Genomic DNA, 57,671 nt, shown 5'->3' on the forward strand with positions numbered 1-57,671 from the left:
GCCTGAACGGCCACACCGATCCGCTGGAGGGCCATGCCAGACTCACGGCGCGAGGCTTCAAGCTCAAGCAGTTGTTCCCCGGCTTTGAACCGATGAAAACCAGTTTCGGCGAACTGAACGGCGACGGTGATATCAGCGGGCGCGGCAATTCGGTGGCTAAACTGCTGGGCAGCGCCAATGGCAATCTGAAAATGCTGATTAACGATGGCGCTATCAGTCGCGAGTTGATGGAGTTGGCCGGGCTGAACGTCGGCAACTACGTGGTCGGCAAGATCTTTGGCGACAAGGAAGTGAAGATCAACTGCGCCGCCGCCGACTTCGGCATCCAGTCCGGCCTGGCGAGTACCCGCTTGTTTGTGTTCGACACCGAGAACGCCATTGTTTACATCGATGGCACGGCGAACATGGCGACCGAACAACTGGACCTGACCATCACCCCGGAATCAAAGGGCTGGCGTTTGATTTCGTTGCGTTCGCCGCTGTACGTGCGGGGCAAGTTCATCAAGCCCGATGCGGGGGTCAAGGCCGTGCCGTTGATGTTGCGTGGAGCCGGGATGGTCGCGTTAGGCGTGATCGCCGCACCGGCGGCAGGGTTGTTGGCGCTGATAGCGCCGAGTGGCGGCGAGCCGAACCAGTGCGCGCCGTTGCTGGAGCAGATGAAGGCGGGCAAGGCGCCGAAGACGGTAAAAAACTGAAGGTTGCCGGAGACAGTTCAAACGCTCCGATTCAGGGGCGCTTGAACGTCTTGCAAGGCTGGATCATTCAATTCAAGCCGGGGGGGCAGGGATATGCAGCAGCTTTGTTTCGATGTTAAGCCCCACTTTCTTGAGAACGTCATCTCTTACCTGATTGTAAAAGCGCCCATCCAGGACGCTACTCATCAGCCAAATGTTGGTCTTGTGTTCGTGGGTGACGCTCAAAACCGGCTGGTCGAGAATATCGATTGCAATCTCCTGAGCTGTTTTGAACGCCATTTGCAGGGTTACCACGGTCTTATTGTTGCGAATGATCGTCAGTAATGCGGCCGTGGAAACCGCTATGTCTGCGTAGGCATTGCTCACGGTGGCGTTACTTTGGAGTTTCTCGACGATTGCCCTGACCGCCAGTGAGTCAGGCTGGAGTCTTGTCAGTTGCTCAAATGCGTTGGCCAGCGCTAGCCGTTCATCTTGTGGCAGGGCACTCCCGGTGCTTTGCTCAACAATATTTAAAAGGCTGCTGTTTTCAAACTTGAGTTGCTGAGTCGCTCGGCTGCCAACAGCCCAGCCGACTTTTTGAACGGTATCTGTATAAGCTGGCCACGATATTTCACGGTTGCCACTTTTCTTTGAGGCCACCAGATCGCCCAGCAGGCTGGAGGCTAGTATGTCTTTCTTAAAGCTGTCCGTGTGCGAGCCGCAAAAGATCGTGATGTTTCCATTGACTAGGTAAATATCGAACGGTGCTTTTTTCATAAGTTTTTCCTGCGCAGAGGCTTGCGCGGTAGCATATTTAAATCGGCAATTTTATTGCCGATTTAAATATGTGGTAAAGCGATTAGAAGTCCGGCAGGTTTTCGATGAATTTTTGTCCGTCTGCCTGATATTTTTTATATACGGCGTTGCGTATCCCGGAGAACGTTTCAATATCAAGGTGAGTACGAACAGCACCTGTTTTGATAGTGGTGGACTGTCGGGTCGATTTCCAGAACAGGATACCGCGCGTGCTTTCCCTCGCATCGAGGGATATGCAGTTAAGGATCATGTTGGGTTGCCCATTTTTATCGACCCAGATGGGTGCGATATCGAATTTTGCCTGAGTGCCAAGCTTTTTGTTTTTCTCAAAAATGGTGATGGCACCCGGATTGTTTTGCACCATCTCAACTGCTTTTTTCGCAACGTTGCTCAGTATTTGAGCCGCATTACCGCCAATCAATCCTGCAGCCACTTCCAGGGCAACCTGATCCATCGTCAGGCCAACTCTCTTGATCGTGACCTCCTGTATGTTCCGGTTTTGAGTCACCCAGCCCAGTTTGCTCAGGCCGTCAACATAGTAGCGATACCACTCGAAGAGTTTTTCATCTTCGGGGTAGAGTTTGGTGGCGGCGTTTTGCATGACCAGTTTGCACAAATTGACGTCGTCGATGATTTCCTGCGAAACGCCGGGCAGGAAGGCATCGATAGTATCAGGCATGACGCTGGCAGTTGGTTTGTTGATATCATGTTCAGGTTTGTTCAAGAGCGTAGAAAATACAGGTGCCGAGCGCTGCGTGATGATAGGTAATGCTGGCAGGGAATCAATAAATTCGAGTCGTTGTTCAAGTAGCATGAAAGTAATCCTTTACTTATTGGTGTGAGCAGCCGGCTGGCTGTGGTTGTTAGAGTAGGTTTATAGATTTAAAAGTCTAGTTTTGGTTTGTAACTTCAGGTTTTAGTTGTGTTTGTTATTCGGCGTTTGTGATTGTTCTAATTCGTAGTGGTGAACTTAAGCAGTCGTTAAACTTGAAACACTTGAACTGTTGTCGAGGCGCTGATCAGCGCACCGCATGCCCGGACAACAATGCCTCCTCACGCAACCACGCAAAAAAAGCCCGAACCGGTGGATGTCGCTCACGCCCCGGCACGCACAGTGCGCTGTAGCCGGCTCCATCGACCTGGATTTCCCCCCGGTACGGCAACAACAGACCACTGGCCACGCTTTCCGACACCAGAATATTGCTTGCCAGCACCAGGCCTTGGCCGGCAATCGCCGCTTGCAGGGCGTAATGCTCTTCGTCGTATTCGCGCACGGCCGGCCGACCGCCCAGCCAGGTTTCGCCGGAGCGAGCGCACCAGGCCTCCCATCCGTGGGCATAGAGTTTGGAGTTGTGCCAGCGCACGCTGATCAGCGTCGGAGCGCGACTCGACGCCAGGGCCACTTGTTCAGGCGAACCGTAGACACCAAAGGACTCATCGAACAGGCACTGGCCGTAAAGGTTGGGGTAATCATCGAGGCTGTAGCGCAGCACCAGGTCGACACTGGCGTCCTGATGCAGATCGATGACTTCGCAGTGGGTATCGAGGCGCACGTTGATGTTCGGGTGTCGGGCGTAGAAACGTCCCAACCTTGGCACCAGCCACAGGGCGGCGAAGGCGGCGGTAGTGGAGACCGTCAGGCTGGCGCCACTGCGTTGCGGACGTAGTGTATCGACACTTTGCGCCACTTCCAGAAAAGCCCCATGCAGGCTCTGGAACAGCCGTTCGCCGCATTCGGTCAGGCGCACCTGGCGCGGCAGACGCTCGAACAATGGCACACCGAGCCAACTTTCCAGTGAGCGGATCTGGTGGGACACCGCCGTCGGCGTCACCGAGAGTTCTTCGGCAGCAGCCTTGAAGCTCAGCAGGCGTGAGGCTGATTCAAAAGCTCGCAGGGCGGTCAGCGGCAACGAGGCGAACATTGAACACTCCATGGATGAAATGGATTCATCCAGACTGATTTCTGCTCATTTGAGCGAGGACGGTAGTGAGCCTCAAGCTGCAAACCACAAGCCGTTTGAGTTTAGCCCTGAGGAGAGACAGATGAGTAGAATTCTTGCTATTCACGCCAGCCCCCGTGGTGATCGTTCGCACTCCCGGCGTTTGGCCGAAGTGTTTCTGGCGGCCTGGCAGGCCCGTCATCCACACGCGCAACTGACCCGACGCGAAGTCGGTCGTGCGCTGATTCCGCCGGTCAACGAGGCATTCGTGGCCGCCGCGTTTTACCCCGAGCCCGCCGCTCGGCCGCTGTCGATGCAGGCCGATCTGGCGTTCAGCGACGAACTGGTCGGCGAACTGCTTGGCCATGATGTGCTGGTGATTTCCACTCCGATGCACAACTTCAGCGTCCCCAGCGGCTTGAAAGCCTGGATCGATCAGATCGTGCGGGTGGGGGTGACCTTCGATCACACCCTGGACAATGGCGTGGCCCAGTACGAGCCGTTGGTGCTGGGTAAAAAGGCCCTGATCATCACCAGCCGTGGCGGCTTCGGTTTTGGCCCGGGCGGCGAGCTGGAAGCCATGAACCATGCCGACACGCTACTGCGTACGGTGCTTGGATTCATTGGCATCACGGACGTCACCGTGGTGGCTGCCGAGGGCGAGGAGTCCGCCGAGCGCAGCTTTCAAATCTCTGCCGCCGAGGCTGAGCAGCGCTTGTTGGCGCTGGCCGGAGAGTTCTAGATGGCCTGGCTGTTTCTGCTGGTCGCCGCCGGGTTCGAAGTCACCTTCGCCATGGGCATGAAGTACGCCGAGGGCTTCACCCGGCTCTGGCCTTCGCTGGTCACCGTAGTGGCCGCTGTGGGCGGGATCTATTTTCTGACCCTGGCCATGCGCGAGCTCCCGGTAAGCATTGCGTACCCGATCTGGACCGCCATCGGTTCGCTAGGCACGGTGTTTCTCGGTTTCGCGCTGCTGGGTGAAAGCCTGACCGTGATCAAGCTGGTTTCGGTCGGGCTGATCGTGGCCGGCGTGGTAGGGTTGAAGTAGGGCGGATGACATAGACTTGTCATCTTCGCTGGTGATGCTTGGCGGATGTCTTGCATCCAGCCTTGCGTCACCGCCCGACCACAAGGATGTCCGCCCATGTCGCAAGGTTCTGCCCCGCGCTACCCGCTGGTGTTGGTCCCGGGAATGCTCGGGTTCATCCGGTTGGTGCTTTATCCGTATTGGTACGGGATCGTCGAGGCGTTGCGCCACGGCGGTGCGGTGGTGTTCGCGGTGCAGGTATCGCCGCTTCATTCGAACGAAGTGCGCGGCGAGCAATTGCTGGCGCGTATCGAAGAAATCCTGCGGGAAACCGGGGCCGACAAGGTCAACCTGATCGGTCATAGCCAGGGCTCGCTGACCGCCCGTTATGCAGCGGCCAAGCGCCCGGACCTGGTGGCATCGGTGACCTCGGTGGCGGGGCCGAACCATGGTTCGGAGCTCGCCGATTACCTGCACGAACATTATCCCCACGAGAGCGTCCGTGGTCGTCTGCTGTGCTTTTTGCTGCGGATCGTCGGCGCGCTGATGGGGTTGTTGGATACCGGTTACCGGGGGCCGAAGCTGCCGGTGGATATCCATGCGTCCCATCACTCCCTCACCAGCGCTGGCGTCGCGCTGTTCAACCAGCGTTATCCACAGGGGCTGCCCGACACCTGGGGCGGTCATGGGCCGGAGGAGGTCAACGGCGTGCGCTATTACTCCTGGTCCGGCACCTTGCAACCGGGCATTACCGATCGCGGGCGCAACCTGCTGGATGGCACCAACCGCAGCTGTCGGTTATTCGCTAAAACCTTCGTCCGCGAAGCCGGGCATTGCGACGGCATGGTCGGGCGCTACAGCTCGCACCTGGGCACGGTGATTGGCGATGAGTATCCGCTGGATCACTTCGATATCGTCAACCAGTCGCTGGGGCTGGTGGGCAAGGGGGCTGAGCCGATCCGGTTATTTGTCGAGCATGCGGCGCGGTTGAATGCGGCGGGGCTTTAGACCGAGTTATCGTTCATCGCGGGCAAGCCCGCTCCCACAGGTTTTCGGTCGTTCGCAACAGACGGGTTCGACACAACACCTGTGGGAGCGAGCTTGCTCGCGATGGCGTCAGATCAGGCAACACTGACCTTGCGCCCCAACACCGTCGTCCAACGCTCGGAAACGATCACCCCGCCCAAGGTCAACACCCCGCCCACCAGGTGATACATCGCCAGTTGCTCATGCAGCACCACCGCCGCAATCAATGCGGTAATCAGCGGCAGCAAATTGAAAAACTGCGTGGTCCGGCTCGGTCCCAAACGCACCACGGCCTGCATCCACGCCAGCGGCGCGACCATCGAAGCCAGCAGGCAGGCGTACAGCACCAGTGGAATGTTCTGCAGGGTCGGGCCGACTTTCGGTGAGGCGATGAACAGCGGGAACAGCACCACCACGGCCACCAGCACCTGCAGATACAGAAGCACCAGCGGCGGCAGTTTCAGTTGCCACTTTTTCAACAGGGTGCTGTAGACCGCGTAGGCCAGGGTGGCGATCAGCATCATCGCATCGCCCAGGTTGACCCCGTGTTCGAGCAATGTGCCAAGGCTGCCGGACGACACCACCACCAGGACACCTGCAAACGACAGCACCGCACCGGCCAGGGCACCCATGGTCAGGCGCTGGCCGAGGCTGATGATCGCCATGGCGAGCGACATCAGTGGCATCAGCGACAGGATGATGCCCATGTTGGTGGCCGAGGTCAGGCTCGCGGCGAAGTACGCCAGGCTTTGATAGACCGCCATGCCGAGCACACCGAGGACAAAGATCTTGCCCAGTTTCGGGCGGATCTGCGACCAATGGGTGAGCACCGGTTTGAGCATGAAGGGCGTGAACAGCATCCCGGCCAGCAGCCAGCGGTAGAAGCCGATCTCGGCGGGGAAGATCGCCCCGGCCGACATTTTGGTGATCACGGTGTTGCCGGCCCAGATAAAAATGGCCAGCAGGGGATAAGCGTATTGCATCGGGAAAAACCAGAACGTTAATGAAGGGCAATTATCCGCTTGTCTGGATGCAAGCCTATACTTCGATCCAGACAACCGGCCCCTGATGACGGACAGCATGCGCAGTAAACACATCGATCTGCTGGATTTCAGCGAATTGCCTTCGGCGGTGTACTTCCGCTACGCCGATTTCAATACCCACGAATTCGCCGCTGCGCACCGTCATCCGTGGGGCACTCTGGAGTATGCGGCCCACGGGGTGTTGCACATGGATGTCGGCGGCAGCCGTTTCCTCTCGCCGCCGCAATACGCGGTGTGGGTGCCCCCCGAAATCGAGCACAGTTTCTACAGCCACCAGCCGATCAACTACCGTGCCGTTTGCCTGGCGCCGGCGGTCTGCGAGGATCTGCCACAACAGGCCTGCACGCTCGCCATCAGTGACATCCTCAAGGCGATCCTCAAGGACTTCGCCGTCCGTGACGTCAAAATTCCCGAGCAGGCCGCGGATAAACGCCTGGCTCAGGTTCTGGTGGATCAGTTGCAACAGGCGCCGGTGCATGAGTGTTACCTGCCCTATGCCAGCACACCGGGACTGCTGGGCATATGCGAGGCCCTGCAAGCCGAACCCGGTGACAACCGGCCCTTGGCGCATTGGGCGGCGCAGGTTCACGTCAGTGAACGGACCCTGGCGCGGCAGTTTGTCCGCGAGTTGGGCATGAGTTTTGGTGAGTGGCGTCAGCGTCTGCGATTCCTGGCCGCGATTGAAGCACTGGACAGCCATCGCAGCATTCAGGAAATCGCCTTCGACATGGGCTATAGCACCGGCTCGGCGTTTATCGCGATGTTCCAGCGTCAGGCCGGGTGCACGCCCGACTACTATCGACGCAACAAGAAGTTTTAACGCACTCGTTAAGAATTTTCATACAGCATTATCCGAAACAAACTTCATGGGAACAGAATTGGGGCGCTGTAGGCTTCGATCCTCTCTCTAAGTTTGCGAGTAATGATTGTGAAAAATTTGTTGTTGAAGTCTGCGAGTAGCCAAGATTATTTCGATATAAACCAAGAGCACAGTACTCACTACAACTTTATCAAAAGCGCCATTCCCGACTGGATTGTCGATTCTTCGCTTCAGCGGGTGGGTGATTTACGCAACACACCCAAAGTTATTCCCGCCTGGAGCAAAGCGGCGTCCCATACGGAACATGTGGCAGCGAAAGAAGCCACAAAGGTCAGTTGGCAGGCGCAGAACCAGGTCGACCGGATGCTCGGGAAGCTGCAAGATGCCGAATCCTTTGCCCAGCTACTGCTGACCAATGCCCTCAAGAAGCAATTCGGTGTAGTGGTCGATGTTCGTGAAATTTTTCTGCGGTTGTATTTTTCGGCTAAAACATCCGCTTGGGCATTCAATGTCACCGGCGGTGTCGGCAGTCGAACTGTCTCGTTACTTAACGCGTCTCTGCAAAATTTTGCCGAGGGCGAAGTATTTACCAGCGACTCTGCATTTATCACCAGGCCCGACGACATCGGGCGGTTTGAAATAAAGAAGTTGGGAATAACGATCGAACAGTTCAAGACGCTGTGCCGAACTCTGGATATTGGGTCCCAATATAAAAAGTATCTGGAAAGTTATCTGGCTCCCGAAGGTGCCATGGTCCGGGAGGCGGTGCAGCACCGCATCGTCGCCAGTCAGAAAAGCGCCATGAAAGCTGCAGCACATCTGGCATTGATGAAGAAGGACATCGGGGCAGCGGCCTACCTGACCGTGTTGAACATGGTCCTGGGTAAAAAGGGACTGGTGTGGGATGGCGGTCCCGTGCGTTTCTACCACTTGAGCATGCTCGACACCCGTCTGACAGGGATTGTACTGATCGCCGCCGATCTCGATACCCCCGGTGCGAATGTCCGGCGCGTCATTGCCTACGTACCGCACGATCCCGAGCATCCGCTGAAAGAGTATGCCTCGACGGCCGAGTTCGCGCTCGAACTGACTCACCAGCTACGGGGCAACGATCAGGCATCCGGCGCTTCCCGGCGCAGCTATCAGGCGTTTTTCAGTCGATTCGTGGATCATTACCAGCGTGGTCATTTCTTCGCCGCGCTCAACGCGAAACTGTGGGAAATCACTTACCACGGCACACAACCGGGCTCCAATCTGCCTGCCTGGCGCGAAACTCAAGTAGATCGCCCCGATTTGCGGATAGCCGCGGTATCGTTCGAAAACGATACCGTCAGCCGTTATAACGGCGATCCGTGGGTTTATCTCTATCAGCAGCAAGTTGACAAGATTTTTGCCGACGGGCGCGCGCTGGCCGTGACCACCGCCGATGCGGACAGTGCCGCACGTTGGGCGTGGATCGAAAACCTGGAAAAAATGCTCTCCGACATCATGCAGGTTGCCTTGCTCGTCGCGACCCCCTTTGTCCCGGTGCTCGGGGAGCTCATGCTGGGGTATATCGCTTATCAACTAGTAGACGGGGTCGTGGAAGGTGTCGTTGAACTCACCCAGGGCGAGTACGTTGAAGCGGCGGAGCATCTGGTCGGCGTCGCTGAAAACCTGGTTCAGTTGGGCACGTTTGCCGTGGGCGGTGCTATCGCCACTCAAGTGGTGAAGCCCAGGCTGTCGTCCTTCCTCGAAGGCGCCCGTCAAGTCACGCTCCGAAACGGTGAGCAGCGGCTATGGGGGAAAAATCTGCAGCCGTACCTGCAACAAAACCTGCGTCTGGCGACGGATTCCAAACCTGACCTTTACGGTCTGCATCAGCATCAGGGCCGGCAGATTCTGTCTTTGGACGATGATCATTTCGAACTCAAGTTCGATTCGCAAACCGGCAAACACCGGGTTCAGCATCCGACCCGTCCCGAGGCCTATCAGCCGGTGGCGGAGAGTAACGGTACTGGCGCTTTTGTAATCGAGGGTGAAACACCTCACACCTGGGATGCCGATGCGCTGATCAAGCGACTCGGTCCGTCGGTGGAGGGGTTGACCGACAAGTTCGGCGACATTCGCACTGTCAGCCGTGCCGATGTCGGTGCGCTGGTACGCATGTACGCCGATAACGAGCGGGCGATCCCTTTGCTCAGCGATACGGTGACCCGGTTCCGGATCGACCGGGATATCCACACCTTCATCCAAAACATCGGCAGCGCCCGTGCACAGGATTATTTGCAGGCCGACCCGCTCTGGCAGTTTCAATTGCTGGACGGCTTGTGGCCCGGCAGAGCGATTGAGCTCAAGGGGGCCGATGGACGAGTGCTGTACGCCATCGGGGTCGATGACGAACCTGTCTCTTTCTCTGTGAACCAACTGGCGGATACCGACCTGATCGACACCTTGCTGTTGTTTCTCGATGATGCCGAGACCCGGCAACTGCTGGGTGATGAGCCTGATGCACCGATCGGCAGCCGCACACAAAATGCCATGCGTTTGAGGGGGCAACTCGCGCAATTGGCAGAGCGGCGCAAGGCCTCGTTGTTCGAAAAACGTTACCGAGATGTCGGGCAAGCTGTCAGTGCCGAGGCAAGGTTCATCCAGGGCGAGGTTCCAGGAATGCCTGGTGTCGTTGCACAAGAGCTGGTCGCGCTGGCGCGCCCGGAGGAGTTGCAGGCGCTCAAGCTGCGCAGGCTTCCCGAGCGACTGCAAGGGTGCGCCGATTGGGCGCTCAGGGACGTGCGGATCAGCCGTGCGTACGAGGGTTTTTATCTGGAGTCGGTCGACAATCCGGACTTCGACGCCCTGGCGTTGCATTCCCTGGAAAACCTGCCGGGCTGGAATGCCAATGTGAGGATCGAGCTGCGTCACTACCGTTTCGATGGCCAACAACTGGACAGCATCGGCCCCGAGGATGCCGCCATCCGGCGTACGCTCGTCTTAAGCGAAAACGGGTTGATCCAGGCTTGCGACGAGCAAGGCAATGCCCTGCATTCGGGCAGCGATTTGTTTACCTCGATCCTGCAGGCATTACCCGATGCCGAGCGTGATGCGTTGCAGATTCATATCGGTCAGGGCCCGGTCCTGAGGGCTGCATTGCGCGACCATGCCCTGAAACCCTACAGGCTGTTAAGTGTTCTTTCCGGTTTGCCGGAGCTAAAAAAAGCGACGTTCGATCCGTCAATCATGCGCCTGCGCGGGGGCGCTCCGACGATGGGAGGCGAACTCGCGCGACTGCAAGAGGTCGGGCAGTATTATTCGCAGCATGTCTCCTTAGCCTTCCATCCAAGCGTCCCTTCGATAGATCGATACAACTTCCTGCGCGGTCTCAAACTGATGCACGAAACCTTGTACCTCGAATGCCCGAATTCACTTAAGTATGGGCTTTCCAGGGCGAACGGCGAGGGTGCCGAGGCCAATCTGCGAGCGGTACAAAGTATTGAAGTCTTGCCTGACCTGAAGAATCTGATGTCGCTTGAACAGTACCTGGCATTGATCGAGCGACTGTTCCCCGATAACGATTTTGTGCCACTCACGGAGTCGGAGCGCAATCTGGGGGCGCGCGCGCGCGATCTCGAGCAAACCGGGCGGCTCGATGAATATCAGGCGCTGCAACGCGCCGTGAGGGAAAACCTCCCGGTGTCCAGCGAGCAATGGGTGGCATTGCAGAACTATGCCGCTTACCTGGATACCGATGTCTCGACAGCTGTGCAGCCAGTCGAAGTGACACCCCAGGTCATGGCCAATCTGCGACAGGCACAGCGTGCCATCTATCGGGCCAAGGAATTGTTGCCGTTATCGGGCAACCAGTTGCCGAGCATCTGGGAAAAGGGTGGTTCGGCGATCGCGAAAATCAAGGGGCTGCGAGGACTGGATCTGCAGGAAGGTCAATTCACAGCACGGATGTCTCTCGCCGAACATGCGCGTAAAGCCATTGAAATCAAGGGAGGCAATTGTTCGGAAAACTCCAAGGTGACCTTCGCGCTGCTGGCCAGCCAACCGAGAACCTCGCGGATCCACCTCGTCAAAGCCACCGCATTCGATCATCAGTACGTGGTCATTGGCGATGACTTGACCGATCTCAAGCAACTGGTGGTTGCCGATTCGTGGCCGGAGTTTCCAGCCGCCCATACGGCGGACAAGGGCTATTTCGAGTTCGAACTGCCGGCCATTGCAACACTTGAACCCGGCCCCGCCAGCGCAGACTTTGCCTTTATCAACGACGTGCCGGCGGGACGGGCGGCGTTGCCGGAGGTTTCCCGGGACAACACCTTCAGGCAAATAAAAATGAATAAACTGTACAAGTCGGGGGCTTATGCCCAATTCACGTCATTGAAGCTATTGGGAACACAATTTTGTTTGTCGGGGGAAGTCGGAGTGTCGTTCGAGCGATTGCCCGTATCCGTGATCGAAAAACGGATTTCAGCCTTGGCGGGCTATAAGCAGGCATTCAAGGATGTGTTGGCTGAAGAGTCTGCGGCTACGTCCCCGGCGCAATGATCGTTTATGTCTGGAGGAAGGTGTAACAAGGCTTGACTACACTCCTCGTGAATGCCGCATCTCTCGATGCGGCGACACGGAGAAAACTCCATGAAGATAATGCGTGCCCCTTTGTTGATGATCGGTTTGCTGCTCTGTTCCCAAAGCTTCGCCGCCACAGACCAACAGAACAAGATGACCACCTGCAACGCCGAGGCGACTGCAAAAACCCTCAAGGGCGATGAGCGCAAAGCCTTCATGAGCAATTGCCTCAAGGCCACCCCGGCGGCCAACGGTGCTGGCAAAGCCTTGACCCCACAGCAAGAGAAGATGAAGACCTGTAACGCCGACGCCGCCACCAAAGCCCTCAAGGGTGACGAGCGCAAGGCGTTCATGAGTGATTGCCTGAAGAAGAAATAAGATCGGTTCAAGGGCAGTGGTGGCTGTGCTGGCTCCATCGCGAGCAGGCTCGCTCCCACATTTGTCCGGTGTACTCAGTTCCACTGTGGGAGCGAGCTTGCTCCGGGCGGCGCTCCGACGATGGGGCCGCAGAAGGCGCTGCAAGAAATCCTGAACCACCACTAAGGTCGCCCCACACAATCCCTAGTGCTCGCACCGGATCGCTGGCAGACTGCCAATCCTTTTTACGCCGTTCGTTTTTGAGGCTGTATGCCAACGTTTTCTCAGCGTCAAGTCTTGCTGGTCATCAGCTGGGTCATCATTTTTGGCGGACTGCTGCTGGTCCTGCCGCTGCGGTTGCTGCCCAGCCTGCTCGCCGGGTTGCTCGTGTTCGAACTGGTCAACATGCTCACCCCGCAACTGCAACGGCTGATCGAAGGCCGGCGTGCGCGCTGGCTGGCGGTGGCGTTGCTGGGGACTCTGATTGTCAGCGTGCTGTCGCTGATCTTTGCCGGTGCCTTCAGCTTCCTGCTGCACGAGGCGGAAAACCCCGGCGCGTCCCTCGACAAGTTCATGGGAGTGGTCGACCGCGCGCGCGGGCAATTGCCGCCGTTCATCGACGCCTATCTGCCGGCCAGTGCCGCGGAGTTCCGCGTGGCGATTGGCGAATGGGTCAGCAAACACCTCAGTGATTTGCAGCTGGTGGGCAAGGACGCGGCACACATGTTCGTGACCTTGCTGATCGGCATGGTGCTGGGGGCGATCATTGCCCTGCAGCGCGTGCCGGACCTGACCAAGCGCAAACCGCTGGCCGCGGCGTTGTTCGAACGTCTGCACCTGCTGGTTCAGGCGTTTCGCAACATCGTGTTCGCTCAGATCAAGATTTCCCTGCTCAACACCGTCTTCACCGGGATTTTCCTGGCGGTAATCTTGCCGATGTTCGGTATCAAGCTGCCGCTGACCAAAACCCTGATCGTGCTGACGTTCCTGCTCGGCCTGCTGCCGGTGATCGGCAACCTGATGTCGAACACCCTGATCACCATCGTCGGTTTGTCGTTGTCGATCTGGGTCGCTGTGGCGGCGCTGGGTTACCTGATTGTTATCCACAAGCTCGAATATTTCCTCAACGCGCGCATCGTTGGCGGGCAGATCAGTGCCAAGTCGTGGGAGTTGCTGCTGGCGATGCTGGTGTTCGAGGCCGCGTTCGGCCTGCCGGGGGTGGTGGCGGGGCCGATTTACTACGCGTATCTCAAGAGTGAGTTGAAGCAGGTGGGGATGGTTTGATCCGCTGGATCTTTGTTGGCTGATCTGGCGGCATCGCGAGCAAGCTCGCTCCCACAATGGACCTGTGCTCGCAGGACTAATGTGGGAGCGAGCTTGCTCGCGATAGAGGCGCCTCGGTTCTGGATCAGTCCATAGAGCCGTAACGCTTGGCCGCTTCAATCGCCAGACCGCTACCGATACTGCCAAAGATGTTCCCTTCCACATGCCGTGCATTCGGCAACATCGCCGAAACACTGTTGCGCAGCGCCGGAATCCCGCTCGAGCCACCGGTGAAAAACACCGTATCGACCTGATCGACCCGCACATCGGCGTCTGCCAGCAATTGGGTGACGCTGTTGCGCACCCGCTCCAGCAAGCTCTCGATGGCTGACTCGAACAGCGCGCGGCTGAGGTCCACGCTCAAGCCCGCTTCAATGCGATCCAGCGGCACGTGGCGATTGTCGGCGTGGGTCAGCTGGATCTTGGTTTCTTCCACTTCCATGGCCAGCCAGTGTCCGGCGCGCTGTTCGATCAACTTGAACAGGCGATCAATGCCGCCGGTGTCCTCGATGTCATAGCGCATGCTGCCCAGGGCCAGTTGCGATTTCTGCGAGTACACCGAGTTGATGGTGTGCCAGGTCGCCAGGTTCATGTGGTGACTGGTCGGCATGTAGGCGCCGCTCTTCATGCGGCTGCCGTAGCCGAACAGCGGCATCAGGCCTTGCAGGCTGAGCTGTTTGTCGAAGTCGGTTCCGCCGATGTGCACACCGCCGGTGGCGAGGATGTCCTCGTGGCGGTTATCCACACCCCGACGCTCCGGCGACAGGCGCACCAGTGAGAAGTCGGAGGTACCACCGCCGATGTCGACGATCAGTACCAGCTCTTCTTTCTCGATGGTTGACTCATAGTCGAACGCGGCGGCAATCGGCTCGTACTGGAACGAGACTTCCTTGAAGCCGATCTTGCGCGCCACGTCTACCAGGGTGTCTTCGGCTTCCTTGTCGGCCATCGGGTCATCGTCGACGAAGAACACTGGCCGACCCAGTACCACCTCTTCGAATTCCCGACCAGCGGCGGCTTCGGCGCGGCTCTTGAGTTGACCGATGAACAGCCCGAGCAGGTCCTTGAACGGCATCGCCGTGCCCAGGACGCTGGTGTCGTGCTTGATCAGCTTGGAACCCAGCAGGCTCTTGAGCGAGCGCATCAGGCGGCCTTCGTAGCCTTCCAGGTACTCGTGCAGCGCCAGCCGGCCGTACACCGGGCGACGTTCTTCGATGTTGAAGAAGACCACCGACGGCAGGGTGATCTTGTCGTCCTCCAGCGCGATCAGCGTTTCCACGCCGGGGCGCAGCCAGCCGACAGTGGAGTTGGACGTGCCAAAGTCGATACCCAAGGCACGGGCTGGAGATGCGTTGTTCATGTCTTTCAGGTTCCGGTTAAAAAACGGCCGCGCAGTGTATGTCAGAGCGCGCCAGATTCGAAGGCCGGTTATCTGCTAATTCTTCGCAGACAATGCCTTGAAAGATGGGGCATCCCCCCCAAACTACCCTGCATCAACCGGACAGCCGCGGGAGTGCTCGCAAGAAGCCCCGCCTGCTGCCGATAAACTTCTGCTGCGCCACCCGGTCACAAACTTGAGATCGGTCAAACCAATGGCTGCAAACAAGCGCATGCTGTGGCCTGTGGCGCGATTCTGATAACGGATGGTGATTCCCTCGATGGACTTCAAAGACTATTACAAGATTCTCGGTGTGGAGCCGACCGCAGACGACAAGGCGATCAAGGCCGCCTATCGCAAGCTGGCGCGCAAATACCACCCCGACGTCAGCAAGGAAAAGGATGCCGAGTCCAGGTTCAAGGATGCCTCGGAAGCCTATGAAGCGCTGAAAAGCGCCGACAAACGTGCCGAATATGATGACTTGCGTCGCTATGGCCAGCACGGCCAACCGTTCCAGGGACCTCCGGGCTGGCAGAGCCGTGGTGGCTTCGGTGGCGGTGGCCAGGACACGGGCGATTTCTCGGACTTCTTCAGTTCGATCTTCGGTAACCGTGGGCCAGGTTTTGGTGGTGGTGGACAGTCGCGTCGCAGCACCGGACGTCGAGGGCAGGACGTGGAAATGGAACTTGGGGTCTTTCTCGAAGAAACGCTGTCGACCGAGTCGAAGAAGGTGACCTTCCAGGTACCTCAGTACAACGCGGCCGGCCAGCATGTGAGCAACACCAGCAAAAGCCTGAACGTGAAGATTCCGGCCGGTGTCAGCGACGGTGAGCGCATTCGCCTCAAGGGGCAGGGTGCTCCGGGCGTGGGTGGCGGGGCCAATGGCGACCTGTACCTGACGATCCGTTTTGCGCCGCACCCGAAGTTCGACGTCGAAGGCGAGAACCTGATCATCACCTTGCCACTGGCACCGTGGGAGCTGGCGCTGGGCGCCGAAGTCGCCGTGCCGACCCTGACCGGCAAGATCAACCTCAAGGTCCCGGCCGGCAGCCAGAACGGCCAGCGCATGCGCGCCAAGGGCCATGGCCTGATGAACAAGGCCGGTGAGCGCGGTTACCTGTTCGTGCAGTTGAAGGCTGTGATGCCGAAGAAATCCGACGATGACATCAAGGCCCTGTGGCAGGAGCTGGCGAAAAAAGCCGCGTTCGACCCGCGAGAGCATTTCTGATCCCTTGGAACCGAGGAGTCACTGACTATGAGCAGTCCCCTGATCGTTCAACTGGACATGGCCGAATTCTGTGAGGCGACCGAGTTGTCGGACGTCTACGTGATCGAAATCGTCGAGCACGGCATCCTCGAACCTCAGGGCGCTCAGCCCAAGGACTGGGTTTTCAACGACTACGAGTTGACCCTGGCCAAGCGCGCCGCCAAGCTGCGGCGCGATCTGGACCTGGAATGGGAAGGCGTCGCCCTGGCGTTGGACCTGCTTGAAGAAGTCCAGCAATTGCGGGCCGAGAACCGCATGCTCAAGCAGCGATTGGGGCGGTTGGTGGTCGAATGATTTCCAACTAAGGACAAACACTGATTTTGTGGCGAGGGGGCTTGTCGGACCGCCGCACCGCCCCGTTGGGTTGCGAAGCAGCCCCAAAAGCCAATCACGGCCAATTGCCTGACACACTGCATTCGCCGATTCTGCGACCGCTTCGCGCTCGAACGGGGGCAAGCCCCCTCGCCACAAAAGCATCAGACCTTTCTGGGCAACACCACGGTAAACGTCGTGCCATCAAGCTCATGGGAGCTGACTTCAATCGTCCCCTCATGGGCGTCGACCACTTCCTTGACGATAAACAACCCCAACCCAAGGCTGGTAGTAGGCTCGCCGAGCTCTTCACAGGCGCTGCGCACCAGCGGGTCGAAAATGGTCGGGATCGCATCGGAGGGGATCGGGTCTCCGTCGTTGTGCACTGTCAGTCGGACACTGTCGGTCTCACCCTTGAGAGTCAACTTCACCTCGCGTTTGCTTGAACCATGCTGCAAGGCATTGCCGATCAGGTTCTGCAGCATCTGATCGAGCCGGCGCTGGTCCCAGGTGCCACGTGTGTCACCCTGTACATCCAGGGTCGGTTCGCATTCCGGTTGACCGGCACTGGCCCGGGCAATCGCTTCGCGCGCCGCTTCGGCCAGGTCCATGGGCGCCGGCTCGATCGGCAGACGCTTGCCCAGGCGGCTGCGCACCAGTTCCAGCAAGTCCCCGACCATCACCGCCAGGTGCCCGGTACTGCGCTGGATATTGACCGCGCACTTGAGCGCATCACCATCGAGCACGGCTTTGCGCAGCAGTAGTTCGGTGGACATGCTCACCGCCTGCAGGGGCGCGCGCAGGTCGTGGCCGAGGATCGCCAGAAAAATGTCCCGAGAGCGATTGACCTGCTCGGCATAAGTGGCCGTGGACTCCGCCAGGGCTTCGTCGATGGCTTCGTTGAAGCGGATCATGTCCTGGAAGTAGGCCAGGTCAGGCGATTGCAGGCTGTTGACCCACAGGCGGATGACGCAGGCGCGCAAGTGACGGAACTCACTGGTCATTTGCACCAGATCAAAACCCACGGTATGGCGCAGTGCGCCGTGGCTGGCACCGGCCTCGTCGAGGCTGGGGGTTTTCTCCGGTCCTTCGCCGCGCGACTTGGCCGCCTGTTCGGCAGGTGTCTGGGGCTTGCACATGTCCCGCGCCGAGGCCAGCAGGATCGACCGGGCATGGTCGCGCAAGGCAGCGCTGTCCATGGTTTCGGCGGCCGGGGTGATGGTTATGGCGAACTGCTCCCACTCATCGACGATGCGATCAACATGTAACACGATGAATTCGGAAAGACGCATGGCGGTTACCTGAGCAAATCGGGGACAGCGATTCGAATAGTAGTCCCTTTGCCGGAAAAAACACGACCGCTCATGCAGCGGCATAACCGCAGGCATTTCTGGTGGTACATATCTATCGATGGCTCCTTGATTTTCGAACCTTGCGGGCCTTTTTTCAGCCTTGGCCCAACAGTAATTTGGACTTTTGTTTCAGGCGCGGGTGGATAAGTCTGTTAGCTCCAACCCAGCCATCAAGGTGAAAAAACAGTGTCTGATTTGCATGGAAGCAACTCGCTGGAAACGCCCGCCCCAAACAACGGCGTTCATTACGAGCGTGTACTGGGCGTCATACCCGGCGCGATAAAAACGGCCTCGATAGCGAGGTTGAAAACCCTCGAAACACTAAGGCCCGAGATCCCCGAGTGGTACAGCGCTGCACGGGAAATCGACCGTCAATACCTGAAGGAGTTGATTGAAGAGCAGGGACGCTTGCAAGGCACTCTGGACAAGACCCTGGGCAACTTGCAACACGACATCAATGCCTTCGCCAAACCGCTGCTCAGTGCGTCGATGCAGGCGAACTTCAATACTGTGGAGAACTTCGACGCACTCAGCGTGCAACTTGAAGTACCCAGTAAAATTGCCTTTGTCATTGATACCGGGGCCAGTCGCGTTCGACAGTCCACGTTGCTGGAAGCGGCGTTGCACAATTTCGAGGAGGCAGAAACTACCGAAGACGCCTGGCGCAGCAGCTCCGGTATCTATCGCAAGGATGAGCGCGGCAGCCTCGCGCTTGAGCCCGCGATTTCCTTGCCCAGGTTTGCATCGATGTGCCGCAGCCTCGACATTGGCGGACAGTACCAGCGGCATATCAAATCCATCCTGCTGCCGACCACAGCAGAAGCGCGACGCGCCTTGCAGGACGAGTCGGTGGCCAGTGAAAAAGCCGCTTTCCAGGTGGCGTCACTGGTCGCCCGATTGAAAGGCGATATCAGCGACCATGCCTACGGCAAACTCGGGCAGATACGCGAAAGCCAGGCCGATACCACGCTGTACGACCGGCCGCTGCATGGTCATCGATTGTCGCTGATGGGCTTTCGTTTGACGGGCATCGTGCTGTTCAGTGCCGTCAGCGATCCGTCGCAGATCAAGCAGGCGATCGATGCCTTGACCCCCGACTCAGTGAAGTTCTGGAGCGAATGGTCGCAGCGCCTCTCGATATTGCCTGGTGCGGAGTACGAGCGGTTCAAATTGCTGCAGGCGTTTTTCGCCAATGGGCCGCAGGGGCTCAACGATGAGCTTTTGCGCCGCGACGACATCTACCATCAGAGTCGTTTGTCCGGCCACGTGATCGCCTATGTACCGGATGATCCGCAACATCCGCTCAAGGAATACCCTTCGCTGGCCGCGTTCATGAAAACCCTGATCGGTCAGCTGCGAGACACGCAATACCAGGCGTTTTTCAGCCGGTTCGTGGCGCAAAAGGACAAGGGGCTGTTTTTCAGCCGGGTCAACGAACGTCTGAAGACGTTTACCTGGCAGCAACGCGAGCCATTGGACATGGGGCCATGGTGGCGTGAAACGGCGGTCGAGAATCCCGATGCAGAACCCGTTACCAATCAGATCACGGGCGACCTGTGGGTGACATTGTTCGTTGAACGCCGCGACAAGGCCATCGTCGATGCCCGACGCATCGCGGTGCCGACCGGCGACGAGGACGCCAGCGCCCGCTTCAAGCGCCTGACCAGTTACCTGAACATTGGCTGGAACCTGTTCAATTTCGCCGCGATGCTGGTGCCCGGTCTGGGCGAAGCGATGCTGGGCATCATGATTGCGCAGATGCTCGCCGAGGTTGCCGAAGGCATCGAAGACTGGAGCAAAGGCGACAAGGAAGAGGCCTCTGCCTATTTCAATGGCGTGCTGATCAACTTTGCGCAGTTGGCGCTCATGGGCGCCGGTCACGGGTTGCCAGGCGGCCAGCTGACGCCGATCAAGGTCTCGCCCTTTGTCGAAGGGCTCAAGCCTGTGGAGGTCGCCGGCAAGCAGCGTTTGTGGAATCCGGACCTGACGTCATATCAACAATCGGTCACCTTGCCCAGGGATGGCGTCGTCGGTGAAAAAGGCTTGTACCGGCACCAGGATCAGGACCTGCTGCATCTCGACGACAAATGCTACGAAGTCAAACAGGACCCGAACACTGGCCAGCATCGCCTGCAACACCCCTCGCGAGCCGATGCCTATCAGCCCTTGCTGGAGCACAACGGCACCGGCCTGTGGAAAACTGAACTCGATCAACCGCTGGAATGGGATCGGCGTCAATTGCTCCAGCGTCTGGGCGCCTCGGTGGATGGGTTCAGCGATGAAACACTGGAGCAGATCCTGACCGTCAGTGGCGTTAACGAAAATGCGTTGCGCCGGCTCCACGTGGAGCACGAAACCCCACCCGCGCTGCTGACCGATACCCTCAAGCGCTTCAAGGCGTACGCCGACGCCGAAGCTTGCGCAGAGCAGATCCTGGCCGACCGGGTCGGCCAGGAGTGGGCCGATCTTGCCGTGCGCTTCATGACAGAGTTGCCGGGCTGGCCCGAGGGCAAGGCCATCGAAGTGTTCCAGGGGCCGGGCCTGTCGGGGGCGGCGTTCAAGGAGGGCTATGCTGGCGCGTTGCCCGCCGATACCTTGCAGATGACCTGGCAGGATTTGCTCGCCGGTGCGCTGCCTGCACGTGTGGTCGGGTTCCTGGATGAACAGGCCCTTCGCGAGATGCTGGGGCAGTGGTTTTCCGGAGACAAAACGGCGCGCACCAAGGCCTTGCGCGATCGCCTGGCCGAGCAGGCGCGGGGCAGCAAAAGGCGTTTGTTCGACAAGTTGTACGAGCGTCGGGAGCGTGCAGACGATCCCCGTGTGAGCTTGCTCAAGGGGCACGAGTCGTCGCTTTCGACCAGTGTGGCGCAAGCGCTTGTGGAACACGCACACCCCTCGGACCTGCAACATTGGGCCGAGAAACAGCGCGTGCCCTTGAGGTTGTCCCAACAGGCCTGGGAAGCGGCGGACCAGCTGCGAGTGGCGCGAGCGTATGAAGGCCTGTACCTCGGCGAACTGCACAACACCGACTCCGAGCGCCTGGAGCTGCACTCACTGGCAGCCCTGCCGGGCTGGCCCTCGGACCTGCGCCTGGAAATCCGTGAACGTTCTTTTTCAGGGACGCTGCTAGACAGCCTCGGCCCGCAGGACGCGCCCATCCGCAGAGTGTTGATCCAGAGTTCGGATCTCCGATATGAAGCACGGGACGCGGACGATCAACACCTGCACGGGTTGGACAATCTGTATGCCGCCGTGCTGCACGCATTGCCCGACTCCCAGCGTGTCGCCCTGGGTTTTGAAATTCATGACGCGGCAGGCCTTGAGCAGGCAGTAAAGACAAAGCCACTGGATCGAGCTGTGCTCGAGCCGATCCTGCACGACAACCCGGTGCTCAAACCGTCCTACGACCCGACCGTCATGCGCTTGCGCGGCGGCATGCCGGGTTATGCGCAACAGGTCCCGCGCGGCATGGGGTTGCGCCGGCGGGCTCGCTCGCTGTATCCGGCCTTCACCCCGGAGGAAATCGAAACGCTGTTGACCGGGTTCAGCCAGAACGGTGGTTCGGTCCATGAAGGCCTGGCCGCGCTGGAGGCCGAGCTCAATCAGTTGAACCGCGCCATGCAACGCTGGATGAACTCGCCGACCGAGTCCTTTCGTTTTAGTCCGGCGGGCGTGGCGCAGTGGCATGCGCGAAACAACATCTACAAAGCGCTCAGGCAATGCTGGCAGCGCACCGGGCCGGAGGGCATCGAGGCTTCCGGCATCGTGCGGCCCCAAGCGTTGAAACTGGACAATATTCCCAAGTTGAGCCAGCTGCTTGAAACCCTGCCGAGCCTCGAGGCCAACTTCGATCATGTCACCAGCCTGAGCCTGCGCGGTGGGCAGTTGCGTTCCGGGCACATGTCGTTCCTCGACTCGTTCCATCAGGTGCGCTACCTCAATCTGCAAGACAATCTGCTGACGGCCGTTCCGCAAGCGCTGAAGGACATGCGTCATCTCACCGACCTGTTCCTCAACGACAACCGCATTGAGATGGATGTGCTGGCGGTGGATCGCCTGAAGAATCTGACACGCTTGAGGTCGTTGGGGCTGCGCGGCAACCCGCTGAAGCTCATTCCTGATGTCAGCCGGATGCCGCATTTGCAGGTGCTGATGCTGAGTGACGCCGGTCTGGACAGTTGGCCTGTCGGACTGTTTTCCCAATCGCGGCCTCGCAGTATTTTCATTGATCTGAGCCGCAATCCGATCAGCCGGATACCGGAAGTCGCACCCGGATCGTTTCGCGCCGAGTTGCTGGCGCGCACGGTGATCAGTCGGGGGCCGCACTGGATCTCGCCGGAAAACCTCGACACCCTCAAGTTTTACATCGAGTCGGTCGGCATGGACCCGGACCGCCCTTACCCACCCCGTGGCCTGCTAGACAGCTCGGAATGGGCGGCGGGCATGACCGAGCGGCAATGGCAGGAAAAACAGGAAGTCTGGAACGCGGTCGAGGATGAATTCGATTCGGTGCCGTTTTTCAACGAAGTCCGCAAACTCACCCAATCCGCCGACTTCAAGGCCGGCGATACCTATCAGACGGAACTGACGGCCAAGGTCTGGCGCATGCTTGAGGCCATGGCCAGCGACACTGAACTGCGCATCAAGTTGTTCAACGAAGCCGCAACCCCCACCGAATGCGTGGATGGCGGGACGCAACTGTTCAATGCCATGGGCGTGCAGGTGATGGTTCACGAGGCCTACGCCCTCGTGCGCGCGGATCTGATCGAGACGCAATTGCTTGAGCTGGCCCTGGGTAAATCCCGGCTCGATGAACTCGGCGCCATCGCCCGTCACCGGGTGTCTGAGCGATTGGCGAAGGGAGAACAGTTCCGTCGGACCGGTGCCGATGGCGAAGTGACCGGCACTATCGATGAAGTGGAAGTACACCTGGCCTACATGACCGATCTGGCGCAGCGCCTGGATTTGCCGTGGCAGGCACGGGGCATGCAGTTTCGCAGCATCGCCGAGGTCAGCAAAGAGATGATCGAGGCAGCGCTCCAGCGGATCAAGGCGCTGGAGGAGGGTGATCTGCTGATCGACCGGGTCTTTGAGCAACCGCTCTGGAAGTCCTGGCTGGAGTCGACTTACCGCGAGGAATTGAATGGCTTGAAACGCCGGATCGACGCCACCACCGATTTGCAGGATGCGTTGCAGCGCAGGGCTGAAGGTACGTGGCTCACCACCGAGGAAAAGGCTGCAGTGGAGTTGGAAATCAAGGGGCTGTGCAGCGAATTGGACAAACCTGAAACTGACTTTGCGGATGGCCGGCTGATGACTGAAGAGGCGTATGGTCAAGCCTTGAATGACATCGACCGACAGATCACGCAGCAGCTGAAAAACCTGACCCGAGAAGCGATGACGCGGGCCAGGCTGGACCGGCTGCGGATTGGGGCCGATCAATAATCACGGAAAAAACAAAGGCCTCGACACCCTGGGTGCGAGGCCTTTGTGTGGGGTGCAACAAACGGCTCAGAACAGGAAGTAACGCTGGGCCATCGGCAAGGTTTGCGCTGGCTCACACCATAGCAACACACCGTCGGCCTTGACCTGATAGGTCTGCGGATCGACGTCGATGTTCGGCAGGTAGTCGTTGTGGATCAGGTCGGTTTTCTGCACGTCGCGACAGCCTTTGACCACCGCGATTTTCTTTTTCAAACCCAGGGCTTCGGGCAAGCCTGCATCCTGCGCCGCCTGGCTGATGAAGGTCAGGCTGGTGGCGTGCAGCGAACCTCCGTAGCTGGCGAACATCGGGCGGTAGTGCACCGGTTGTGGCGTCGGGATCGAGGCATTGGCGTCGCCCATCAGGCTGGCCGCGATGGCACCACCCTTGAGAATCAGCGTCGGTTTCACGCCAAAAAACGCCGGGCGCCAGAGCACCAGGTCGGCCCATTTACCCACTTCGACCGAGCCCACTTCATGGCTGATGCCGTGGGTGATCGCCGGGTTGATGGTGTACTTGGCGATGTAGCGTTTGGCGCGGAAGTTGTCGTTGCCTGCACCGTCGCCGGGTAGCGGCCCGCGTTGTCTTTTCATCTTGTCGGCAGTCTGCCAGGTGCGGGTGATGACTTCGCCGACCCGCCCCATGGCCTGGCTGTCTGAGCTGATCATCGAGAACGCACCGAGGTCGTGGAGGATGTCTTCGGCGGCAATCGTCTCGCGGCGGATTCGGCTTTCGGCGAAGGCCACATCCTCGGCAATGCTCGGGTCAAGGTGATGGCAGACCATCAGCATGTCGAGGTGTTCATCAATAGTGTTGCGGGTGAACGGCCGGGTCGGGTTGGTGGAGCTGGGCAGCACGTTGGCAAGACCGCAGGCCTTGATGATGTCCGGCGCGTGACCGCCACCGGCACCTTCGGTGTGATAGGTGTGAATGGTGCGGCCCTTGAAGGCGGCGAGGGTGGCTTCGACGAAACCGGACTCGTTGAGGGTGTCGGTGTGGATCGCCACCTGCACGTCGAACCGGTCGGCCACGCTCAGGCAGTTGTCGATACTCGCCGGCGTGGTGCCCCAGTCCTCATGCAACTTGAGGCCGATGGCGCCGGCCTTGACCTGTTCGATTAACGGCTCGGGCAGGCTGGCGTTACCTTTGCCGGTGAGGCCGATGTTCATCGGGAAGGCATCGGCGGCCTGGAGCATGCGCGCCAGGTGCCACGGCCCGGAGGTGCATGTGGTCGCATTGGTGCCGGTGGCCGGTCCGGTGCCGCCACCGATCATGGTGGTGACGCCGCTCATCAATGCCTCTTCGATCTGCTGCGGGCAAATGAAGTGGATATGGGTGTCGATGCCACCGGCGGTGAGGATCATGCCTTCACCAGCGATGACTTCGGTGCTGGCGCCAATGGCGATGGTCACGTTCGGTTGCACGTCCGGATTGCCCGCCTTGCCTATGCCGGCGACCCGTCCGTCCTTGAGGCCGATGTCAGCTTTGACGATGCCCCAGTGATCGATGATCAGTGCGTTGGTAATCACCGTGTCGACCACTTCGGCGGCGAGCAGATGGCTTTGGCCCTGGCCGTCGCGGATGACTTTGCCGCCGCCAAATTTCACTTCTTCGCCGTAGGTGGTGAAGTCCTGTTCCACTTCGATCCACAACTCGGTGTCGGCCAAGCGCACCTTGTCGCCGACGGTGGGACCGAACATGTCGGCGTAGGCTTGACGGGAAATCTTCATGTGTTCGCCTTGAGATTCAATTGAATTTGAAATCGTTCGCTGCGCTCACATCGCGAGCAAGCTCGCTCCCACAGTTGATCGCGTTCCCCTGTGGGAGCGAGCTTGTTCGCGATGGGGGCGGTACTGACAACGCATTAATCAGAGATCGCCCATGATCCGCCCGGCAAACCCGAACACCCGACGATGCCCCGCCAGATCGACCAGTTCGACCTGGCGACTCTGCCCCGGCTCGAAACGCACGGCGGTGCCGGCGGGGATGTTCAGGCGCATGCCGCGGCTGGCGGCGCGGTCGAAGTTCAGGGCGTCATTGGTTTCGAAAAAGTGGTAATGCGAACCGACCTGGATCGGCCGGTCACCGCTGTTGGCCACCGTCAGGCTGATCGTGCGGCGGCCGACGTTAAGTTCGATGTCGCCGGGCTGGATCTGGTATTCACCGGGAATCATCAATGGGCTCCTTGGAGAATCTTGTAGAAGAAGGCAGTGGGCTTGTAGCGGCCGCTCGGGTCGCAGGCGTAATCGGGAATTTCCCCGGCGCGGGTGTAACCCAGGGCTTTGTAGAAATCTTCGGCGGGCGAGCCGGCTTCAGTATCGAGGAAGAGCATGCCGCGCTTGTGTTGCAGGGCGGCCTGTTCCAGCGCACTCATCAACTGTTGGCCTAGACCACGCCGCCGGGCATGCTCGCGCACCAGCAGTTTCTGCACTTCGGCGCGGTTCAAACCGTTGGCTTTGCGGCACAACCCCAATTGCACGCTGGCTTGCACCTGTTCGTCCTTGACCACCACCCACAGCAACACATTGCCCTTGATCAGATTGTCCTGAACCTCATCGAAATAGGCGTGTGCCTGCGTCGCATCGAGATCGGCCATGAAGCCGACGCTGGCGCCATAGCCGACGGCGTCGAGTAGCAGATCAATCAGGCCCTGACGGTAGTGCGCGAAACTTTCTACATTGACGCGTCGCAGTTGGGCGGGGTTCATGGGCAATCACTCCTTGTTGGCGGCAGGTGGCTGTGCGCCAGGATTGAGGGTCAGTTGCATGAAGGTCAGGTCCAGCCAGCGACCGAACTTGGTGCCCACCTGTGGCATCTGCCCGGTGGTAATAAAACCGATGCGCTCATGCAGGCGAATCGAGGCGGCGTTGCCACTTTCGATGGCGGCGACCATCACGTGCTTGCCGCAGCCTTTGGCGCGCTCGATCAGTGCTTTCATCAGTTGCGGACCGAGGCCGTTGCCGCGCTGGTCGCTGCGCACGTAGACCGAGTGCTCGACGGTGTGGCGGAAGCCGTCGAACGGGCGCCAGTCGCCGAACGAGGCGTACCCGAGCACTGTGTCGTCGGCATCGACAATCACCAGAATCGGATAAGCCTGGGATTGCCGGGCGCTGAACCAGGCCTGGCGGTTGCCGAGGTCGACCGCCTGCTCGTTCCAGATCGCCGTGGTGTTGAGTACCGCGTCGTTGTAAATGTCACGGATGGCTGGCAGGTCGGCATGCACGGCATCGCGGATGTGGTAGGTCATGGCGCGGCCTCAGGCGATGGGTTGGTGGACGGTGACCAGTTTGGTGCCGTCGGGGAACGTGGCCTCGACCTGGATTTCCGGGATCATTTCCGGGATGCCTTCCATCACTTGTTCGCGGCTCAGCAGGGTGGTGCCCAGGTGCATCAGGTCGGCCACGGTCTGGCCATCGCGGGCGCCTTCAAGCAGCGCGGCGGAAATGTAGGCCATGGCCTCCGGGTAATTGAGTTTCACGCCGCGAGCCAAACGCCGCTCGGCCACCAGGCCGGCGGTGAAGATCAGCAACTTGTCTTTTTCGCGTGGGGTCAGGTCCATCGTAGACATCCATCCGGGCAGATTAAAAAGAGTGGGATCTGCTTGCACAGAACCCCTGTAGGAGCGAGCCTGCTCGCGATGGCGTCGGCACATTCAACATAAATGGCGCCTGATACACCGCTATCGCGAGCAGGCTCGCTCCTACAGAAAAGCAATTCAGGTGTTCCATATTCTGGGTGGCAAGGCTTCACGGCCAAGCAAGACTGGACGCAACAACTTCCAGAGTTCAATCAACCACCCTCGCGCCAACAGCGCCTCACTGGCCAGGCATCGGGCAACCAACAACCCCGGCAACTGCGTCAGATCCCCGCGCACGTCATGGCTCAGCGAGCGGCAGCGCTCCAGCAGTTCGCTATCAATTTCACCCGTCACCAGCAATGTCGCAAACACCGGTTGCCCATCCAGCCCAATCGGCGAATCGAGCAAACCGTCCGCCCCGACAATGCGCTGGCGTTCGTGCCAGAGCAACTGGCCGTCGCGGCGGATATCCAGTTGCGCCTGGAAGTGCCCAAGGTCGAAGCGTTCGCCACTGGCCGGACGGCCCAGGGCCACGACGTCCCAGTAGAACAAACGGGCATCGCCTTCAAGGTCAATCCCGGTGCTGAGTTCAGCCTGCGCCGCACTGAAAATGATCGTCTCCTGGGGCAACCATTCCAGTGTCGCACCGGCCGCCACCTTCAACTTCAGCTGCTGATAGGCGGGGCCGGCGGCGCGATACCACTTGGCCGCGCCGGGGCTGGTGATTTGTGCCCAGGCATCACGCTCGACGCTGGCCGAAATGTCCAGTCGATCACCGCCGGCAATTCCGCCAGGGGGGTGGACGATGATGTGCTGGCAGACTTCAGGCCCTTCGGCGTACAGGTGCTTTTGCACCCGCAGCGGGCCTTTGTGTCGACGCTGGACCGGGCGGGTGGTGTTGTCGAATCGGGCGTAGCCCAGTTCCAGTTCGGCATGCCAACTGGGGGTAAACAAAACGCCGGATGCAGGAAGAGTCATGGTCAGTGCTTATCGAGAGGTCCTCAGGAGGGTTGCAAAGGCTGTGCCGCAGGGCATCACTGGAAGGAGAGCGCCGTTGAACGTCGCCGCGCACCAGTTGGGGGCGCGGCATGGAAGATGGTGCGACAAAATAGTGCTTCGAGCCCGCTGTGGACAGAAGCTCAGATCGTGACCAGCCCGCGCACCCCTTCAGCTTCCATATTCTCGCCGCGACCCTGTTGCACGATTTCGCCCCGGGACATCACCAGGTATTGATCGGCCAGTTCGGCGGCGAAATCGTAGAACTGCTCGACCAGTAGAATAGCCATGTCGCCCCGGGCCGCGAGTTTTTTGATCACGGCACCGATCTCCTTGATCACCGAGGGTTGGATGCCTTCGGTGGGCTCATCGAGGATCAGCAGGCGAGGGCGGCTGGCCAGTGCACGGCCGATGGCCAGTTGTTGTTGCTGGCCTCCGGACAGGTCACCCCCTCGGCGTTGTTTCATTTGCAGCAGTACCGGGAACAGCTCATATATGAACGCCGGGACTTCTTTCGCCTCGCTGCCGGGAAACCGCGACAGGCCCATCAGCAGGTTCTCTTCCACGGTGAGGCGGCCGAAGATCTCCCGGCCCTGTGGCACGTAGGCGATGCCGGCATGCACACGCTGGTGTGGCTTGAACGTGGTGATCGGCTTGCCTTCCCAGTTCACGGAGCCTTCCTTCGCTGGCAGCAGACCCATCAGGCATTTGAGCAGGGTGGTCTTGCCCACGCCATTTCGGCCGAGCAGGCAGGTGACTTCGCCGACCTTCACGTCAAACGTCAGGCCGCGCAGGATGTGGCTTCCGCCGTAGTACTGGTGCAGCTTTTCGACTTGCAGCATTTCCAGATTCTCCTCAGATCCCCTGTGGGAGCGAGCTTGCTCGCGATGGCGTCGGCACACTCAATATTGTTGTTGACTGATACACCGCTATCGCGAGCAAGCTCGCTCCCCCAGTTGGATAGGTGTTTGCAGGTTTAGCGACCGAGATACACCTCGATCACCCGCTCGTTGTCCTGCACCTGCTCCAGCGACCCTTCGGCCAGCACGCTGCCCTGATGCAACACCGTGACGTGGTCGGCAATCGAGCCGACGAAGCCCATGTCGTGTTCCACCACCATCAGCGAGTGCTTGCCGGCCAGGCTCTTGAACAGCTCGGCGGTGAATTCGGTTTCGGCGTCGGTCATGCCCGCGACCGGTTCGTCGAGCAGCAGCAATTGCGGGTCCTGCATCAGCAGCATGCCGATCTCCAGGAATTGTTTCTGGCCGTGGGACAACAGGCCGGCCGGGCGATTGACCGACGAGGTCAGGCGAATGGTGTCCAGCACTTGGGCGATGCGGTCTTTCTGCTCGCCGCTCAAGCGCGCCCGCAGGCTGGCCCAAACGGATTTGTCGGTTTTCTGCGCCAGCTCAAGGTTTTCAAACACGCTCAAGGCTTCGAACACCGTGGGCTTCTGGAACTTGCGGCCGATACCGGCCTGGGCGATCTGCACTTCGCTCATTTGCGTCAGGTCCAGGGTTTCGCCGAACCAGGCCTTGCCGTGACTGGGGCGGGTCTTGCCGGTGATCACGTCCATCAGGGTGGTCTTGCCCGCGCCGTTGGGGCCGATGATGCAGCGCAGTTCGCCGACGCCGATGTACAGGTTCAGATTGTTCAACGCGCGGAAGCCATCGAAGCTGACGCTGATGTCTTCCAGGGTCAGGATGGTGCCGTGGCGCGTGTTCAGCCCTTTGCCGGCACGTTGGCCGAGGCCGATGGCATCGCGGCTGCTGCCGGCGTCGCGGTTGGGTTCCAGTGGCGGAAAGAACGCCGGTTCGAGCATGAATTCAGCCGTTGCAGTGACTCTCATGATTCACCTCTTTTTTTCAGCAGACCGATCACGCCCTTGGGCAGGTACAGGGTCACGACGATGAACAGCGCACCAAGGAAGAACAGCCAGTATTCGGGGAATGCCACGGTGAACCAGCTCTTCATGCCGTTGACCACACCGGCACCGAGCAACGGACCGATCAAGGTGCCGCGACCGCCAAGGGCCACCCATACCGCGGCTTCGATAGAGTTGGTCGGCGACATCTCACTCGGGTTGATGATCCCCACTTGCGGCACGTACAGCGCGCCGGCCAGGCCACACAACACCGCGCTCAATACCCAGACAAACAACTTGAAGCCGCGCGGGTCGTAGCCGCAGAACATCAGGCGGTTTTCTGCATCGCGCAGCGCAGTCAGTACCCGTCCGAATTTGCTTTGCGCCAGGCGCCAGCCGATAAACAGGCTCGCCACCAGCAACAGCACCGTGGCGAAAAACAGCACTGCGCGGGTGCCTGGCTCGGTGATGCCGAAGCCGAGAATCGTGCGGAAGTTGGTGAAGCCGTTGTTGCCGCCGAAGCCGGTTTCGTTGCGGAAAAACAGCAGCATCCCGGCGAAGGTCAGGGCCTGGGTCATGATCGAGAAATACACACCCTTGATCCGCGAGCGGAAGGCAAAGAAGCCGAACACCAAGGCCAGCAACCCCGGCGCCAAAACCACCAGGCACAGGGTCCAGAGGAAGCTGCTGGTACCGGTCCAGAACCACGGCATTTCGGTCCACGACAGGAACGTCATGAAGGCCGGCAAGCCATCGCCCGAGGCCTGGCGCATCAGGTACATGCCCATGGCATAGCCGCCGAGGGCGAAGAACAGGCCGTGCCCCAAGGACAGCAGGCCGGCGTAACCCCACACCAGGTCCAGCGCCAGTGCGACGATGGCGTAGCAAAGAATCTTGCCCACCAGGGTCAGCGTATAGGCTGAAACATGCAGTGTGCTGTCCACCGGTAACAACGACAGGAGCGGCAGCGCCAACAGTAGAGCGAGGATCACTGCACCGACGGCAATCGAGGCTTTAGGGCCGGCTTTTTGGGTCGCGGTAACGAGCAGGGGCTGGTTCATCAGTCGATCACCCGTCCTTTGAGTGCGAAGAGGCCTTGCGGACGTTTCTGGATGAACAGAATGATCAGCGCGAGGATGAGGATCTTGCCGAGTACGGCACCGATCTGCGGTTCGAGAATCTTGTTGGCGATCCCCAGGCCAAACGCCGCCAGCACGCTACCGGCCAACTGACCGACACCGCCGAGCACCACCACCAGGAACGAGTCGATGATGTAGCTTTGGCCGAGGTCCGGGCCGACGTTGCCGATCTGGCTCAACGCCACACCGCCAAGGCCGGCGATGCCCGAGCCGAGGCCGAAGGCGAGCATGTCCACGCGTCCGGTGGGCACGCCGCAGCAGGCAGCCATGTTGCGGTTCTGGGTGACGGCGCGCACGTTCAGGCCCAGGCGAGTCTTGTTCAGCAGCAGCCAGGTCAGCACCACCACAAACAGCGCAAAGGCAATGATGACGATGCGGTTGTACGGCAGCACCAGGTTCGGCAGCACTTGAATACCGCCCGACAGCCACGCGGGGTTGGCCACTTCGACGTTCTGCGCGCCGAACACCAGACGAACCAGTTGAATCAGCATGAGGCTGATGCCCCAGGTGGCGAGCAGGGTTTCCAGTGGGCGGCCATAGAGGTGGCGAATCACCGTGCGCTCCAGCGCCATGCCGATGGCCGCGGTGACGAAAAACGCCACCGGTAGCGCCATCAGCGGATAGAACTCGATGGCCTGCGGGGCGAAGCGCTGGAACATCAGTTGCACCACGTAGGTCGAGTAGGCACCGAGCATCAGCATCTCGCCGTGGGCCATGTTGATCACACCGAGCAGGCCGAAGGTGATCGCCAGACCCAATGCCGCGAGCAGCAGAATCGAGCCCAGGGACATACCGCTGAATGCCTGGCCGAGCATCTCGCCGACCAGCAGTTTGCGTTTGACTTGAGCGAGGCTGGTTTCGGCCGCAGTGCGTACGGTGGCATCGGCTTCAACGCCAGGCTCGAGCAAGCCTTCGAGACGGGTGCGGGCCAGCGGGTCACCGGTTTCACCGAGCAGGCGGACGGCTGCGAGGCGCACGGCCGGGTCGCTGTCGACCAATTGCAGGTTGGCCAGGGCGAGACTCAGGGCACTGTGGACGCCTTCGTCCTTTTCGCCCGCCAGTTGCTGGTCGAGGAATTTCAACTGCGCCGGTTTGGCACTTTTCTGTAGTTGCTGCGCAGCGGCCAGACGCAATTTGGCGTCGGCGGCGAGCAGTTGGTGGCTGGCCAGGGCGGTGTCGATCAAGCCCCGCAAGCGATTGTTCAGGCGCAAGGTTTTCGACTGGCCGTCGACGGTCAATTCGCCTTGTTGCAGGGCGTTGATCAATTCGATGCGGGCCGGATCGGGCTGCGCGGCCCAGGCTTCCAGCAGCCTGGCTTGCTGCACGGGATTGGCGGCGACGAAGTCTTCGGCGTCGCCAGCGTGAGTGGCCATCGGCAGCAAGAGTGCAATGGCGAAAATGATGCGGTAAAGGGCGGTGGGCATAGAGAGTCGCCTTGACGCGGAACATTGTGGGAGCGAGCTTGCTCGCGATAGCGGTGGCCCAGTCAAAGAGATGTCGAATGTGCCGACCTCATCGCGAGCAAGCTCGCTCCCACAGGGAGTTGTGTCGGCCTCAGGCACTGAGCCTGGCGCCGACATCCAGTGGCTTAGTTGCTCTTCATCGCGTAGTCCGGTTTCTTGTCGTTACCCGGAATGAACGGGCTCCACGGCTGGGCGCGGATCGGGCCTTCGGTCTGCCACACCACATTGAACTGACCGTCGGCCTGGATCTCGCCGATCATCACCGGCTTGTGCAGGTGGTGGTTGGTCTTGTCCATGGTCAGGGTGTATCCGGACGGCGCGGCAAAGGTCTGGCCGCCCAGGGCTTCGCGAACTTTGTCGACGTCGGTGGACTTGGCTTTTTCAGCCGCTTGCGCCCACATGTGGATGCCGACGTAGGTGGCTTCCATCGGATCGTTGGTCACCGCTTTGTCGGCGCCCGGCAGGTTGTGTTTCTTCGCGTAGGCTTTCCAGTCGGCGACGAATTTCTTGTTCGCCGGGTTCTCAACCGACTCGAAGTAGTTCCACGCCGCGAGGTTGCCCACCAATGGCTTGGTGTCGATGCCACGTAGTTCTTCTTCGCCCACCGAGAACGCCACGACCGGCACGTCGGTAGCCTTCAGGCCCTGGTTGGCCAGTTCTTTATAGAACGGCACGTTGGAGTCGCCGTTGACGGTGGAGATGACCGCCGTCTTGCCGCCTGCCGAGAACTTCTTGATGTTGGCGACGATGGTCTGGTAGTCGCTGTGACCGAACGGGGTGTAGACCTCTTCGATGTCCTTGTCGGCCACGCCTTTGGAGTGCAGGAACGAACGCAGGATCTTGTTGGTGGTTCGCGGGTAGACGTAGTCGGTGCCGAGCAGGAAGTAGCGCTTGGCGCTGCCACCTTCTTCGCTCATCAGGTATTCAACGGCAGGGATCGCCTGCTGGTTCGGCGCAGCGCCGGTGTAGAAGACGTTCGGCGACATCTCTTCGCCTTCGTATTGCACCGGGTAGAACAGCAAGCCGTTGAGTTCTTCGAACACCGGCAGTACCGATTTACGCGATACGGAAGTCCAGCAACCAAACACCACGGCGACCTTGTCCTGGGTCAGCAATTGACGACCCTTCTCGGCGAACAGCGGCCAGTTCGAGGCAGGGTCGACCACCACCGGCTCGAGCATCTTGCCGTTCACGCCGCCCTTGGCGTTGATCTCGTCGATGGTCATCAGCGCCATGTCTTTCAACGACGTTTCGGAGATCGCCATGGTTCCGGACAACGAATGCAGAATACCGACCTTGATGGTCTCGGCGGCCTGGACAGTCCAGGTCATGCCCATCGCGGCAATGGATGCCGAGAGTGTGAAAGCCTTGATCAAACTGCGACGCTTCATTGTGCGATCTCCATGAACTTATGAGTTTTCTTGGTTGGCAGATGCGGACTACTGAAGGTGTGTTTTGCAAGGGCTGTGCCCGGTCGGCAAAGGCAGGGAAATGTCGGTTTAGAGCGGTCGTGCGGTTTGATGGCGCACCATGAAGGATCGCGACAGGCGTGTTGGTGCGAAGAGGTGCGCCAGATTGGAGCGCAGATCTTGTGGGCAACCCCAATCAACTGTGGGAGCGAGCTTGCTCGCGATAGCGGTGGGTCAGACACCGTCATGTTGGATGTGCCGCCGCCATCGCGAGCAAGCTCGCTCCCACAGGGATCAGCGACGGCGCATCAGGCCGATGAAGAACAGTCCGCCAATCGCGGCGGTAGCGACGCCAATGGGAAGATCTTCAGGAGCAATCATGGTCCGGGCGGCGACGTCGACCCAAACCAGAAACACGCTGCCAAGCAACGCGCACACCGGCAGCAACCGTCGGTGTTCAGCCCCGACCAGGCGCCGCGCAATATGCGGCACCATCAACCCGACAAAACCAATCGAGCCGCTGATCGACACCAGCACTCCGGTCATCAACGAGGCAATCAAAAACACCCGCAGGCGCACGGTGCGTGCATTCAGGCCCAGGGTCACCGCCGTCTGTTCACCGGCCATCAGTGCATTCAGCGGTCGCGCCATACCCAGCAGCAACATCAGCCCGAACAACACACTGGCTGTCGGTACCGCCAGCAATTCCCAGCGTGCCAACCCGAGCCCGCCGAGCATCCAGAACATCACCGCCGAACTGGCTCGATGGTCGCCCATGAACAGCAGCAAATTGGCAATCGCCATCATCACGAACGACACCGCCACGCCGCACAGCAGCAAGCGGTCACTGTCCAGGCGCCCATGACGACTTGCAATCATCAGCACCACCAGCATGCTCAGCAATGCCCCGATGAATGCCGCGATCGGCAAGGTCAGCAGGCCAACGATTTCACCGACATGCAGCACCACGATCACCGCGCCAAGTGTGGCACCGGAAGTCACGCCGAGCAGGTGCGGGTCAGCCAACGGGTTGCGCGTGACTGCTTGCAGCACCGCGCCGATCAACGCCAGGCCCGCGCCCACCAGCGCGCCGAGCAGCATGCGCGGGACGCGGATCAGCCAGACGATATGTTCCTGTCCGGGGTTCCAGTCCACCACACCGAAACCGAACAGTTTATGCAACAGGATGCGCCACACCACATCCAGCGGCACCCGCGCCGGGCCGAAACCCAGGGACACCACGCACGACACCAGTAACAGGGCACCGAGTGCGATCAGCATCAGGGCGTAGCGACGGTTGGTCATTCGCCGTGGAAACCCTTGGCCAGGGTTGCGACCGCCAGCACGTTATCGATCCCCGGCGTGGCCTGCACGTAAGGGATGACGATGAAGCGCTGGTGCCTGATCGCGTCCACCGATTGCAGGGCCTTGTTGCTCAGCAGGAATTGAATCTTCTGATCGGCAGTGACTTCGCTGTAGTCGACGATCACGATCACCTGCGGGTTGCGCTCGACCACGGTTTCCCAATTGACCCGGGTCCAGCTTGCGTCGACATCCTCCAGAACATTGCGCCCGCCAGCGGCGTCGATCAGCGCTTGCGGCATACCCAGGCTTCCTGAGGTCATGGCGCGATCTTCGCCGCTGTCGTACAGGAAGACCCGCGGTTTTTCCGCGGGCAGGTCTTTGCCAATGTCTGCCACTTGCGCCTGCATGTGGGTGATCAGGGCATTGGCGCGGTCCTGCACGTCAAAGATTCTGCCGAGGTTGCGCAGGTCGTTGTAGGTGTCTTCGAGGCTGGCCGGCGGGCGCTTCATCACGAAGGCGCAAGACTCGCTCAACTCATACACATTGATGCCCAGTGGTTGCAGGGTTTGCGGCGTGAGATCGCCGCCGATACGCATGCCGTAGTCCCAGCCGGCGAAGAAGAAATCGACGTTGGCATTGAGCAGGGTTTCCACCGACGGGTACTTGGCCGCCAGTTCCGGCAGGCCTTCGAGAATGCCCTGCATCTCGGGCGTCACGGCCTTCCAGCCACTGATGCCGCTGTAACCGGCCATCCGTGGTTTGAGGCCGAGGGCGAGCATCATCTGGGTCATGTTGATGTCGTGGCTGAGCGCGTGTTTTGGTGCCTGCTTGAAGGTCACTTCGCGGTTGCAGCTTTTGATTGTCAGCGGGTAACGGGTGGCTTCGGCCAATGCCTGGACGCTGCCCAGCAGCATCACGAGAGAGAGGCAGGAGCGCAGCAGGGAACGCAAAGTCATGGTTGGGTTATCCAGGTGATTCGTGGGTAGCCGTGCAGTGGATGTTCATCGATCAGTGCTTGGACGCCGAACACATTGCGCAGCAGCGCAGCGGTCAGGACTTCTTTCGGCGTGCCGCTGGCGACGATACGACCATGGTTGATCACGTACAGTCGATCACAAAAAGCCGCCGCCAGATTGAGGTCGTGGATGCTCGCCAGGGTGCCGATATTCAAGCGCTTGACCAACTTCAAAAGCTCAAGCTGAAAATGCGGGTCGAGGTGGTTGGTCGGCTCGTCAAGGATCAGCAGTTGTGGTTGCTGGGCCAGGGCGCGGGCGAGGATGACCCGCTGTTTTTCACCACCGGAGAGAGTGGCGAACCCGTGGTCTTCGAAGCCCTTGAGGCCGACGGATTCCAGGGCCTGATTGACCAGGTCGCGGTCTTCAAGGGTGTCGCCATCGAACAAGCCTTTGTGCGGCGTGCGGCCCATGGCGACCACCTCCTCGACGGTCAGGCCGAAGGCATCAGGGAACTCCTGCAACACCACGGCGATGCGTTGCGCGCACCAGCGCGAGGAGTGCTTCCAGACGTTCTGGTGATCGAGTCTGACCTCGCCGCTTTCCGGTTGATTGAAGCGCCAGGCACACCGCAACAGGCTGGTCTTGCCACTGCCGTTGGGGCCGATCAGCCCGACGAACTCACCGGCGGCCACGTGTAGCGAGGCGTCACGCAGCTGGAATTGGTGGTGGCAATGGCCGTGACCCAGTGGGGACCAGGTAAGGTTTGTCAGATTCAGCGAGGTCATGCAGTGACTCTTGAGGTGATGCTGATGGCCCCTTCGCGGGCAAGCTCGCTCCCACAGGTCTTACGCAATCCCTGTGGGAGCGAGCTTGCTCGCGATGGGGCTGAGGTGATGCGCGGGGAGTTTACAGTGCCTTTCTCCCGGCGCATCTCGCCTGTTTCAAGATGAAGATGAAGCCGACTCAGTTTGCCGGGTAAAGCGCGACAGCAGCACGCGATCGAGCACCCACACCGCCACCAGAGAAGCACCCACCAACGGGAAGGCCACTGCCAGGGCGAACATGATCACCATCGCGGTTTTCCATTTTGGCAGGTCATGGCGCAGCGGCGGCACGCCGAGTTTTCCTTGCGGACGGCGCTTCCACCAGATCACCACGCCGCTGACCGCGCTGAGCAAAATCATCAGGCAGATCAGCAACACGACGATCTGATTGAACACACCGAACATCTTGCCCTCGTGCAGCATCACGCCGATTTCCGTGGCGCGGGCGACGGTGCCGTACTGCTCGAAGCGTACATCGGCCAGGACTTTGCCGGTGTACTGATCGATGTGCAGCGTGGCGTCATTGCGCGGGTCGTCGGCGAATACGGCGATGGTGAACACGCCGGTCGCGGTGGTCGGCAGGGTGATGCTGTAGCCCGGTTCGACCTTGCGCTCTCTGGCGATGTTTTGTACGTCCTGCAGGCGGATGGTCGGCGATGCCGGACCGGCCGCTGCGTCGTCGTGGGCCATGTGCTCGGCATGGTCGCCGGACATCGGCATCGGGGTGTTTTCCATGGCCCACGGCACGGTCTGGCGGGTGGCGGTGTTGAGGCTGCGTGCCTCGACGTCGGACTTCGGCACGTCATCCCACATGGCCGCCGGGAACACGTTCCACACTTCGGCGTATTGCTTGCCCCAGAAACCGGTCCAGGTCATGCCGCTGAGCAGCATCACCAGCAGCAGGGACGCGCCCCAGAACCCGGTGACCGCGTGCAGGTCGCGCCACAATACGCGACCTCGACTGTTCAGGCGTGGCCACAAAATGCCTGCCGCCTGACCGCGCGGCCACCACAGGAAAATGCCGGACACCACCAGCACCACGCCCCACCCGGCGGCCAGTTCGATCAGCCGATCGCCAACGGTGCCGATCATCAGCTCGCCGTGAATCGACCGGGCGATGGCTTGCAGGTTCTTCTTGGCGTCTTGTTCACCGAGGATGTCACCGTGGTACGGATCAACGAAAACGTTCAGCTCCTTTTCATCGTTGAGCACGACAAACTGCGCGCTGCGCTCGGCATTGACCGGCGGCAGGTACTGGGTGACCTGACCTTGTGGATAAGCCGTTTTCACCCGTGTCAGCAGGTCGTCGGCCGGGACGGTGTGATGACCGGCCGGGACGTTGAGCAGGCTGCTGTACATCAGCGAGTCGAGCTGCGGTTTGAACAGGTAGACGGTGCCGGTCAACGCCAGCATCACCATGAATGGCGCAACGAACAATCCGGCATAGAAATGCCAGCGCCAGGCCAGGTTGTAGAAATTCACTTTGGGCTGTTTCATCACGTGTGCTCCGCTTGGCTGGATCTTTTAGTTGTTTGTTTTTGCGGTTGCTGCGCAACCGATCGCGAGCAGGCTCGCTCCCCTGTAGGAGCGAGCTTGCTCGCGAAGCTTTTAGAAACTCATGTCCACCTTGGTCCAGAGCGTTCGCCCCGGTTCCTTGATGGCTTGCGGGTCATTGGCCGGGTAGCCGAAACCGGCGTTGCCGGCCAGGTTCAAGTGTTCGGCGTAAGCCTTGCCGAACAGGTTGTCGACGCCGCTGCTGACCTTCCAGTTGCTGTTGATCCGATAGGCTCCGTTGAGGGAGAACACGCCGAAGCCCGGCGTCTTGTCGAAGTCCTTGCCGACCACGTTGCCCTTGTTCTGGTCGATGCGGTTTTGTGCGGCGACCACTCTCCACAGTGCGCCGGCGCTCCAGTTGTTTTCGCTGTAGGTCAGGCCGAAACGGGCATCCAGCGGCGGCATCTGCGGCAATGCACTGCCATCGCTGCTGTTCTTGCCCCAGGCGTAGGCCAGGGTCGCGTCGGCTTTCCAGTTGTCGGTGAAGTTGTAAGCGGCGCCCAGTTCGCCGCCCATGATTCGCGCGTCGATGTTTTCGGCTTGCGAGGTCGTACCCATCATTGTCGGGGTGTAGTTGAACAGGATGTAATCGCGCACCTGTCCGACGTAAGCCGAGGCCCAGGCTTCGAGGTCTTCGGTCTTGTATTGCAGGCCGAAATCGAGTTGGGTTGTTTTTTCCGGTTTGATCGAGTCGAAGGCATTCACCGAACCGGCGGGGCCGGACTTGGGAGAGAAAAGCTCCCAGTAATCCGGGAATCGTTGGGAGTGACCGAGGCCGGCATACAAGGTGGCCGGGCTGTCGGCCAGGTCATGCTCATAGCGGATGAAACCACTCGGCAAGGTGTCGGCGCGGGTGTCGTCGGCGGTCGGATTGGGGCGGGTCATCATGCCCGAGCCGGTGGTCTGCCGATAATCCTTGGCTGAGGCGCGGTCCAGGCGCGCGCCGCTGATCAGGCGGTCACGGTCGGCGGCGTACCAGGTCAATTCGCCGAAGACTCCGTAGTTATGGAAGTCAGCATCCTTGGTGTACGGCAGGTCCTTGTAGGTGTCGACGCCCATGGCACCACGCTGGCGATGTTCGTTGGTCTGCGCGTCGATACCGCTGATCAGTTGCACATCAGTCCAGCGCCAGGTGGCCTTGACCCGGGCGCCGAGGGTGCGGCGGTCGACGTTGGATGCCATGGGGCCGGCCATCATCCCGGTGCCGGAGGGCGTGCGCAGGGTGTAGTTGTCCATCACGTGATCGGCGTAGTTGTAGTAGACCTGCGCCTCGACCTTATCCAGTACCTCGCCGATGTTGGATTGCTCGAAGCGCAGGCCAAGGCTTTCGCGCAGGAACTGCGAGCCGTCCATGCCGCGCCCGGCGTAGCGGGCTTCACCATCGCCACGGCCGGCGGTCAGCTCCAGCAAGGTGTCGGTGTTCGGCGTCCAGCCGACGGCCACGTCGCCGTTCCATTTGTCATAGCGCGACGCCACGGTGTCGTTGTTGCCGTCCTGGTAGTCGTCGGAGTGTGCGGTGTTGCCGATGACCCGCACATAACCCGATTGTCCACCGGCGGCAGCGTCCACCAGTTTGTCGAAGCGGCCGTTGGAACCGGCCAGCACGCTGGCGTTGACCCGGGTGCCGAGTGCGCCGAAGTGCTCCGGCTCGCGGTCGAACAGGATAGTGCCAGCCGAGGAACCCGGTCCCCACAGCACGGTTTGCGGACCTTTGATCACGGTGAGCTTGTCGTAGGTTTCCGGCGAGATGTATGAGGTCGGGGCGTCCATCCGGCCCGGGCAGGCACCGAGCATCATGCTGCCGTTGGTGAGGATGTTCAGCCGCGAGCCGAACATGCCGCGTAGCACCGGGTCACCATTGGTGCCGCCATTGCGCACCATGGCAAAGCCGGGGATGGTCTTCAGGTAATCGGCGCCATCGCTGGCGGGCACCGGTTGTCGCGGGTCCTTGGGGTTGGTGACGATGGTCAGGGGCGAGCTGGGCGCAACGGCGGTAATCACCGTCGGGCTCAGTTCTTCGGTGTGACCGGCATGGTCATCGGCCAGCACAGAAGGCGCCAGCAATGCACCGCACAGGATAGCGGTGGCGTGTCTGAAACGAACGCCGAATTCGTTCAGGGCATAAGAGGCTTGGGCAGGGCTCAAGCACGGGACAGCGGAAAACCTGGACATGACAATTTCCATCGAACAGTCGTAAACGACACGGCCGGCAGCCTGAAGCTGTCCCTGTGGGAGCAGGCTTGCTCGCGAAAGCGGTGTGCCAGACGACATCAACGTTGACTGACACTTCCTCTTCGCGAGCAAGCTCGCTCCCACAGGTTGCTTTGGCTGTCTTGCGGACCGTGTGAAATCAGAAGTGAGTGTTTACGCGACGACGGGCGGGGCGCGGGTGCGGGCGCCGGGGAAGAAGGTTGGCCGGGCATGGCCCTGGCGCGCAGAGGGTGTGGTGAAGGTATTGATGGGCGGGATGACGAAGTTGGCGAAAGACACGCCACCGGTCAGCGCCGGGCAATTGAACAGCAGGCTGCAATAGCCACACTTTTCCCACAGCACATGGTGCCCGGGGGCTGGCGGGCAATGCTCGGTGGTGGCTTGCGTGGCTTGCGTGGCTTGCGTGGCATGGTCGGCATGCTCCATCGCCGACATGTCCATGCTCATACCCGTAGGCATGCTCATCGACATGGCGCGCGAATCCATCGGCATCGACTGAGAAATCAGCGGACCGATAAAGATCATCAGCATGGCGAACAGGCTGATCCAGCTGCCACGTGTCAGGCTCAATGCCTGATTGCGTGACCTGAATGACCTGGCGCTAAGCGGGCGCATGGGCGTATTCAGCGCGGGTGGTTATTGCGCGTGCTTGTGTTCTTGTATGGCGTCCGGCGCCTGCTTCTGCACCGCGACTTCGACCGTCACGTCACCGGACTTCTCGAAGTGCAGCGTCATGGGGAAGCGCTTGCCGTCAGTGAGCAGGCTGCGGTCCTTGAGGCCCAGCAACATCACGTGATAGGCCATGGGTGCGAAAGTGACCTCGCCACCGGCGGGCACTTCCACGCTCGGTACGTGCTGCATTTTCATCATGTCGCCTTGCATCACGTGCTCATGCAATTGCGCTTCGCCCGCAATGGGGGTGTCGACGCTGAGCAGGCGGTCGGCGGTCTTGCCTTGATTGTTGATCACGAAATACGCCGCAACGGTGGGCGCATTGGGCGGCAACTCCTGGGACCACGGATGAGCGATTTCCAGTGTGCCGACCTTGTATTCGTGGGCATTGGCAAAGCAGGCAGGCAGCAGCAACGCAGCCAGAACGATGAGTTTGTTCAACATGGCAATTCTCCGGAACGATTTAAAACGCAGTCAATTGCGAGAAAAAATCACACCAGAGGGGACGCGCGGGGGTTGAGACTCGGCCATTGCTGGCGCGGTGATGGGCTTTCCAGAGAGGCGGCAGGCAGGCTTCGGTTGGACTCGAAGTGCGCGAAATACAGTTGTGGCGTATGCCCCGGCAACGCCACCAATGGCGCGGAACCCGAGCAGCACCAGCAATGCTGCATGTTGGAATGATCGTCGCTTTGCGGGGCTTTGTGTTCAAGGTCCCCGATGGAAATCGCCACCATCCTGGTGCCACTGGAGCTGCAGAAGCTACCCCACAACAACTGTTCGGCGGATGACTTCGCCGTTTGCGCCATCGCTCCGGACATCGGCATGGCGAGCATGTTGAACAGCACTGCGAAGCAGGCTATCCAGGCAATTGCGAGCCGGTGTCGGGACATGGGACAAAATCCGTTTGGGTGGGCGATCAGGCGCGGGCTATTTAGCCTGATCAGGGCCGATAAGTAAAAAGGCGGCGTGCGGTGTGGTGTCGCAGCAAAAAGACGTCAGCTCAGTGCGCACGTACCGCATGTACTTGTATTTCTACTCCAAGCGTAGCGCGAATTACGGCGAATATTGCAGCCAGGTTGTCCATGCTTGGGTTGCCTTTGGCGGACAACATTCGATGGAGGCTTTTGCTGGGCTTTGCCGTTTCCTTTGCCAGTTCTTCGAAACCAACGGTGGCGTTGATGAGATCGCGCAGGATGATCCGGGCCATTTCGGGTTCGCCGTTAAGAAACAGAGTAGCAGCCTCATCCAACAGTGCCTGGGCGAACTCGGGATCACGTTGGGCACGCTCGGCAATGGTGTGTTTGTAACTTCGGGTGAGCGCCATGACGTTATCTCCGGTGCCGTTCAGTCTTTTTTCGGGATCGAAACTCGGCTATCAGTACTTTCGCTTGTTTGATGTCAGTTTTTTGTGTGGACTTGTCACCGCCACCAAAAAGGATGATCAGGTGTTTCCCTTCTTGAACGAGATAGATTCTATAGCCCGGGCCCCAATTTATCCGGTACTCGCCGAGCCCGTCGAACCACTTGATGTTTGATGTGTTTCCTAACTCAAGGCGCAGCAGCGCGGTGGATACCTTGAGCGCTGCCTGCGCTTTAAGTTGGAAAACCAGTGACTGAAGGGGCTGGTTTCGTTGTCCTGTACGTATTCTTCGAGTGTGATCACAGGCGGCCCTGACGGTAACAAATAGGTTACTTATCATGCAAGCCAATGATCCTGACCTAATGAACGAAGACCGACAACGCGCCAACTGTTTCCTCAGGCGTCAGGAACTCCCGATCAACCCCCGGCAACACCGGCCGCTTCAAGACAATCACCGGCACCCCCCGCTCACGCGCCACTTCCAGTTTCGGTTCGGTCGCCGTGCTGCCGCTGTTCTTGCTGATCAGCACGTCGATGTTTCGCCGTTCGAACAACTCACGTTCATCGTCGATCTGGAAGGGTCCACGTGCGCCAATCACTTCGCAGCGCTCGTTGCCCGGATACACATCCAGTGCGCGCAGGGTCCAGAATTGTTCCGCTGGAATTTCGTCCAGGTGTTGCAGGGGCTCGCGACCGAGGGTGAACAGCGGTCGACGGAAGGGCTTCAGGGCGTCGATCAGTCCGGCCCAATCGCTGACTTCCCGCCAGTCATCACCCGCCTGGGCTTGCCAGGCCGGACGCCGCAGCGCCCAGCAGGGAATGCCGCTCAAGCGTGCGGCAGTCGCGGCGTTCTGGCTGATTCGGGCGGCGTAGGGGTGAGTGGCATCGAGCAGCAGATCGATACCTTCATCGCGAATGAATTGCGCCAACCCTTCGGCACCACCGTAGCCACCGACGCGAACCTGGCATTGCAGATCCGTCGGAATCCGACCGATGCCGGCCAGGCTGTAGATATGCTGCGGTCCCAGCGTGCGGGCAATGGCCATGGCTTCGGTCACGCCGCCGAGTAACAGGATGCGCTTCATTGAAAGGCTCCCGCATGGCCAACGATCCCGCCCTGGCGATCGATGGCGAAGACTTCCACCTGAACCTGCGCCGGCACCACGCTGCGGGCAAAATCCAGGGCGTGCTGACAGACTGCATCACCCAGGGCGACCCCGGCTGCGGCGGCCATGGCCAGTGCCTGCTGGCTGGTGTTGGCCTCGCGGATGTTCTGCTGCAACGCCGCATCGGCGCCGACCTGCGCCGCCCATAACGCCAGTTGCGGCAGGTCAATGCTCGAATGGCGACTGTGCAAATCCATGTGCCCGGCCGCCAGTTTGCTGATCTTGCCGAAACCACCGCACAGGCTGAGTTTATCCACAGGTACTTTGCGCAGGTGCTTGAGCACGGCGCCAACGAAGTCGCCCATTTCGATCAGGGCGATTTCCGGCAGGTTGTAGACCCGGCGCATGGTGTCTTCGCTGGCGTTGCCGGTGCAGGCGGCGATGTGCAGGTAACCGTTGGTTTTCGCCACGTCGATGCCCTGGTGGATCGAGGCGATGTAGGCCGCACAGGAAAACGGCCGGACGATACCGCTGGTGCCGAGGATCGACAGGCCACCAAGAATGCCCAGGCGTGGATTCATGGTTTTCAGTGCCAGTGCCTCGCCGTTCTCGACATTGACCGTGACCTCGAAACCGCCGCTGTAGTCGAGTTCGTCAGCCAGTCGGGCCAGGTGTTCGCTGATCATTTTGCGCGGCACCGGGTTGATCGCGGGCTCGCCGACTCCCAGCACCAGCCCGGGCCGGGTCACGGTGCCGACACCGCGACCGGCCTTGAAGCGCGTCCCCGGTTCGCTGCTCAGGCGCACCTGGGAGTAGAGCAGGGCACCGTGGGTCACGTCCGGATCGTCACCGGCATCCTTGAGGGTTCCCGATTCGGCGCCGTCCTCGGTGAGGCGGCAGAACTCCAGGCGCATCTGCACCTGTTTGCCCTTGGGCAACACGATTTCCACCGCATCGGCCGATGTGCCAGCCAGCAGCAGACGTGCGGCGGCAAGGCTGGTGGCCGTGGCGCAACTGCCGGTGGTCAGGCCGCTGCGCAGAGGGGCGGGGTGTTCGGCGGTTTCGTCACGCATCGAAGGGTTTCGTCACGTCCAGCAAGGTAATCGGCAAGGCCTGGCGCCAGGTGTCGAAGTCGCCCAGTGGTTGGGCCTGGGCGATATGAATTCGCGTCAGCTCCCCGCCGTGTTGCTCGCGCCAGGCCATCAGGGTCATTTCACTTTGCAGTGTGACTGCGTTGGCAATCAGTCGGCCACCGGGTTTGAGTTCGGCCCAGCAGGTATCGAGCACGCCCTCGCGGGTGACACCGCCGCCGATGAAAATCGCATCTGGCCGCTCCAGCCCGGTCAGTGCCTGCGGCGCGCTGCCGCGAACCAGTTGCAGGCTGGGAACGCCTAGGGCATCGCGGTTGTATTCGATCAACGCTTGTCGGCCCGCATCTGCCTCGATGGCCAGTGCGCGGCAACCGGGGTGGGCGCGCATCCATTCGATGCCGATCGAGCCACTGCCGGCGCCGACATCCCACAACAGTTCGCCGGGGGTCGGGGCCAGGCGCGCGAGGGTGATGGCGCGCACATCGCGCTTGGTCAGTTGGCCGTCGTGCTTGAAGGCGGAGTCCGGCAGGCCGGCCAGTCGCGACAGGCGTAGCGTGTCCGGCTCGGCGATGCACTCGATAGCGATCAGGTTCAGGTCGGCGATCACAGGATCGGTCCAGTCATTGGCGATACCGTCGACACGTCGCTCGGCTTCACCGCCCAAATGTTCGAGCACCGTTATCCGGCTCGGACCGAAACCACGTTCACGCAGCAGTGCGGCGATGGCGGCGGGGCTGCGGCCGTCGTTACTCAACACCAGCAAGCGCACGCCACTGGACAATTGCGCGTTGAGTGCGGCGACGGGGCGGGCAACCACTGACAACGTGACCACTTCCTGCAAAGGCCAACCCATTCGCGCCGCGGCGAGCGAGCAGGAAGAGGGAGCGGGCAGAATAAGCATTTCATCGCTGGATAAATGTCGGGAGAGACTGGCTCCCACCCCGAAAAACATTGGATCACCGCTGGCCAGGACGCAAACGGGTTCTCCCTGTTTCGCCAAAACCGGTTCAAGGGCGAAAGGACTGGGCCACAATTGCCGTACACCGCAGATGCAGGCTGGCAACAGGTCCAGTTGCCGTTGACCGCCAATGATCCGCGTAGCGTTCAGCAGAGCGTGTCGGGCATTTTTGCCAAGCCCCTTGAAGCCTTCTTCTCCAATGCCTACCACTGTCAGCCAGGGGGTCATGCTGTTCCTCTTCTATCAATCGAAGCCAAATCATCGCGCTGCCGGTCTGTGTCGACCTGTGCGGTGGTGCATCATAGCGCGGTGTGGATTGAGTTCGCCGGTTGTCAGCGGGAGAAAGCGTCATTGACGGTGATAGCGCACTATTACGGATGTATTGTTGGTACCTTTTGCAGGTCGAATCTCTTCATCCTGATTTCGCTCCGTTTGCGGTCTATGAGCGCTCTTTTGCTTTCGAGTACGTTTTTGTCAAGTTTCAGAGTGGCTCGGTGCTGAATGATCTTTGTCGTCTGTTCTTCCATGTGAAAAAATAGAAAATTGCTCCTTTTTGTAGATGTCACCAATTCGAGATTAAAAACTGCGATCTCAAGAAAACCCTTTGAATCATAGCGTGCAGGTATTACCTGAAACCGCTCTCCCAAGAGGCTTTGTTGATCCAGCGAATACAGCGCGGGCTCGTCGGTTTTCAGCGCGTCGAGCGTGTCAATCATGGCGTTCCCTTGTCGGATGTCCGGCATGGCTTGAGCGCTTTGGACCAGAAACTCCGCAATGCTTTTCGAGAGGGTGTGTTGAGTGCGGGTAAAGATCGCATCCTGAAAGACGGACCAGCCAAGAAAATTCAACGTTGTGACGTATTCATGCAGCCACTTTGTCGAGTTGGCAAAGCGACTGCTGACCATGTCGGCGGACTGGGTGGCTATCTGAGTGCAATGAGTGAAGTCATCGTAATCTTGCAGCGAAAGTTGCTCGATGCATGAAATGAGATTGTGGGCGGTCAATGCTCCAGCCGGTGTTTCCGTGTTCATGTACTACTCCTTGAATATATCTAAATTCCGGTGTTGTTTGTTTTGTATGTTGGGCAAAAGTACAAGAGTGGCCGTGTGGTTTGAATAAGATTGATGGGTGAAGTTGATTCTTGCTGTTTGCAAGCGAAGCAACTTTATGTCTGGATCGAGAGTATTTCGTCGTCAAGCCGCTTGGGCTTTTCATCAGACCGCCCAAAGCAGGCATAATGCTGTCCTTCGTCTTGTACCGGTCGTCCTGTGAAGTCACGTCAGATACCCAACCGCTTGCGCCCTTCCGCCTGTCCCGGGTTGTTGCGTGTCGTCCAGGCATTGGACGGTGGTATTTGCCGGATCAAACTCGACGGTGGCGCCATCCGTGCGCACCAGGCAATCGCTGTGGCCGATGCCGCCGAGCGATATGCCAGCGGAACGATCGAGGCGACCAACCGGGCCAACCTGCAGATCCGCGGCATTGGCAACCAGCAAGCGGCGTTGATCGACAGCCTGCTGGCCGCCGATCTGGGGCCGCGTACGGCGGCTGGCGACGATGTGCGCAACCTGATGCTCAGCCCCGGTGCCGGGATCGATCGGCGCATGGTGTTCGACACCCGCCCGCTGGCCGGGCAGATCCTCACCACACTGCAAAACCACGAAGCGTTCCACGACCTCAGTGCCAAGTTCGCCGTGCAGCTTGATGGCGGTGAAGACCTGACGATGCTCGAGCATCCCCATGACCTGTGGCTCTCGGCGTTTGAACAAGACGGCGAGCGACGGCTGGCGTTCGGTCTGGCGGGATGCCCGACAGACAGCCCCGCCGGTTCGGTTGCACTGGCTGACGGGCACGCGCTGGTAGTCGCGGTCCTTGAGTTGTTCCTTGAACTGGCGCGCCCCGAGCAGACGCGAATGCGCCATTTGCTGGCCGAATACCCGATCAGGGACATTGTGCTTCGACTGGCTGAGCGAGTGCCGCTGCAGGCCGTTATCGGTTGGCAACGGGTTTCGGGCGCCAGTGATTTGCACATGGGTGCCCATCCCCAGGCCGAGTCCGGTGTTGTCTATGTGGGAGCCGTCCCGCCGCTGGGGCGACTCGATCCGGCGATGCTGCGGGGTGTGGCACAACTGGCGCGGGAGTTCGGTGATTCCAGTCTGCGCTTCACGCCTTGGCAAAGCCTGCTGTTGCCCAATGTCCGCACGGAAAACGCCGCTGAGGTCATTCGGCAATTGCAATGTCTGGGCTTGCAGTGCGAAGCCGATCTGCCATTGTCCCGGTTGATCGCCTGCACCGGCTCAAACGGCTGCGGTAAAAGCCTGGCCGAGACCAAGGGTGATGCCTTGCAACTGGCTACATTGCTGCAACGTCACGGACAAACGCCGAGTGTCCATTTGAGCGGGTGCGCGCGCTCCTGCGCCGCCGCGCATACGGCGCCCGTCACATTACTGGCCGTCGCCCACGGTCACTACGACCTCTATTTTCGCGATGCAGCGCAGCCGGGTTTCGGCGCGCTGCACGCACGCAACCTTACTATTGAAGCGGTCGCGGCCCTGCTCGACGCCCGCTCACGGAGCCCCCTTGATGCTTGATTACATCCGCGACGGTCAGGAGATCTATCGCAACTCCTTCGCGATCATTCGCGCCGAGGCCAACCTCGACCGAATCCCGGACGATCTGGAGAAACTCGCGGTCCGTGTCATTCACGCCTGCGGTATGGTCGAGGCCATCGACGGCCTGCAGTTTTCCGAAGGTGCGGGCAAGGCCGGGCGTGATGCCCTGGCGGCCGGCGCGCCGATTTTGTGCGATGCGCGGATGGTCTCCGAAGGCGTAACCCGTGCGCGGTTGCCGGCGAACAATCCGGTGATCTGCACCTTGCGCGACGAGAGTGTTCCGGAACTGGCTCGTGATTTGGGTAACACCCGCTCAGCCGCTGCGCTGGAACTGTGGCGCCCGCATCTGGAAGGCAGCGTGGTGGTCATCGGCAACGCTCCGACGGCACTGTTTTACTTGCTGGAAATGCTTGACGCCGGTGCGCCAAAACCGGCGCTGATCCTCGGTTTTCCGGTGGGCTTCGTCGGCGCCGCCGAATCCAAGGCCGCGCTGGCGGCTGACAGCCGTGGAGTGCCTTTTGTCATCATGCAGGGTCGCCTGGGCGGTAGCGCCATGGCCGCCGCCGCCGTCAATGCCCTCGCCACGGAGATCGAATGATGCAGCAACCTGGACGTTTGATCGGCCTCGGCGTCGGTCCCGGTGATCCGGAACTGATTACCGTCAAGGCCCTGCGCTTGCTGCGCGAATCCCCAGTGGTGGCGTACTTCGTGGCCAAGGGCAAGAAAGGCAACGCCTTCGGTATCATCGAGGCGCATCTGCAGGAAGCGCAGAACTTGTTGCCGCTGGTGTACCCGGTGACCACCGAAGCCTTGCCGGCACCGTTGTCCTACGAGCAAGTGATCAGCGACTTCTACGATGACGCAGCCGACGAATTGGCGACGCATCTCGATGCCGGTCGCGACGTGGCGGTGATCTGCGAGGGCGATCCGTTCTTCTACGGCTCCTACATGTACCTGCACGACCGGCTCGCCGAGCGTTATCAGGCCGAAGTCGTGCCCGGTGTGTGCTCGATGCTCGGCGGGGCCTCGGTGCTCGGTGCGCCGCTGGTGTATCGCAATCAGAGTCTGTCGGTGTTGTCCGGTGTGTTGCCGCACGACGAACTCAAGCGTCGCCTGGCCGATGCCGATGCGGCGGTGATCATGAAGCTTGGGCGCAACTTTCCCAAGGTTCGCCAAGTGCTGGAAGAACTCGGCTTGGCCGAGCGCGCGTTGTACGTCGAGCGCGCGACCATGGCCAATCAGAAGATCGTGCCGCTGGATCAGGTCGAGCCGATGTCCTCGCCGTACTTCTCGTTGATCATCGTTCCTGGTGAAAGGTGGCAAGGCTGATGACCCGTCCAGTTCCGGCGATTGTCATTCTTGGCAATGGCAGCCTCGCCACCGCGCGTAGTATTCAGCAGGTGTATCCCGGCGCCCTGATCCATGGCTTGGCCGAACGGGTCGAAGGTGCGGATCGGGCCTATCAGGAGTTCGGTGCGACCCTGCGCGAACTCTATCAACAGGGCACACCGATCATTGCCCTGTGCGCGGCCGGGATCGTGATCCGCACGCTGGCGCCCTTGTTGCTGGAAAAAGGCGCCGAACCACCGGTGTTGGCGGTAGCCGAAGACGGCAGCGCCGTGGTTCCACTGCTGGGTGGTCTTGGTGGGGTAAATGTGATGGCGCGGGAGATTGCCGCCGCGCTGGAAGTCGCGGCGGCGATCACCACCAGCGGCGAGTTGCGTTTCGGCACGTGCCTGCTCAACCCGCCCAGTGGCTATGCCCTTGGTGATCTGGAGTTGGGCAAGCGTTTCGTTTCCGATTTGCTCGCCGGCGAAACGGTGCGCATTGAGGGTGAGGCTCCGTGGCTGGCACACGTGCAGTTGCCTGAAAATGAGCAGGCGCGGCTGACCGTTCACGTCGGCCATACCGAGCGCGAGCCAGCCGCCAACGAATTGTTGATCTATCCACGCAACGTGCTGGTTGCCGTCACGGGCGAATCGAGCAATGTGTCGGGGACCATTCGCGAGGCTTTGCATCAGGCCGGAATCGCCGTGCAATCGATGGCTTGCCTGTTGGCCGCCGACACCGAAATGGCCAGCTCCGCGCTGCGCGAAGCTGCGCTTGAGCTGGGTGTGCCATTGCGTTTTGTCAGTGCTGCAGGTGCGGCCAGTGAACTGCTGCGGCATGCCATAGCGCAGCCTGTCTCCATCGTTGGTGATGACACTATTGCCATTGCGGTCGCCGAGCAGCCGCTGGACCCCTTGCAGATCGGCCGCCCTCGCGGGCGCCTGGCGGTGATTGGTCTCGGGCCGGGCGCTGCCGAATTGATGGTGCCGGCGGTGAAGGCGGAACTGGCTCGTGCCAACGATGTTCTCGGCTACGAGACCTACGTGCGCATGGCCGGGCCGTTCCGGGCTGATCAGATCCTGCACTGCACCGATAACCGTGAAGAAATGCAGCGCGCCCGTCACGCCTTTGAACTGGCTGCCCAAGGTCGGTCGGTGGTGGTGGTGTCGTCTGGCGATCCGGGTGTCTTCGCCATGGCAGCCGCTGTGCTTGAGGCGCTTCACGAGTCTAGCGATGCCATCTGGCACAGCGTCGATCTTGAGATTTTGCCGGGTGTCTCTGCTTCGTTGGCAACGGCTGCCCAGGCCGGTGCGCCCTTGGGGCATGACTTCTGTGTGCTGTCGCTGTCGGACAACCTCAAGCCTTGGTCGATCATTGAAAAACGCCTGGATCTGGCCGCTCAAGCCGATCTCGCTCTGGCCTTTTACAACCCGATCTCACGTTCGCGGCCGTGGCAATTAGGGCGGGCGCTGGAGATTGTTGGCCAGCATCGTGAACCGGCCACTCCGGTTGTGTTGGGGCGGGACATCGGCCGTCCGGGTCAGACCTTGCGGGTGACAACACTCGGTCAACTGAGTGTCGATCAGGTGGACATGCGGACCATGGTACTCATCGGCTCTTCGACAACGCGCGTGATTCCTCGCCTCGATGGCAGTACGTGGGTGTACACGCCGCGCAGCTATGGCGATAAGCTCACCCCCCTATAACAGTAAGTATTTTTTATTTATTGGATAAAACCGGATCGTCATAGGTTAATGACGGTCCGGTTGTCTTGCGTGCTTTATTTGTATGAGTTGTATGTGCTCTTAGTAAATATTGATTGAGGTACATATGTTGTATTTAGTCGCTGTTGATAGTCTGGATAGGGCGGGTTAGATTCAGGGCGCTCCCGGATGGGGCGCTTATTAATATATAAAGGAGTATTGTTTGTGGATGATTTTGAGAGTGCGGTAAGTGTTTCGCAACGCGTTGACTTTGTAAGAAAGTGCATTCAGAAGCGTAAAGTTGCCTTGGCTGGCAGGCCGCGTGTAAGGTCCTTGGCTTTGTCGATTGCATCGAGCCCTACAAAGGAGCTCAGCGCGGTGGTACTTGGCAACAGTCTAGTCGGGTACGGAGACAAAATAAGTCTCGAGAATATGGCGATTATTGAAAACTTGATCACCATGTCGAAGATGGAAGCAACTTACGAGGTTTCTGATAGTAAGGATCCCAAGGCTTGGTACCATGCGTTTACAAAGTGCATGGAGGATCTTGGATGTTTCGTGCCGGATAAAGGCTATTCAAAATACAGCGCCACTTCGCTTAAGGTAACGATGGATAATGTCATGGTCGATATTATTCAGGCGGCCGTCGAAGCCGCAAAGGCTGCAATTCCAGGGGCCTCCGTGCTCAGTGCAGTGACCAGCTCTACATTGGATGCATTGAAGAAAGAGCCTGAGGCGATCAACCTGTTGAATCTTGAGTCGAAGAATGCCGAAGGCGTGCGCTTGTCCACTATTCCCTGCGAACAAATGGCAAACGGAATTATCCTGATTGCGATAGGCGCGGTTGATCATCAGGGTGGGGGGAAGGACGGCGGCTTGCTGTTTGTTGATTGGAAGACGTCCTCTCTGGATATTTTTCACGGAAAGTCGTTCATTACTTTCAATCCCGTCCGTTATGCGGAAATCAAGTCGGATATCGAAGAGTATCTTGGCGTTCACCGAAAGGAAGTTCTGGTCAAGCGTTTCAGCCGGCGCAAGTGAAGGGGCAAGGCCAGAGGCTTTGTGTCTCTGGCCTTCTTGAAAAAAGGAAAGCGTATGGCGTATTCCGTATTGATAAATTCAGGCAGCGTTTTGCTGTTGTCGACGTCGTTGTCGGCTGCAGTCGGGCAGGACGCCCTTGACACTATTTTATTTGCGCAACTCGCGGCAGAGGAAGATTTTCCAGGCGGCAGGAACCACGCTCAATGGACCGATGTATTTGTGGATACGCTGGTTGCCTGTGGTTGGAAGTTCCACAATCAAGGGAGAACTTCGGGAATGTTCCCGGTTGCAGGTGTTACGGTTTTCTCAATACAGGACGCTGTCCATGCGGCCTTTCAATCAAGTCTGTCCGCTGAGCAGATCGTGCTGACGGCAAGTGCTTTGCGCAGGGTCGCGCAATTGCCGGAGACGTCGGTGGCAGCCGGTGTTTTCCGTGGGCAATCGATCATGACTGTCGAGACTGAATCGGCGAGCACGGCAGGTCATTACGCCGGCAACCGCCATCATCGCGTGAGAGTGCTGGCAGGCGTTGTCGAGGCTGATGGCTTCCTGACGTTGGCTTCGGTGTTTTTTGAAACGGGTCAGCCGATAGATCGCCAGTTCATCAGGCAGGATTTTGCCTTGAGTCGCGTTGTGGGAGGTGTGAGCACTTCGTTCCTTCATTCGCGGTTTTCGGTCGACGAATACAAGGCATTCAGAGAAGACACAGTGCTGTGGTTAGGGTCGCAACGACAGGCACTGTGCATCAAGGTCAGCGAGCACGCTGTGCAGTCTCCTCGTTGATTGATGCCGGTTTTCCGACACCGCTCAAGGGGAGACCGAGAACAAGAACGGTGAGAGACATGACGGGCTAAGGAATCAGGTAGCCCCTGACCCCGGTGAAGATGATCTGTGCCGCCAGTGCACACACGAACAACCCCATCAATCGGCTGACGATCTGTAACCCCTGGTCGCCGAGAATCCGTTCGATGCGGCTGGACAAAAACAGCACCACGCCCACGGTAAAACTGGCCAGGGCAATGCCGACAATGGCCGTGAGCTTGTCGTCCCAGTGCGGCTGGCTCACGCCCATCACCAGCAAGGCACCGATGGTGCCGGGGCCGACTGTCAGCGGGATGGTCAATGGAACGATGGTGACATCCTGCTGCACATTATCGGTCTGTACCGCCGATTTGCCTTGCGCCATGCCCAGCGCCGAGATGAACAGCACACTGCCGGCACCGATACGAAAGGCGTCCACGGTAATGCCGAACACACTGAAAATCACTCGGCCGAACAAGTACAGCAGAACGCTGGAGACCAGGGTGGCGACCGCTACTTTCCAGGCCAGCCGACGCTGTTCCTTGCGCGAATAACCACGGGTCAGGCTGATGAAGCAGGACAACACGAAGAATGGGCTGTAGAGCACCAGCATCTTCAGATAAACGCTGAACAACACATGGAGCATGGTGCCGGGCTCACTGGCGAGGGAAGTCGAGGGGGAGTCTATCAGGGGTTGCGACGTCTGTCGGCTCAGGACGTTGGGGTCGTCGTGCGTTTCTGCTGATCACGCTGGGCGACCCAGTGTTCGATCAGTTCGCGCAACTGCGACAGTTCCACCGGCTTGGCCATGTGTCCGTCCATGCCAGCCTGGCGCGCACGCTCTTTGTGTTCGGCAAGGATATGGGCGGTCAACGCCACCACAGGGGTGCGAACCCGCTGGTTGCCGACTTCCCAGGCACGCAATTGCTGGGTGGCCGAGAAGCCGTCGAGGATCGGCATTTCGCAGTCCATCAGCACCAGGTCGTAACGCTGGGCTTTCATCGCCTGCAGGGCTTCTTCGCCGTTGCAGGCGGTATCCGGTTGCAGGTTGAGCTTGCTCAGCATGCCGCGGATCACCTTGGTCGAGATGCTGTTGTCTTCAGCCACCAGAATGCGGAAGTCGCAGGGGACCTTGACCGGCAACGTCGGGCCGATTGGCACGGGCTGGGTCGCGACGAGCCCTTTGTTGCGCTGGGTCAGTTCGTCGGCCAGAGTGGTCTTGAGGGTGTAGCCGGCAACCGGCTTGGCCAGGATGCGCTTGATCCCGGAGTTGCGCGCGATGATCTTGCTCGGTGCGTTGCTGATGCCGGTGAGCATGATCAGCAGGATGTCATGGTTCAGGCTCGGATCTTCCTTGATCTTGGCCGCCAGTTGCATGCCGGTCATGCCGGGCATGTTCTGGTCCAGCAAGACTATATCGAAGTAATCGCGCAAATGAGCCTTTGTGCGCAGCAGGGCCAGCGCCTCCTTGCCGGAAGATGCGGCGCTGACGTTCAGGCCCCAGGCGCTGCATTGCTGCACCAGCACCTTGCGACAGGTGTCATTGTCATCCACCACCAATACCCGCGCACCTTGCAGCGGGCCGTCGAGGTCGGAGGTCGGGTGTTCGAGGCGATCCGGGTCCAGCGGCAGGGTCAGCCACAGGGTGCTGCCCTGGTTGTTGCCGCTCTTGATCCCGAATTCCCCCTGCATCAAGCGGATCAGCTGGCGGGCTATCACCAGCCCCAGGTTGCCGCCCAACTGGGTGGCCGAAAGAAAATGCCGGCTGTGCAGTTCGGCATGCATCAGAGCGTCGCGCTCTTCGGCGTCCATGGGCTCGCCGCTGTCCTGTACGGCGATACGCAGGCGTGGTTTGGTGTTGCGCTCGTCGAGCGCCACGACGATCAGGATTTCGCCTTCATCGGTTTTTTTCAGGGCGTTTTCAAGCAGGCTCAACAGCGTCTGGCGCAAGCGTGTCGGGTCACCGCTGATCACCCGCGGCACCTGCGGCTGGATGAAACTGATCAACTCGACGTTTTGCTGCTCGGCCTTGGCGCGGAAGATGCTCAGGCAGTCTTCGATCAACGCGTTGAGGTCGAACTGCACGTCGTCCAGTTCAATCTGTCCGGACTCGAGTTTGGAAATGTCGAGAATTTCGTTGATCAGTGTCAGCAGTTCGTTGCCGGCGCTGTGGATCGTCTGTACGTAGTCGCGTTGCTTGACCGATAGCGGTGTGCCCAGCAGCAGTTCGGTCATGCCGAGGACGCCGTTCATCGGGGTGCGGATTTCATGGCTGATTTTCGCCAGGAACTCGGCCTTGGCGTTGATCTCGGCGTTGCTGGCCGCCAGGTCACGACTGATGCTGAAGCGGTCTTCGGTGATGCGTCGCTGGCGCTCGCTCAGTGCAATGCTCATCAACAGGCCGCTGATGCAGATGAACGCCAGCAATGTGGTGATCAGGCCATGGGGTTCGATCAGGGTCAGCCCCAACAGAGCAGGCAGGATGACCAGTGTCCCGAGGTTGAACACCACCATGGCCGCCACGAAGAGGCGAGCCGGGCGATAACCTTTTTGCCAGTGATAGGCGCTGATGAACAGCATGGTCAGGCCAGCCAGGGCTACCAGGCCGTAGGTGATGAAGTTCAGCGGCAAGGTATTGACGAACAGCAGCATCAGGCTGCAGGCGGTGATCAGCACGACCTCGCCAAGCAGCAACCGGTTCAGCGGATGCGGCCCGAGCGGGGCGAAGAAGCGATAGGCAAGCATCAGGCCGCAGGGGGCAGTCATTAATAATGCCAGGTAAGCCCCCGGCGTTTGCAGTGCATGCCAGTCCGGCAGCCAGGGGCCGGCGAGATTCAGCAACAACAGCAGACTGAGCATCAACAGCCCTTCGCACGTCGCCAACCAGAGGGCGCTGTGCGAGCGGGTGTAGGCGTAGCGGATGAGGTTGTGCAGGATCAGCATGGCGATGCAACCGAACAGCAGGCCATAAATCAGCGTCTGGTTCTGGTTGGCGGCCGAGTTGATCGCTGACTGCAGGGTGATGTAGGGTCGTAACTGGTGGTCGGAGGCCAGTCGCAGGTATACGTCGAGGGGGGTGTCGCTTTGCGGCAGGGCCAGCATGAAGTCGCTGCTGGGCAATGGTCGCTCGGATTGGGGGTGTTCGTTGCCCGTGCTGGATTGATCGATCAGCTTGTCGCCGTCCAGTACGTACATGTTGAACTGGCGCAGGTCAGGTGCGAACACGCGCAGCAACTGTTCATGTTTGCCCGGTGCAAGCCTGAATCGCAACCATAACGCGCCATCGGGTTCGGCGGCGGTAATGTGGTCGAGTTCGATAGGGCTGAATTGATTGGTGTAACGTGCGGAACGGATGTCGCTCAGTTGCAGGTCGCCCTGTTCGTCGAGCAATACCGCCCAGCCACTGCCTTGCGCGGCCTGGGCCGGTAGCATGCAGAGCAAGGTCAGCAAAGTGACGGTCAAGCTTATGGCAATCCTGAGCCAGCGCACGGCGAAATCCCTTCGTTAGGTTGATGCCAGAATATAACGATGCGCGGCGCCGGAATAGCCAGGCAATAAACAGTGTTCATTGCCTGGCGCGGTGTTTACCTTATTCCTGATTTTCGCCACGCTCGCGGGCAATGGCGCGGTAGCCAATGTCCTTGCGATAGAAGCAGCCTTCCCAGTCAATCGAAGCCGCGAGCTTGTAGGCCTGCTGCTGTGCAGCGTCAACGCTGGCGCCCATGGCCGTTGCGCAAAGCACCCGACCGCCGGCCGTTACGACTTGACCGTCCTTGAGCGCAGTACCGGCGTGGAAGACTTTGCCTTCCAGTGCGGCGGCTGCATCCAGCCCCTTGATGGCCACGCCTTTGGCGTAGTCACCAGGATAGCCGCCAGCGGCAAGCACGATTCCGACGCTCGGGCGTGGATCCCATTGCGCTTCTACTTTGTCCAGCGCCTGGGCCAGAGCAGCCTCGACCAGCAGCACCAGGCTCGACTGCAGGCGCAGCATCACCGGTTGGGTCTCAGGGTCGCCGAAGCGGCAGTTGAATTCGATGACTTTTGGGTTACCAGCCTTGTCGATCATCAGGCCAGCGTACAGGAAACCAGTGTAGACGTTGCCTTCCTCGGCCATGCCGCGCACGGTCGGCCAGATCACCAGGTCCATGACGCGCTTGTGCACTTCGGCGGTGACCACTGGCGCCGGGGAGTAAGCACCCATGCCGCCGGTGTTTGGACCGGTGTCGCCGTCGCCGACGCGTTTGTGGTCCTGGCTGGTGGCCATCGGCAGGACGTTCTTGCCGTCGACCATGACGATGAAACTGGCTTCTTCGCCGTCCAGGAACTCTTCGA

At 59.9% G+C, this 57,671-nt stretch carries 50 protein-coding genes and 1 pseudogene (2 of these 51 only partly in view); 17 read left to right on the forward strand and 34 right to left on the reverse strand.

Annotated features, from left to right (window positions below; all coding sequences use genetic code 11):
• Positions 1–695: the end of an AsmA family protein gene (locus PSJE_RS22405; protein WP_090452853.1), read on the forward strand. The gene continues 1,375 nt to the left of window position 1, outside the view; only the last 695 of its 2,070 coding nucleotides appear in the window; its start codon lies beyond the left edge, outside the window; the stop codon is at positions 693–695.
• Positions 696–767: 72 nt separating this feature from the next.
• On the opposite strand, the gene PSJE_RS22410 is transcribed toward PSJE_RS22405, so the two are convergent.
• The 3 genes from PSJE_RS22410 to PSJE_RS22420 form a co-directional block, all read right to left on the reverse strand.
• The gene (locus tag PSJE_RS22410; RefSeq protein ID WP_090452855.1) at positions 768–1,451 is read right to left on the reverse strand and encodes a hypothetical protein; all 684 of its coding nucleotides are present in this window, start codon (positions 1,449–1,451) and stop codon (positions 768–770) included.
• An 82-nt stretch (positions 1,452–1,533) separates the two neighbouring features.
• A complete protein-coding gene (locus tag PSJE_RS22415) occupies positions 1,534–2,304 on the reverse strand; it encodes a hypothetical protein (RefSeq protein ID WP_090452856.1) in 771 nt (256 codons plus the stop codon).
• A gap of 205 nt (positions 2,305–2,509) precedes the next feature.
• Complete coding sequence (locus PSJE_RS22420) at positions 2,510–3,424, reverse strand: LysR substrate-binding domain-containing protein (protein WP_167362848.1); 915 nt, start codon at positions 3,422–3,424, stop codon at positions 2,510–2,512.
• A 109-nt stretch (positions 3,425–3,533) separates the two neighbouring features.
• Between PSJE_RS22420 and PSJE_RS22425 the strand changes: the two genes are divergently transcribed.
• The 3 genes from PSJE_RS22425 (at position 3,534) to PSJE_RS22435 (ending at position 5,465) form a co-directional block, all read left to right on the forward strand.
• A complete protein-coding gene (locus tag PSJE_RS22425; protein WP_090452860.1) occupies positions 3,534–4,172 on the forward strand; it encodes an FMN-dependent NADH-azoreductase in 639 nt (212 codons plus the stop codon).
• Positions 4,173–4,478, forward strand: a complete 306-nt coding sequence (locus tag PSJE_RS22430; RefSeq protein ID WP_046039891.1) for a DMT family transporter — start codon at positions 4,173–4,175, stop codon at positions 4,476–4,478.
• A gap of 96 nt (positions 4,479–4,574) precedes the next feature.
• Positions 4,575–5,465 carry an esterase/lipase family protein gene (locus PSJE_RS22435; RefSeq protein ID WP_090452862.1) on the forward strand — a complete coding sequence of 297 codons (891 nt, stop codon included), beginning with the start codon at positions 4,575–4,577 and terminating at the stop codon, positions 5,463–5,465.
• A gap of 113 nt (positions 5,466–5,578) precedes the next feature.
• Here the strand turns inward: PSJE_RS22435 and PSJE_RS22440 are convergent, their stop codons facing one another.
• Positions 5,579–6,466, reverse strand: a complete 888-nt coding sequence (locus PSJE_RS22440) for a DMT family transporter (RefSeq protein ID WP_090452864.1) — start codon at positions 6,464–6,466, stop codon at positions 5,579–5,581.
• 97 nt (positions 6,467–6,563) lie between these two features.
• On the opposite strand from PSJE_RS22440, the gene PSJE_RS22445 reads away from it, so the two are divergent.
• From PSJE_RS22445 to PSJE_RS22460, 4 genes are all read left to right on the forward strand, one after another.
• A complete protein-coding gene (locus tag PSJE_RS22445) occupies positions 6,564–7,346 on the forward strand; it encodes an AraC family transcriptional regulator (protein WP_090452866.1) in 783 nt (260 codons plus the stop codon).
• 102 nt (positions 7,347–7,448) lie between these two features.
• Positions 7,449–11,876: a dermonecrotic toxin domain-containing protein gene (locus PSJE_RS22450; RefSeq protein ID WP_090452867.1), complete on the forward strand. Its 4,428-nt coding sequence runs from the start codon at positions 7,449–7,451 to the stop codon at positions 11,874–11,876.
• A gap of 90 nt (positions 11,877–11,966) precedes the next feature.
• Positions 11,967–12,275, forward strand: coding sequence for a PsiF family protein (locus tag PSJE_RS22455; RefSeq protein WP_057712202.1), 309 nt, complete (start codon positions 11,967–11,969; stop codon positions 12,273–12,275).
• Positions 12,276–12,524: 249 nt separating this feature from the next.
• Positions 12,525–13,538, forward strand: a complete 1,014-nt coding sequence (locus PSJE_RS22460; protein ID WP_056725372.1) for an AI-2E family transporter — start codon at positions 12,525–12,527, stop codon at positions 13,536–13,538.
• A gap of 124 nt (positions 13,539–13,662) precedes the next feature.
• On the opposite strand, the gene PSJE_RS22465 is transcribed toward PSJE_RS22460, so the two are convergent.
• A complete protein-coding gene (locus tag PSJE_RS22465) occupies positions 13,663–14,937 on the reverse strand; it encodes an Hsp70 family protein (protein ID WP_057712201.1) in 1,275 nt (424 codons plus the stop codon).
• Between the two features lie 298 nt (positions 14,938–15,235).
• Here PSJE_RS22465 and PSJE_RS22470 point away from each other — a divergent pair, with 298 nt between their 5' ends.
• Together PSJE_RS22470 and PSJE_RS22475 are read left to right on the forward strand one after the other, a co-directional pair.
• Positions 15,236–16,183, forward strand: a complete 948-nt coding sequence (locus tag PSJE_RS22470; RefSeq protein WP_057712200.1) for a DnaJ C-terminal domain-containing protein — start codon at positions 15,236–15,238, stop codon at positions 16,181–16,183.
• A 27-nt stretch (positions 16,184–16,210) separates the two neighbouring features.
• A complete protein-coding gene (locus PSJE_RS22475) occupies positions 16,211–16,516 on the forward strand; it encodes a chaperone modulator CbpM (protein ID WP_057712199.1) in 306 nt (101 codons plus the stop codon).
• A 182-nt stretch (positions 16,517–16,698) separates the two neighbouring features.
• On the opposite strand, the gene PSJE_RS22480 is transcribed toward PSJE_RS22475, so the two are convergent.
• On the reverse strand, positions 16,699–17,826 hold the full coding sequence (locus PSJE_RS22480) for a sensor histidine kinase (protein ID WP_090452869.1): 1,128 nt from the start codon (positions 17,824–17,826) through the stop codon (positions 16,699–16,701).
• Positions 17,827–18,072: 246 nt separating this feature from the next.
• On the opposite strand from PSJE_RS22480, the gene PSJE_RS22485 reads away from it, so the two are divergent.
• Entirely contained in the window at positions 18,073–23,331 is a 5,259-nt protein-coding gene (locus PSJE_RS22485) for an NEL-type E3 ubiquitin ligase domain-containing protein (RefSeq protein ID WP_090452870.1), read from the forward strand.
• Between the two features lie 66 nt (positions 23,332–23,397).
• Here PSJE_RS22485 and ureC read toward each other — a convergent pair whose 3' ends face one another.
• The 25 genes and pseudogenes from ureC to PSJE_RS22610 form a co-directional block, all read right to left on the reverse strand.
• On the reverse strand, positions 23,398–25,098 hold the full coding sequence (gene ureC / locus PSJE_RS22490; RefSeq protein WP_090452872.1) for an urease subunit alpha: 1,701 nt from the start codon (positions 25,096–25,098) through the stop codon (positions 23,398–23,400).
• A gap of 138 nt (positions 25,099–25,236) precedes the next feature.
• Complete coding sequence (locus PSJE_RS22495) at positions 25,237–25,542, reverse strand: urease subunit beta (RefSeq protein WP_057712195.1); 306 nt, start codon at positions 25,540–25,542, stop codon at positions 25,237–25,239.
• Positions 25,542–26,075, reverse strand: a complete 534-nt coding sequence (locus tag PSJE_RS22500) for a GNAT family N-acetyltransferase (RefSeq protein ID WP_090452874.1) — start codon at positions 26,073–26,075, stop codon at positions 25,542–25,544. The genes PSJE_RS22495 and PSJE_RS22500 overlap by 1 nt, the downstream gene beginning before the upstream one ends.
• 6 nt (positions 26,076–26,081) lie before the next feature.
• The gene (locus tag PSJE_RS22505) at positions 26,082–26,615 is read right to left on the reverse strand and encodes a GNAT family N-acetyltransferase (protein ID WP_090452876.1); all 534 of its coding nucleotides are present in this window, start codon (positions 26,613–26,615) and stop codon (positions 26,082–26,084) included.
• A 9-nt stretch (positions 26,616–26,624) separates the two neighbouring features.
• The gene (locus tag PSJE_RS22510; RefSeq protein ID WP_057712192.1) at positions 26,625–26,927 is read right to left on the reverse strand and encodes an urease subunit gamma; all 303 of its coding nucleotides are present in this window, start codon (positions 26,925–26,927) and stop codon (positions 26,625–26,627) included.
• A gap of 156 nt (positions 26,928–27,083) precedes the next feature.
• Positions 27,084–27,923 carry an urease accessory protein UreD gene (locus PSJE_RS22515; protein ID WP_090452878.1) on the reverse strand — a complete coding sequence of 280 codons (840 nt, stop codon included), beginning with the start codon at positions 27,921–27,923 and terminating at the stop codon, positions 27,084–27,086.
• A gap of 161 nt (positions 27,924–28,084) precedes the next feature.
• Positions 28,085–28,783, reverse strand: a complete 699-nt coding sequence (urtE, locus tag PSJE_RS22520; RefSeq protein ID WP_090452880.1) for an urea ABC transporter ATP-binding subunit UrtE — start codon at positions 28,781–28,783, stop codon at positions 28,085–28,087.
• Positions 28,784–28,917: 134 nt separating this feature from the next.
• Positions 28,918–29,790, reverse strand: coding sequence for an urea ABC transporter ATP-binding protein UrtD (gene urtD, locus PSJE_RS22525; RefSeq protein ID WP_057712189.1), 873 nt, complete (start codon positions 29,788–29,790; stop codon positions 28,918–28,920).
• The gene (urtC, locus tag PSJE_RS22530) at positions 29,787–30,866 is read right to left on the reverse strand and encodes an urea ABC transporter permease subunit UrtC (protein WP_090452882.1); all 1,080 of its coding nucleotides are present in this window, start codon (positions 30,864–30,866) and stop codon (positions 29,787–29,789) included. The genes urtD and urtC overlap by 4 nt, the downstream gene beginning before the upstream one ends.
• Entirely contained in the window at positions 30,866–32,368 is a 1,503-nt protein-coding gene (gene urtB / locus PSJE_RS22535; RefSeq protein ID WP_090452884.1) for an urea ABC transporter permease subunit UrtB, read from the reverse strand. The genes urtC and urtB overlap by 1 nt, the downstream gene beginning before the upstream one ends.
• Positions 32,369–32,532: 164 nt before the next feature.
• Positions 32,533–33,798: an urea ABC transporter substrate-binding protein gene (urtA, locus tag PSJE_RS22540; RefSeq protein ID WP_057712186.1), complete on the reverse strand. Its 1,266-nt coding sequence runs from the start codon at positions 33,796–33,798 to the stop codon at positions 32,533–32,535.
• A gap of 312 nt (positions 33,799–34,110) precedes the next feature.
• A complete protein-coding gene (locus PSJE_RS22545) occupies positions 34,111–35,121 on the reverse strand; it encodes a FecCD family ABC transporter permease (RefSeq protein WP_090452885.1) in 1,011 nt (336 codons plus the stop codon).
• Complete coding sequence (locus PSJE_RS22550; protein ID WP_090452887.1) at positions 35,118–36,077, reverse strand: ABC transporter substrate-binding protein; 960 nt, start codon at positions 36,075–36,077, stop codon at positions 35,118–35,120. Before PSJE_RS22550 ends, PSJE_RS22545 begins: the two co-directional genes overlap by 4 nt.
• Complete coding sequence (locus tag PSJE_RS22555) at positions 36,074–36,862, reverse strand: ABC transporter ATP-binding protein (RefSeq protein WP_090452889.1); 789 nt, start codon at positions 36,860–36,862, stop codon at positions 36,074–36,076. The genes PSJE_RS22550 and PSJE_RS22555 overlap by 4 nt, the downstream gene beginning before the upstream one ends.
• Before the next feature lie 156 nt (positions 36,863–37,018).
• Positions 37,019–38,398, reverse strand: a complete 1,380-nt coding sequence (locus PSJE_RS22560) for a PepSY-associated TM helix domain-containing protein (RefSeq protein ID WP_090452891.1) — start codon at positions 38,396–38,398, stop codon at positions 37,019–37,021.
• Between the two features lie 111 nt (positions 38,399–38,509).
• Positions 38,510–40,627, reverse strand: a complete 2,118-nt coding sequence (locus PSJE_RS22565) for a TonB-dependent copper receptor (RefSeq protein WP_090452893.1) — start codon at positions 40,625–40,627, stop codon at positions 38,510–38,512.
• A 192-nt stretch (positions 40,628–40,819) separates the two neighbouring features.
• On the reverse strand, positions 40,820–41,281 hold the full coding sequence (locus tag PSJE_RS22570; RefSeq protein ID WP_090452895.1) for a DUF2946 domain-containing protein: 462 nt from the start codon (positions 41,279–41,281) through the stop codon (positions 40,820–40,822).
• Between the two features lie 21 nt (positions 41,282–41,302).
• The gene (locus tag PSJE_RS22575) at positions 41,303–41,782 is read right to left on the reverse strand and encodes a copper chaperone PCu(A)C (RefSeq protein WP_090452897.1); all 480 of its coding nucleotides are present in this window, start codon (positions 41,780–41,782) and stop codon (positions 41,303–41,305) included.
• Positions 41,783–41,829: 47 nt separating this feature from the next.
• Positions 41,830–42,228 carry a DUF2946 domain-containing protein gene (locus PSJE_RS22580; protein ID WP_090452899.1) on the reverse strand — a complete coding sequence of 133 codons (399 nt, stop codon included), beginning with the start codon at positions 42,226–42,228 and terminating at the stop codon, positions 41,830–41,832.
• A 110-nt stretch (positions 42,229–42,338) separates the two neighbouring features.
• On the reverse strand, positions 42,339–42,662 hold the full coding sequence (locus tag PSJE_RS22585) for a helix-turn-helix domain-containing transcriptional regulator (protein ID WP_008016808.1): 324 nt from the start codon (positions 42,660–42,662) through the stop codon (positions 42,339–42,341).
• Positions 42,663–42,666: 4 nt separating this feature from the next.
• A pseudogene (locus tag PSJE_RS22590) lies at positions 42,667–43,001 on the reverse strand (type II toxin-antitoxin system RelE/ParE family toxin).
• Positions 43,002–43,057: 56 nt separating this feature from the next.
• Positions 43,058–43,783 carry a cobalt-precorrin-6A reductase gene (locus PSJE_RS22595; RefSeq protein WP_090452900.1) on the reverse strand — a complete coding sequence of 242 codons (726 nt, stop codon included), beginning with the start codon at positions 43,781–43,783 and terminating at the stop codon, positions 43,058–43,060.
• Complete coding sequence (locus PSJE_RS22600) at positions 43,780–44,877, reverse strand: cobalt-precorrin-5B (C(1))-methyltransferase (RefSeq protein ID WP_090452902.1); 1,098 nt, start codon at positions 44,875–44,877, stop codon at positions 43,780–43,782. Before PSJE_RS22600 ends, PSJE_RS22595 begins: the two co-directional genes overlap by 4 nt.
• Positions 44,870–46,081, reverse strand: coding sequence for a precorrin-6y C5,15-methyltransferase (decarboxylating) subunit CbiE (gene cbiE / locus PSJE_RS22605; protein WP_090452904.1), 1,212 nt, complete (start codon positions 46,079–46,081; stop codon positions 44,870–44,872). Before cbiE ends, PSJE_RS22600 begins: the two co-directional genes overlap by 8 nt.
• Positions 46,082–46,224: 143 nt before the next feature.
• Positions 46,225–46,884, reverse strand: a complete 660-nt coding sequence (locus PSJE_RS22610) for a hypothetical protein (protein ID WP_090452906.1) — start codon at positions 46,882–46,884, stop codon at positions 46,225–46,227.
• A gap of 252 nt (positions 46,885–47,136) precedes the next feature.
• Between PSJE_RS22610 and cobG the strand changes: the two genes are divergently transcribed.
• From cobG to PSJE_RS22640, 6 genes are all read left to right on the forward strand, one after another.
• The gene (gene cobG / locus PSJE_RS22615) at positions 47,137–48,444 is read left to right on the forward strand and encodes a precorrin-3B synthase (protein ID WP_090457730.1); all 1,308 of its coding nucleotides are present in this window, start codon (positions 47,137–47,139) and stop codon (positions 48,442–48,444) included.
• Complete coding sequence (locus PSJE_RS22620; protein WP_057712171.1) at positions 48,437–49,063, forward strand: precorrin-8X methylmutase; 627 nt, start codon at positions 48,437–48,439, stop codon at positions 49,061–49,063. The genes cobG and PSJE_RS22620 overlap by 8 nt, the downstream gene beginning before the upstream one ends.
• Positions 49,063–49,794 (forward strand): precorrin-2 C(20)-methyltransferase, encoded by a 732-nt coding sequence (locus tag PSJE_RS22625; RefSeq protein ID WP_033063580.1) that lies wholly within the window; start codon positions 49,063–49,065, stop codon positions 49,792–49,794. Before PSJE_RS22620 ends, PSJE_RS22625 begins: the two co-directional genes overlap by 1 nt.
• Complete coding sequence (gene cobJ, locus PSJE_RS22630; RefSeq protein ID WP_090452908.1) at positions 49,794–51,500, forward strand: precorrin-3B C(17)-methyltransferase; 1,707 nt, start codon at positions 49,794–49,796, stop codon at positions 51,498–51,500. Before PSJE_RS22625 ends, cobJ begins: the two co-directional genes overlap by 1 nt.
• Before the next feature lie 222 nt (positions 51,501–51,722).
• Entirely contained in the window at positions 51,723–52,538 is an 816-nt protein-coding gene (locus PSJE_RS22635) for a hypothetical protein (protein WP_235863930.1), read from the forward strand.
• Positions 52,539–52,592: 54 nt separating this feature from the next.
• Positions 52,593–53,321, forward strand: a complete 729-nt coding sequence (locus PSJE_RS22640) for a hypothetical protein (protein WP_090452910.1) — start codon at positions 52,593–52,595, stop codon at positions 53,319–53,321.
• A gap of 67 nt (positions 53,322–53,388) precedes the next feature.
• Here PSJE_RS22640 and PSJE_RS22645 read toward each other — a convergent pair whose 3' ends face one another.
• The 3 genes from PSJE_RS22645 to purD form a co-directional block, all read right to left on the reverse strand.
• On the reverse strand, positions 53,389–53,985 hold the full coding sequence (locus PSJE_RS22645; protein WP_090452911.1) for a MarC family protein: 597 nt from the start codon (positions 53,983–53,985) through the stop codon (positions 53,389–53,391).
• Between the two features lie 65 nt (positions 53,986–54,050).
• Positions 54,051–56,828: a hybrid sensor histidine kinase/response regulator gene (locus tag PSJE_RS22650; protein WP_090452913.1), complete on the reverse strand. Its 2,778-nt coding sequence runs from the start codon at positions 56,826–56,828 to the stop codon at positions 54,051–54,053.
• 100 nt (positions 56,829–56,928) lie between these two features.
• Positions 56,929–57,671 carry the 3' portion of a phosphoribosylamine--glycine ligase gene (gene purD, locus PSJE_RS22655; RefSeq protein WP_090452915.1) on the reverse strand. The gene runs 553 nt beyond the window's last position, so the window shows 743 of its 1,296 coding nt (coding positions 554–1,296); the start codon falls outside the window, past its right edge — the gene reads right to left on this strand; the stop codon is at positions 56,929–56,931.

The organism is Pseudomonas jessenii (assembly GCF_002236115.1).
GTDB classification, from domain to species: domain Bacteria; phylum Pseudomonadota; class Gammaproteobacteria; order Pseudomonadales; family Pseudomonadaceae; genus Aquipseudomonas; species Aquipseudomonas jessenii.

Excerpts from the sequence above, each read along its gene's own strand:
- PSJE_RS22410 (WP_090452855.1), bottom strand. The coding sequence starts at position 1,451 with ATGAAAAAAGCACCGTTCGATATTTACCTAGTCAATGGAAACATCACG.
- PSJE_RS22465 (WP_057712201.1), bottom strand. The coding sequence starts at position 14,937 with ATGAACAACGCATCTCCAGCCCGTGCCTTGGGTATCGACTTTGGCACG.
- urtB (WP_090452884.1), bottom strand. The coding sequence starts at position 32,368 with ATGCCCACCGCCCTTTACCGCATCATTTTCGCCATTGCACTCTTGCTG.
- PSJE_RS22575 (WP_090452897.1), bottom strand. The coding sequence starts at position 41,782 with ATGTTGAACAAACTCATCGTTCTGGCTGCGTTGCTGCTGCCTGCCTGC.
- PSJE_RS22430 (WP_046039891.1), top strand. The coding sequence starts at position 4,173 with ATGGCCTGGCTGTTTCTGCTGGTCGCCGCCGGGTTCGAAGTCACCTTC.
- PSJE_RS22640 (WP_090452910.1), top strand. The coding sequence starts at position 52,593 with ATGGCGTATTCCGTATTGATAAATTCAGGCAGCGTTTTGCTGTTGTCG.
- PSJE_RS22475 (WP_057712199.1), top strand. The coding sequence starts at position 16,211 with ATGAGCAGTCCCCTGATCGTTCAACTGGACATGGCCGAATTCTGTGAG.
- PSJE_RS22455 (WP_057712202.1), top strand. The coding sequence starts at position 11,967 with ATGAAGATAATGCGTGCCCCTTTGTTGATGATCGGTTTGCTGCTCTGT.
- urtA (WP_057712186.1), bottom strand. The coding sequence starts at position 33,798 with ATGAAGCGTCGCAGTTTGATCAAGGCTTTCACACTCTCGGCATCCATT.
- cbiE (WP_090452904.1), bottom strand. The coding sequence starts at position 46,081 with ATGACCCCCTGGCTGACAGTGGTAGGCATTGGAGAAGAAGGCTTCAAG.
- PSJE_RS22560 (WP_090452891.1), bottom strand. The coding sequence starts at position 38,398 with ATGAAACAGCCCAAAGTGAATTTCTACAACCTGGCCTGGCGCTGGCAT.
- PSJE_RS22555 (WP_090452889.1), bottom strand. The coding sequence starts at position 36,862 with ATGACCTCGCTGAATCTGACAAACCTTACCTGGTCCCCACTGGGTCAC.
- PSJE_RS22480 (WP_090452869.1), bottom strand. The coding sequence starts at position 17,826 with ATGCGTCTTTCCGAATTCATCGTGTTACATGTTGATCGCATCGTCGAT.
- PSJE_RS22425 (WP_090452860.1), top strand. The coding sequence starts at position 3,534 with ATGAGTAGAATTCTTGCTATTCACGCCAGCCCCCGTGGTGATCGTTCG.
- PSJE_RS22460 (WP_056725372.1), top strand. The coding sequence starts at position 12,525 with ATGCCAACGTTTTCTCAGCGTCAAGTCTTGCTGGTCATCAGCTGGGTC.
- PSJE_RS22600 (WP_090452902.1), bottom strand. The coding sequence starts at position 44,877 with ATGCGTGACGAAACCGCCGAACACCCCGCCCCTCTGCGCAGCGGCCTG.
- ureC (WP_090452872.1), bottom strand. The coding sequence starts at position 25,098 with ATGAAGATTTCCCGTCAAGCCTACGCCGACATGTTCGGTCCCACCGTC.
- PSJE_RS22420 (WP_167362848.1), bottom strand. The coding sequence starts at position 3,424 with ATGGAGTGTTCAATGTTCGCCTCGTTGCCGCTGACCGCCCTGCGAGCT.
- PSJE_RS22500 (WP_090452874.1), bottom strand. The coding sequence starts at position 26,075 with ATGAACCCCGCCCAACTGCGACGCGTCAATGTAGAAAGTTTCGCGCAC.
- urtD (WP_057712189.1), bottom strand. The coding sequence starts at position 29,790 with ATGAGAGTCACTGCAACGGCTGAATTCATGCTCGAACCGGCGTTCTTT.
- PSJE_RS22595 (WP_090452900.1), bottom strand. The coding sequence starts at position 43,783 with ATGAAGCGCATCCTGTTACTCGGCGGCGTGACCGAAGCCATGGCCATT.
- PSJE_RS22505 (WP_090452876.1), bottom strand. The coding sequence starts at position 26,615 with ATGACCTACCACATCCGCGATGCCGTGCATGCCGACCTGCCAGCCATC.
- PSJE_RS22445 (WP_090452866.1), top strand. The coding sequence starts at position 6,564 with ATGCGCAGTAAACACATCGATCTGCTGGATTTCAGCGAATTGCCTTCG.
- urtE (WP_090452880.1), bottom strand. The coding sequence starts at position 28,783 with ATGCTGCAAGTCGAAAAGCTGCACCAGTACTACGGCGGAAGCCACATC.
- PSJE_RS22545 (WP_090452885.1), bottom strand. The coding sequence starts at position 35,121 with ATGACCAACCGTCGCTACGCCCTGATGCTGATCGCACTCGGTGCCCTG.
- PSJE_RS22450 (WP_090452867.1), top strand. The coding sequence starts at position 7,449 with ATGATTGTGAAAAATTTGTTGTTGAAGTCTGCGAGTAGCCAAGATTAT.
- PSJE_RS22495 (WP_057712195.1), bottom strand. The coding sequence starts at position 25,542 with ATGATTCCCGGTGAATACCAGATCCAGCCCGGCGACATCGAACTTAAC.
- PSJE_RS22470 (WP_057712200.1), top strand. The coding sequence starts at position 15,236 with ATGGACTTCAAAGACTATTACAAGATTCTCGGTGTGGAGCCGACCGCA.
- PSJE_RS22645 (WP_090452911.1), bottom strand. The coding sequence starts at position 53,985 with ATGCTCCATGTGTTGTTCAGCGTTTATCTGAAGATGCTGGTGCTCTAC.
- PSJE_RS22585 (WP_008016808.1), bottom strand. The coding sequence starts at position 42,662 with ATGGCGCTCACCCGAAGTTACAAACACACCATTGCCGAGCGTGCCCAA.
- PSJE_RS22510 (WP_057712192.1), bottom strand. The coding sequence starts at position 26,927 with ATGGACCTGACCCCACGCGAAAAAGACAAGTTGCTGATCTTCACCGCC.
- PSJE_RS22570 (WP_090452895.1), bottom strand. The coding sequence starts at position 41,281 with ATGCGCCCGCTTAGCGCCAGGTCATTCAGGTCACGCAATCAGGCATTG.
- PSJE_RS22550 (WP_090452887.1), bottom strand. The coding sequence starts at position 36,077 with ATGACTTTGCGTTCCCTGCTGCGCTCCTGCCTCTCTCTCGTGATGCTG.
- PSJE_RS22435 (WP_090452862.1), top strand. The coding sequence starts at position 4,575 with ATGTCGCAAGGTTCTGCCCCGCGCTACCCGCTGGTGTTGGTCCCGGGA.
- PSJE_RS22610 (WP_090452906.1), bottom strand. The coding sequence starts at position 46,884 with ATGAACACGGAAACACCGGCTGGAGCATTGACCGCCCACAATCTCATT.
- PSJE_RS22515 (WP_090452878.1), bottom strand. The coding sequence starts at position 27,923 with ATGACTCTTCCTGCATCCGGCGTTTTGTTTACCCCCAGTTGGCATGCC.
- PSJE_RS22580 (WP_090452899.1), bottom strand. The coding sequence starts at position 42,228 with ATGTCCCGACACCGGCTCGCAATTGCCTGGATAGCCTGCTTCGCAGTG.
- urtC (WP_090452882.1), bottom strand. The coding sequence starts at position 30,866 with ATGAACCAGCCCCTGCTCGTTACCGCGACCCAAAAAGCCGGCCCTAAA.
- PSJE_RS22415 (WP_090452856.1), bottom strand. The coding sequence starts at position 2,304 with ATGCTACTTGAACAACGACTCGAATTTATTGATTCCCTGCCAGCATTA.
- PSJE_RS22440 (WP_090452864.1), bottom strand. The coding sequence starts at position 6,466 with ATGCAATACGCTTATCCCCTGCTGGCCATTTTTATCTGGGCCGGCAAC.
- cobJ (WP_090452908.1), top strand. The coding sequence starts at position 49,794 with ATGACCCGTCCAGTTCCGGCGATTGTCATTCTTGGCAATGGCAGCCTC.
- PSJE_RS22565 (WP_090452893.1), bottom strand. The coding sequence starts at position 40,627 with ATGTCCAGGTTTTCCGCTGTCCCGTGCTTGAGCCCTGCCCAAGCCTCT.
- PSJE_RS22620 (WP_057712171.1), top strand. The coding sequence starts at position 48,437 with ATGCTTGATTACATCCGCGACGGTCAGGAGATCTATCGCAACTCCTTC.
- PSJE_RS22625 (WP_033063580.1), top strand. The coding sequence starts at position 49,063 with ATGCAGCAACCTGGACGTTTGATCGGCCTCGGCGTCGGTCCCGGTGAT.